Below are 47,850 nucleotides of genomic sequence, written 5' to 3'. Positions count from 1 at the left end.
CTGTGACTTCCAGCTACTGCTGAGAGCTGACCAACAATCCTCTACCCAAGAGCGTTCCTTCTTTATTTTGTAATGCGGTGTTATGCCATTTGATGGTGATTTGCTCGCCGGTTTTTGTTTCGATGGCATTCACATTTGTTTGGATTGAGTCCGCGTCCTCCTCGAAGAAAGAGGAGACTATGTCTGTAACCTCCTCCTCAGCCGTTCGTGGAATAAGATCGAACCAGTCCGAACCGATGAGTTCTGAGCACTCATAGCCAAGGAGATCACACCCGCGTTCGTTGATGCGAGCAACGGTTCCATCAGTATTTAATACAACCATAATATTTCCCGCCGCTTCGAAGTACTGCTCGGCTCGTTGTTGGATCCTCTTTGAGTTGCTTTGTTCGACGGCGTTCTGAATCCGGTTCGCTAGAAGTTCGTACTGTTCGGTTCCTGCCTTCTTTTGTATATAATCAGTTGCACCAGCAGCTATCGCATCACTTGCTACCTCTTCACTGCCCTTACCGGTGTACAAGATGAACGGGAGATCTGGATGTTTCTGCCGGACAGTTTTGAGAAACTCAATGCCATTCTGGCCGGGCAGATCGTAGTCGGAAACGATACAATCGAATCGGGTTTCGGTTACTCGCTGTAGTCCTTCACTAGCACTCGTTGCAGTGTCGGTGCTGATTCGATCGTCTTTCCGTCGCAAAAACTCGGCCGTTAGCTCGGCCAACTCTGGCTCATCGTCAACATGAAGTATATGAATAATGTCCTGTTTAGCGGCCATGTGATTTACTTTATTAAGATAGATATGCACATTATTGTAAAAGTGTTTTTGTCTTCGTATGCACGCTGGGCATTTCGCATTACGCCTCTAACACTTACTCGATATATACACCTGAGTAACATCTAAGAAACTTCTAGTGCGGGCTACTTTGGTAGCGACCCGTAGCTCTTTGCGAGACGAGTGGTAGCCACTGATATGGGCTTCACCGCGAGTTGGCACACGCTCATCACCGAATTAGAGGAGCTACCTGAGGAAGCAACTCTCGTTACGCCGCTCTCCCACGATCAGTTCACGATCAGCGATGTACAGGATCAGCGGGTAGTTATTCAGTTCCAGGATCGAGATATTGATCCGACTCAGCCGTTACAGCGTGAGCAATTCGAAACGCTTTACGAGCGGATTACCGACGCTCACGGTGGGTTTGAACTTGATCGACTGCCCCCGGACGCTGATGCGTATCCGGCTGTCTGGAGTTTGCATCCCCGGTTCGAGATCGACGAAGAGCAGGGTGTGATTGTCGAACGAGACGGCCCCACCTCTTCACAGGTTATCGAGACCACCTCTGGTTCTCACGAAGCCCTCTCAGAAGCCGAACGGACAGAACCTGACTTGGCGGTGTATGCGGATGCGCTCTTGTTGATTGATGCGCTGGAACGGCATGAGGTGGAGTATCTGGAGGGCTTGGAGACTGAGGGGCTGGTCAATCTCTACACGTTGTTGTCTGATGTCCAACGAAACGCCAACGAACTCCGCCAAGAGGTACGGAGCGTCTTGCTCAACCGTCTCCATCACGACCAACCAGTGGCAGGCCAGTACGGTTCGGTGCAGCGAACGAGCAGGCGAAACCGGACGCTCAAAGACGAGGAGCAAGTCTTGGAGGTGCTCGAAGACGCCGGGATCGACCGCGAGCGTGTCACCAGCGTTGATAGTAGCAAGGTCGATGAAGCACTGGAGGTAATCGAAGTCTCTGAGTCAGAGGTCTATGACATCGAGCAGAGTGAGTACGTTCGGAAGGCGGAGGTACACGATGAGCAGAAGAAGACCCGACTACAAGGACTCAAAGATCAGTTGGCCGCTGCGGAAGGTGAGGAAGCAGATGAACTCCGAGAGGAGGTTAAGCAACTTGAAGCCCGGATCGAGGAACTCACGGAGTTCAAATCAGGCACTGCCTTTCAGACCCAGTCGGGAGCTGATCCCTGATTCGGGTGCTTGCTTGCGATTTTAACGGTCACCAACTATTATACTCGTCTCCAGTGTGGGAGTATCCATGAGTGTCGTGGGGGAGATGTTAGCAGTGCTTTCCAGACACGATGATCAGGGGACTCAATATGAGTGCCAGCACTGTGGAAGCCAGTTTCCTGTTCATCATCACTCCTGCCCAGAGTGCGGTGGGTACTCGATTGATCGGGCTGAGTGGTCAACAGAACCTGACTGATAGGCGGGCAATTATTCTGCTTGGCAGATGCCGAAGCGACTACTCATTGTCACCTTCAGCGAGTTGTTTCGCTTCCCACTCGCGGCGGTCGGCAAGCAATGCTCGCCCTTCAGCAGTCAATTCGTAGCTGTTTGTTCGGTCATCAATACTCCCCTTTTCGACGTAGCCCTCCTCAACGAGCGTGTCGAGATTGGGATACAGCCGCCCATGATTGATTTCTGTGTCTCCGTAGTCTTCGAGCGCACGCTTGATTCCAAGGCCGTGTGAGCCATCTAACCCGGCGATACAATACAGTAAATCACGCTGGAAGCCACTGAATTCGAACATTACCCGTCGAACTATTGGAATACTGAGGTATATTTGTGCCGGACGTGTCAAGGTTATTTTCTCAACGTACCAGTGTAGTCACTGGATTGGTGGCCGGATGGCATGGGCTGGGAGCTCAAGTTCTTCACCGTCTGACAGCCGTATCCGATAGCGTGGTTCCTCTATTTGCTCGCCGGTGATCGTCGTTATTTCGCCTTTGACGACATCAATAATGCGGCCGTGGCCGCCGTGATAGCTGTCGTGGTCGGGATCTGTCTCGTCAGGGATATCGATTCGAACCGTGTCTCCAGTGCTGAACTCGGCCATACTCGCAAGGATGGTAGTGTGTCTCTTAGTCGTGTTGTGGTCTGTGGCGTCGTTCAACGACCTCTGCAAAGGCGACATTCTGTTTTGCAGTCTCAATTCGAACGGTTGCTCGGTCACCGACTTCGGTGTCCGGAACGATGACAACGTAGCCTCGATCAATCCTGGCAATTCCGTCGCCTTGGTCGCCGATGCTGTCAATCTCAACGTCACGTGTCTCGCCGACATCGACAGGTGGCTGTTGCCCGTCTTCCTGTTCAGGTGCTGGTTCGGCTTGTTGATCAGTTGAGGAGTCAGATGTAGTGGCTGATTCTGCTGGCAGCATCGCTACGCGGTATGTTTCAGTCGTGTCTATCGTGCCGTTTTCTATTTCTCGGTCGGGAATCTCAATGTGATATGAATCGTCTTCAGTACCCACTTGGGCAGTGAAGAGGCAAAGCAAATCATCAGAAATCTCCATACTGTAAGCACGCTGTCGAGGTTGAAAAGTGGTTCAATTTGGTACTGTGAAGAGCAGCGATTTCGCCGATGTGAGTGTCTGAGGGTAGTAGTTGGTCACCGCTCAATCGCAACGATACTCATTCTCGGGATGTACCGGTGCTACAAACGAGTTCTACTCAACATGAGCGAGATTCGAGATATCGGCAACCGTATTTTGAGTGCTGAACTCACACCGGTGGGGACAGAACCCTTCGCGCGAAGCTAACCGCGAGTATTACGATCAGAATTCGAGTCCTGCGGCTTGCCGCAGGCGAGCAACAAGGAATGATCCCTCTTATCCGGCCTTTGGAAGTGAGTTACCGACCGCCCGGACGAATGTCCTGGCGGTCACGACTGGCTGTGAGCGAATCTCTCGATCCATGCCCACTTTCAGCAGGTAGTCAGTGAGCCGCCACAGATTGTACAACAGCGATGCGAACGTGAACGTGAACAACCGTATGCGGTAGTCCTTTGACGAGGTTTTCGGGAGAAACGATTTTACTGACTTGTACTGATTTTCGATATCCCAACGACGCCGGTGGCTGTTAGTGACATGAGTGATTTCTTCGGGAGCGACGTGGTCACGATTCGTTACGAATACTGCGTAGTCTCCAGTTGCTTCCTCGTTGGTTGCTGGAACGTAGAGGTACTCTGTGGTGTGATCGACGTTGCCGTCGATCCCGACGGGAACGTCGTGTTTGACAGCTGCGTCAACTCCTTCCTTGCTCTTGATTTCCCTGATCATCTCGTAGTCTGATTCGTACTTCGGTACCGGCATCGTGTACACCAAGCCACGACCGTTGATTTCTGCACGAACATGCCGTGCGTAGAACCCTCGGTCTAACAGCACTTCATCAAGATCAACGTACTGTTCGGCCCTCGAAAGCAGACGGGCACCACGTCTGCTTTCGAATCTGCTGGCGCATCTGCTGGCTCCCACTTCGAGTGTTCCTTCACCGGCTCAATGCCCAGCATTATCGGAGCATCGTTTCCGACGATTGTAATCGTCGCAAACATGTACCCGTGTTTCAACTCACCATCATCAATATAGCCACTGACCATCGGTGGATACGTCGCCTTCGGAATCTCGTTATCCTTGTCGATCCATGGCCAGACGTGGTAGGGAATGTGTGTGAAATCGACGGCCGCCACGGCGTGGCGGTCGTCGAATGGATCTTCGTGCCGGATTGTTTGAAGAACATTCTCGGTTACTGAATCGAAGCTGTCCATCAAATAATCCCGAAACATCGCTGTGAATGCGACAATATCCTCAATCTGCATTTCCTGAAGAGAGAACGGTACCTCTTGATCAGCTGGCGTTGCAAACTGCTTGATTACTCGGAGTAGCGTTGAGTCGTCGCAGGTGTCGTTATCTTCGAGAAACCAGCCAGCTTCGCCTTCTGAATGGGCACTCCCCTGTGTGAGACATGCCGAGGCGAACAGATCGAGAATCTGTTCATCCTCGTAGATTCTATTTTCAGCTCTATCAGAGTCAAACTCACCGAATCCGTGTTTTCGAGCCAATTCAACAACCTTGCCACCGTGCTCGCGCACATGTGCGCGAGACAGTGACTCCTCGTCTTCACAGCCATCGGTGTCGGCGGTCGTATCCTCTTCTAAATCGATTGGAACAAGCACATCAGAAATAATGTCGTGTTCACGTGCCTCTCGTGCAATACCCGTTGCTGCGGCTTCTAACGTTGCTTTTGTCTGATCGTTAAACTGTTTCAAAGCGTATGAGATGTCTTGTTGGCTCGGTGCTTCATCCAGTTCAAATCCTTTGAGCAATGCTGGCCTGTTCTGAAGTCGATCTGCGACCTCGCTTTGCGCGAGGTCGTAGATGGTCTGATAGATGTAGATTCGTGCTATCGACTCAGTATCGTACGTTACCTTGTGCTGCTGGCGGTTGTCAGTAAGCGGAGCAACGGGAATTGAGACTGTCGAAAGGACACGCCAGAGGTGGTCAGCAGTCTCACAGAGTTTGTGCGTGAATGACGATGGCCTCCGCCAAGGCGGGGCCATCGTCGGGAGTTCCGGGTACAGGTTCAGCATCCATCGTGTCATGAACTACTGAGAGTGAGCCCAATCAGTGCTGCATATTCGTCACAGATGCGACTATTTTAGAACCCAGTTTATGATGCCCATTCACGACGTCAGCGTCTCTCTGTTGGTCAATATATCAAATATTTGGTGGTTTGTAGGAATCAAGATGCCGAACCTGTGAACTCACCCTATGAGACCGTTTCTATGACACGCTCTCTAGAAGCTACGGTTCTTTTGGTTCTGTTTTCACAGGCAATTTTTCAAATCCTAAGTCAGAAGGTTTCGCTAAAGGAATATAGGAATCACGAACGGTTATGTCCTCGAAGTAATCAAACAAGGTCTTGAGGATAATTGATGCTTCCAACCGTGCCAATGGGGCACCGATACAAGTGTGTGACCCACTCCCAAAGGCAATATGGTCAGGGTTTCGTTCCGGAATAAATGTATCTGGATTCTCAAAGACGTCGGGATCTCTGTTCGCTGAGCCAATCCAAAGAATCACTGTTTCACATTGTGGGATGCTCATATCCCCAATCTGGGTTTGCCGGTCTGTTTTTCGGGCTCGTGCTTGTAGTGGTGATCGGTACCGAAGAATCTCCTCTAAAACAACATCAACTTGGGATTGATCTATACCCGAATAGTAATCGAATTTATCTAATATGTAAATGCTGTTTGCAAGTAATGACGTTAGGGTACCTTGTCCTGCTAAAATGAAATTGAACGCATTAGAGCCGATGGTGATATCATCTAACTCCTCATCTGCGATCAACTTGGATATCAAATCATCTTGTGGGTTTGCTCGCCGTGAATCGACGAGGTCACTAAAGTAATCAACGACGTTAGATAGCCGTTCTGGCTGTTGGCTATCAAAGTCACTGAATTCACTATATGTTACTTCTCTGAAAGTCAACAACCATTCTATCACTTTGTCTAAATCATCATCGGGGACTCCAACCATACGCATAATAACACGTAGTGGAAGGGGCTCAGCGATCTCACTGACAAAATCAAAGTCCGTCCCGTTCGCTACTGCTTGGTCAAGTTGATTTGTTGTGAGCTCTCTGATCGTATTTTCGAACTCGTTGATTTCGCCTGGACGAAAGTATTTGAAGAATTCACCTTTTGAACGGTTGTGTTGTGTGCCATCCATCCATACGATGGCATTGTCAATATACGAAAAGGAGGTTGTCCGATTTGAATCATCAGCCAAGCTCTTACGGGCGAGATAATCATTCTGCAGGCCATTTTTCACTTGTTGAAACCCAAATACATCATACACCTCCCGTTGGCTATCATAATGAACCGAAGATTGACTCCGCATTTTTTTGTACCAACCAAATGGGTCATGGAGGCCAGCCTTTGTTTTCAGTGGAGTTGGTGCAGATTCATACACTTCGAAATCGTCTCCCGCCGAAGCTTCTGACATGACTACCTAACTAAACCAAAAGTAAATATACTTGTTGTCGGTACTCTTTTATTTGTAAGTAATGGTTCTACCTATTGGTATTCCCTTATATTAGTCAGAAATCTGAGCGGGTGTTCTCAAATGGGGTTCGAATTTTCGTAAGCAGAAAACCTCCGTGAGTCTCCCTCAAGAGAAATCCAACAAAAATTGAGGGTACCTCTACACTGTATGTCGTTTATTGGAATTGGATTTAGAGATCGTCAATCGCATCAACAAGAATGTCCGTGCAGCGATTCCAATACTTGGGGGTATGGCCCGCATTGTGGGGTGTAATCAGACAGTTTTGTAGATCCCAAAGGGGGTGATCTCTAGGGAGTGGCTCAGGATCAGTGACATCAAGCGCTGCATTTTGGATATCATTCCCGCGGAGAGCCGATACCAACGCATCTGTATCGACAACTGGCCCTCGGGCGACATTGATAAGCATAGCATCAGTGGGAAGCCCATTGAACACTTGTTCATCAATGAGATGGTCCGTTGTTTCTGTTAGTGGACAGGCGAGTATGAGGTAGTCGCTCCGAGTAGCGGCATCCAGCGTTTGGTCATACCCGACGATTTCATCGGCATTACCCGGTTTATCAGGTGTATATCGGATGCCGATAGTGTTGACACCGAAATCATTGAGCCGAGCAATAATTTCCGTCCCAATCGGCCCCATGCCGACAACGGTTGCCGTTGCCCCTCGCAGTTCTCCCCCTTGGAAGTGGTTCCACTCTCCGCGTTCGTTTTGCTCCCACGCTTGCCGAAGATTTCTGACATCAGAGAGAATGTATCCAAGCACTTGCTCAGCGATATTCGGGCCGTGAACACCTGATGCATTTGTCACGGTGACATTCGCATCGTTGAGCACATTTAGTGGCAGGTGGTCAGTGCCAGCAAAAGTACAGGCGAAGACCTCCAATGTATCAGACTTCTTGACGAGTTCTGGGTCGATTTGATACCCGGTGGCCACCGATGCGTCTGTCACATACCTCTCCCGTTGATCTGGGGTATAGGCTACCGCCACTTCTTGATCTGGACAGGCCTCACGAATCGTCTCAGCATAGTCCTCTGGATCAAGTCCGTGGATTTTGTCATGAAGCACAACGATATCAGTCATGCTTGCACCTCCTGGATCGTCACATCATACGCCCCATTTTGAAGAGTGGCTTCCTCAATCTGTTTGAGTTCTGAGGCGGTGGCATCAATTGTCGCGAAGTGATTGCCTGCAAGTTCCCCAGCTGGGCTTTTGAAACAGGTTGGCCCACACGGGACAAGAATTTCCTGTTCGTTCCGATATCCAGGGTACAACAAGAGCTCTCCACGTGAGGGATAGACTGTATGGTTTTCTCTAGGGATCTCGGGGAGATCAATCTCATCGATATTGATCCATGTCGCAATTCCACTCCATCGAACATGCATGAGTTCTGATTCTAATGGAAGGAACTCCTGAACCGCTTTGACTGATTCTGGAGCTTGGTTGTCGTGTAATTCTGCCTCGAATTCTGTGTCGTTAACTTCAATTTGTATCATTGTGATTGGATTTTTTGAGTTGGGTTATTTCGCAAGCTGTGCAATCGAGGCTGCAAGGATTTGTGTGGCTGCAGTGCAATCTTCCCACTCAGCCTTCTCTTTCGGTGAATGGGAGTATCCGTTTTCAGAGGCCACAAACAGCAGTGCCGCGTCAGTTACGTCAGCGATCTGCATCGTATCGTGACCTGCACCGGAGTGGACATCAATTGTGTTCACCTGGTGATCCTCACTGGCCTGCTTGACAGTGGCTCTGCAGCGGTCGGACAGTGGCGTTGGTGGGATATCGTAATCACATGTGAACGTCGTCGAGATCGGTCGGTTGGCCTCGATCTCGGTGAGTTTGGCTTGAACGTGCTCAAGTTGTGATGTTATCTCAGACTGCTTGGTTGATCGGAGATCGATCCGAAGAGACACCTCACCAGGGACAACATTCACCGTATTTGGTTCCGGCGTGAGATGACCGACTGTACCGACAGCAGTCTCACTCCCACTTGACGCAATGTCACCAGCGTGGCTTTCTACGGCGAGGACAAGCTCACTCGCTGCAGTGAGTGCATCCTGCCGTTCATCCATCGCTGTGGTGCCTGCATGGTCTGGGTGTCCTGTGAGCGTCACGTGACACCGTGCAGTGCCGGTTATATCCGTAACAACTCCCAGTGGAACACCTGCGTCTTCAAGACGCGTTGTTTGCTCAATATGCAGTTCAAGCCAGCTATCCCATCTGTTGGCATTGATTCGATCGGAGCCGTAATATCCGATATTTTTCAGGGCAGCTTCCAACGTTATTTCGCCATCGGTCTGCGACAACATCTCATCAACACTGGCCTTTCCAGCGGCGACGGTCGAACCGAGAACGCCTTCTGCAAATCGGGTTCCTTCTTCTCCGGTGAATGAGACAACTTCGATTGGCCGCTGTGGCGATATCTTGCTTCGCTGGATCGCACGCACACTTTCCAACGCCGCAAAAACTCCAAGTGGGCCATCGAAGATCCCTCCGCGAGGAACTGAATCTAAGTGGCTTCCTGCGGCCACAGCTGCGCTTTCGGGATCAGCACTTGCGGGAGTCCACCGGCCGACGATATTCCCGACCGGGTCGATGGTGATATCGAGCCCAGCGGCTTTACACCGATCGACGAAATAATCCCGAGCCTTCTGATTTGCTTCGTCGGCTGGGAGGGCCGTCCGACCACGGCCCTCTGGTGCCTTTATACCCCCGAATTCGGCCGTTTGTTCGATATCCTCTCGAAGCGCATCACCATCGATGATGAGATCGCCGGTCATCGATGGGTCTCCTGTGGCCCCCAGTTTGGAACCGGACGTTCACGGAACTCACCATAGCCTGGATCGGCCACAATGCCTGTCTCATCAACAATGCAGTTCCCTCGGAGATACGTTTGTTTTACTCGGCCTGTTACCTCTCGGCCTTCATACACTGAGTAATCGGCCTGAGATTCGTTCTCGCCGGCTGAAATCGTATACGTTTCATTAGGATCGAATACAACGAAGTCTGCGTCTGCGCCGACGGTCAGTCGGCCTTTATTTGGAAGCCCGAAGGTGTTTGCTGGGGTTCGGGCCATGGCATCGACGAGGAATTTGTAACTGTGTCCTCGTCGATTGATGACCTCATCATGAAACACTGGAAGACTTGTTTGCAGACTGTTGACGCCAAACGAGCAGTCCCACCAGTTATCAACTGTTTTGTCAGCACGCGTTGAAGCGACATGATCAGTTGAGACGACGCTGAGTGGGCCTTCTCGCAGATGTTTGAACATCGCATCCACATCTTCCTGTGTTCGTAACGGTGGTGATTGGAGTGCGAGTGTTCCCTGCTCACCGTAGGCTTCCTCAGTCAATGTCGTATAGTGGGTACATGTTTCACCCCGGAATTGACTGCCGTCTTCGCGGACTGCTGCCAGTGCAGTGGCAGCTGCATCAGAAGAGGTGTGGATCCCGTAATACTGACATCCAGTTGCCTCAGCTACTGCAGCGGCATCTGAAAGGGCCATCGCCTCCGTGTAATCTGGCCGTGCTTCTGGATAATCCGTAGCTGAACCTCGGCCTTCTTCTTGTTGTTTTTCAGTCAGTGCCTGACAGACCGAGGTATCTTCTGTGTGTAAGACAGCCACAGCATCAAGCTCGGCGAGTCGGTCAAATGCGACTTGTAAGAACCCGTTAGAGACAGCAATATCGTAGGCGGTGAAGAATTTGAACGTCGGGATTCCACCTTCGACAACCGATTCAAATTCATCCACTACTGACGGGTCTTCTGCTGTGACCGTCGCATGGAGTCCATAATCGACATACGACTCGGTAGCCTTCTGTTTTTGCCGTTCGATCGCCGTATGTAATGATCCCTCGTCCATCCACACAGCGTCATCGGAATCATCACTGCGTTCTCCGTTCCATGTCTGCCATGCGAAATTGATAACCGTCGTAATTCCGCCTTTTGCTGCTGCGGCAGTTCCAGTTTTGTAGGTGTCGATTGAATTGAAGCCGTCAATATGTACGTGCGGATCAACTATCCCAGGAAGGACAAGTTGTCCGTCTACATCGAGGGTTTGATCTGCGGTCGGCAACTTTTTTTGCTTACCGACGGCAACAATTGTTTCGTCCTCAACCGCAAATCCGGCATCGAGTTTCCCGTTGGTCGTTGCTAATGTCCCACCGACTACGTTCAGATCAACGCTCATTGGCTCTCCGTTGAGGTGTCATTGGTTGCTGTGAGCAATGATTCGAAACCCTCAGATTCCTCTTTGTAGGCAATACACTGTACTTCTACGTCGTCTACCTGCTGTGTGTCTGGGTGTTGCATAGAACATTCCTCTGTGGCGTGTGGGCAACGTGGATGTAACCGGCAGCCAGATGGAGCTTCTCGAGGACTGGGAACTTCTCCACGGAGCGGTTCACTGTCCGGTCTGTATTCTTCATCACTGTCCGACGTAACGGGGATTGAGGAGAGTAAGGCTCGCGTGTAGGGGTGTTTTGGTGATTGGAATATCTCCTCAGTTGGCCCTTTTTCTTGGATTTCTCCAAGGTACATCACCGCTGTTTCATCAGCAAAATTTCTGACAACTGAGAGATCATGCGTGATGAATAGGTACGTCAGATCAAGTTCTTCTTGTAGATCCCTGAGTAGATCGATGATCTTCGCTTGCACCGATACATCGAGTGCACTCGTAGGCTCATCAAGGAGTAAGAGCCGTGGTTCAACTGCGAGAGCGCGGGCGATATTGACCCGTTGTTTTTGTCCACCACTCAGCTCATGTGGATATTTGTATAGATACTCATCAGTGAGACCAACCCGCTCGAGCATTTCCTGTACGCGTTGATTCCGCTTGTCTTTGGCAACACCGGTTGCTTTGAGTGGAACACGAAGTGATTTTTCGATCGTCCGTCGTGGATTGAGGCACGATGTTGGATCTTGGAATACAAGTTGGATATCACTCCGAATCGTTTCCAATTGCTCTTTGAGCGGATTGGTAATGTCTTCACCTTGGTACCGAATGAGCCCACCTGTGGCTTCGTGAATATTAATGATCGTCTCAGCGACAGTTGATTTGCCACTCCCAGATTCTCCGATCAGGGCAAGTGTTTCTCCCTCATCTACTGTGAGTGAGATCCCATCAACCGCCTTTACTGGTGGTTTATTTTCAAACCAGCCTGTATTGGTGTCAAAGTATTTCTCGAGATTCTTGACTTCCAATACTGGAGCCGTCATCGTTCACCACCGGTTTGAACACTACCGTTTTTCATCAACCGACGTTTGGTCTTCTCGTTTGTGGGAGTCGTACCATCGTCTGTGTGTCGGACACAGACCGCATGAGAGTCTTCTCCGAATGAAACCTCCGGCGGTGGTGACTGTCGACATTGTTCGTCAGCGTACGGGCAACGTGGATGGAATCGGCACCCTGAGGGTGGATCAGTATATTTTGGGACAGAGCCGTCTATGCCGCCTGCCATCTCTTCTCCAGACAGCTGTGGGATAGACGCGATCAGTCCCTGGGTGTAGGGGTGGTGAGCCTCCTCGAAGATCTCCTCGGTGGGTGCAGTTTCGACAATACGACCACCATACATGATATAGATCCGATCGCTGACCTGCCGGGCGACCCCCAGATTGTGAGTAATCATGAGGATGCTCATATCGCGATCTTCAATGATATCAGTGAGCAAGGAGAGAATTCGATCATGCACAGTCACATCAAGCGCAGAGCCCGGTTCATCGGCGATCAATAGATCAGGCTCGTTGAGAAGAGCCTGGGCAATGAGGGCACGTTGTCGCATGCCGCCCGAAAGTTCCGATGGGTAACTGTCTAAGACAGCCTCGGGATCCGGCATTTGAACCTCTCTGAGCATTTTCACAACACGGTCGCGTGCGTTCTCCCGGTCAGCTGTTGAACGACGGCGTCGGAAATAAGAGAGAATTCCGTCGTCGTTTTTGCCACCGAACATGGCGGTATCGATGAGCTGTTCGCCGATGGTGAAGACCGGATTAAGACCTGAAAGTGGATTTTGGAAGATCATTCCAAGTCGATCACCATTGAGGCTCTCTCGCTGGTCTTCCGAGAGCTCCCGAAGATCCATCCCATCAAACTCAACAGACCCATCTACATGCGCAGGTGGTTCCTCTAGAAGTCCAGTGATCGCTTTTGTGGTAACTGATTTACCACAGCCTGTCTCTCCGACAATCGTGACGATTTCTCCTCGTTCGACTCGAAGATCGACATCACCAACGACATCGGCATAGCCATCGAAGCCATCGAAGCCAACTGAGAGATCAGCGACTTCAAGCAACGGATCAGAACTCATTGTTCTACCTCCACATCAAAGAGATCACGCAGCCCGTCACCGAGCATATTGAATCCCATAACCAGAATGAAGATCGCGATTCCCGGCATTATCGCGATCCACCAGTCTGTCGGGAGGAAATTGGTTCCATTGGCGACCATTGTTCCCAATCCTGGCTTCGGCGGCTGAACACCCAAGCCAATGAAGGATAATGATGCGCCAGTGAGGACGACGATGCCCGCATCCAACGTCGCTTTTACCAACAGCGGTGAGAGACAGTTCGGGAGCAGTTCACGGAAGAGGATGTGTGAAGTACTTGCCCCTGAGATTTTCGCCGCTTGGATGTATTCTTCATCTGATTGACTGGCAGCCAGTCCACGAGCCAATCGCGCATACCATGTCCACCACAACGATGCGATAGCGAACATGGCGACTTCGAGCGTTGGTTCGAATGCAGACGCGATTGCGAGTGCCAACACCAGTGGGGGCAATGCGAGAAATGTGTCCGTTACTCGCATGATAATTGTATCAATCCATCCACCGGCGTAGCCAGCTGTGAGGCCCAATGTGACCCCAACTGGGACACCAAGACCTAATACGACCGCAACTAAAGTTAGTGCAATCCGATATCCGAAGAGCACTCGAGTAAGGATATCACGCCCAACATCATCTGTACCCAGGGGATGTTCTAAACTCGGCTGTTGAAACGCGTTAGCGAAATCAGTGAAAGTTCCTGCGTGTTCGGGGTACGGCGCAATATACGGTGCGAACACTGCAGCGATCGTGATGGTTACCACGATAATCAGGCCGATGACACTCATCGGCTGATTCGTAAATCGCTGGTAGGATCGATACCACAGCTCTCGACGAGCTGGTGAGACGAATTGGTCCAGTCGAGACGTTTCAGTGCTCATGTGCTATCACCTGCAAAGCTGACCCGTGGATCAAGCATGCTTGTTAGTATGTCGACAATGAGGTTCGCTGTGACAAACGCCAACCCAATCACCATTGTGACACCGACGATGGCGTTAATATCCGATGACAGCACGGACTGAACGCCATACTTGGCAACTCCGGGCCATGAGTATACGATCTCAATTACGAAGGCCCCGCTGAGCAACCAAGCGTATTGCAACCCGAGGATTGTCAGCGTCGGGATAAACGCATTCTTTAGTGAATATTTGTTGACAATCAGCCACGACGGAAGCCCATAAGCTCGTGTGGCCTCAATGTAATCTTTGCCCTCAACATCGATCATACTAGATCTGGTAATCCGGATCACTTGTCCTAGGCCTCCAAACGAAAGCGCAAGTGCTGGAAGCACAAGGTGCATCCATGCATCGATATGTGCTGCAAGTGATCCAGAAAGGATCGTATCGACAAGCATGAATCCAGTTGTACTGATCACTTCATTACCGTATGCTGAGGAGAGCCGACCTGTGATCGGGAACCAATTTAGGTAATATCCAAACAATAGCTGGAACAGGATCCCAATAAAGAAGCTCGGGACACTCACCGCTGCAAATGCGAAGAAGCGGGTCGTGTTATCGACAACGCCGCCTTGATGCCGCGCAGCGAGTATCCCAAGCGGGATGCCGAGGATAGCCATAAAGACAAATGCGAGTGTGATTAGCTCGAAAGTCGCAGGCAGCTTTGTGACAAGATCCTGAACGACGGAGTTTCTCGTCTGTAAACTCTGTCCTAGATCACCAACGAGCAACCGGCGCATGTACTCAATGTACTGTACTGAGAGTGGGTCATTAAGCCCAAGTTCTGCAGCGAGCTGATCAACTTGCTCTTCGCTGGCGAACGCACCCAATGCTAACCGTGCCGGGTTCCCCGGAAGCACCCTGGAAATAACGAAGATGAGGATAGACAGTCCCAACAGACTGGTAATCATCCCCGAAATGCGGCGGAGCAGTGACCTTACTCCAGACATTAGACTTGATGAAGGTCACGGAATGTGTACTCAAACCCTTGTGCCGGTCGGAGTGTCAGCCCTTCAACATCGTTTTGGAACCCAATCGTCTTGACCGTGTGATAGAGGTGCATATCACAGTAGAGATCACCAAGAGTATTCTGTAACTCAGTGTAGATCTCACTTCGTGCGTCTGGATCTGCAGTCTGGCGTGCTTCATCGATGAGAGAATCAACATCGTCGTTTTCGAGATGTTCCATACTCATCCACGTGCTGGCGGCTTCAGAGTGGAACTGGTTGTAGAACATCGAATCCGGAGAGGGATAGGTGGGGACGTAAAACACTTGACTCGTGTGTGGAGTATCCTCTGGAGAGGCAGCTAACTCCGTGATTGTCCCCCATGTCTGTGGGTTCAATTCGACATTGATCCCAATGTCTTCCATATTGGCTTGGAAAAGCAGTGCAATCTGCTCTTGGAAGGCATACGATTCTGTGAACGTATTCGAGATCGTCAGTTCGCCTTCTGAGTAGCCGGCTTCTTCAAGTAGCTGCCGTGATCGCTCCGGATCGTACGAGGGCTGAACGACATCATCATTATGTTCAGCCCATGTCGGTGGGAGAGGCCCATGGGCTCGATTCATATCAGGCCGGATCTCGTTGACAACCTGCTCGTAGTCAAAGCCCCACGCGATCGCTTCGCGCACTGCTGGATCATCAGTCGGGGGCTTTTGTGTGTTGATTTTGTTGTATAGGAGCCCGAACGTTGGCATTTTCTCAACGCGAGCATTATCCATTCCATCGATCGCCTCATACGTCTGGGTATCTTGATATTGACCGGTCATATCAAGCTCCCCGTTCTGCATTAGAGTTCGGACAGTCGAATTCTCGGTGATAATCCGAACTTCAACGGTATCAAACGATCCCTCAGGGAACCCTTTGAAGTAGTCATCAAATGCAGCGAAGGTGATCGAATTCCCACGGGAGAAACTATCCAGCTGGTAGGCACCCGATCCAGCGTCGTTGTTGTTGATGAATTCCTGTCCGTAATCCCCACGCTCTCCAAACTCCCCTTCGCTCAGATTATTCATGATGAGCGTTTTATCGACAATAAACAGTAGCACCATAATAGGGAGGAATGGTGTGTATGATCGATTCAGTTCAAACGTGACTGTCTGTTCGTCTTCGACGGTAATGTTTTGATTCTCGAGGATACCACTCAACAGTGATGCATATCCCTGATCGATATCCATGAACCGTTCAACGCTGAACTGGACATCCTCTGCAGTTACAGAATTACCACTATGGAATGTAATCCCCTCTTCAATTGTAAAGGTGTACGTTGTCCCGTCTTCTGAAACACTCCAATCAGAGGCCAAATTGGGCTGTAGTGTTCCTTCGCTGTCTGGGAACACCAAGGGATCATATAAATTCACCAATGCCATCGCCTGCACGTAGTCAGTCCCTTTGGCGGGATCGATGGTGCCCATGCGCTGTCCGATATTGGCCACCAGTCGGGAGTCCGAACTTCCACTACTAGAGGACTGACCACCGGCTGAACTGGTATTTTCACCGCCTGTACAACCTGCAAGACCTGCTGTACCAACAGCACCAAGCCCTGAGAGGAATCGGCGACGCGATTTGTCAGTAAGAAGATCAGTGACTGAAATCTCACCTGACTTTTCATCATTTGAGGTGTGGGTTTCGTTCATTCTTCGTCCTCCATTACTCTGAAGTTGGTTTCAGCTTTGTTCCGTTTCTCGGTCAGAATATGAGATATCATATTCATTGTCGAACCGGATTAGACGATTAGCTGTTATTAGATAAAGATTTCGCCACATACGTCATATTCGATGAAATTTGTTGTTCGTAATAGACGAACCAAACTATGTGATGGGTACTAGCTCTCACTCAGTATGATTAAAAATTTCAAATTTCGCTGTATTTAACAGAGATTCTAAAGTATATAATCAGTATCATAGAGTAAGTGTTTGTGTTATACGAACAGTTTAGTGGACAAAAAAACAAACCCGAATATGGTTGATACAGACAATAAAACACGGACTCTACAGACGGTTTCTACTTCTCTTGAAGTCTTAAGTGAACTCAAAGAGAATGATACTCTTGGAGTGACGGAACTCGCTACACGTCTCGATATCTCAAAAAGCAGTGCACACGCCCATTTAGCCACTCTTGAAGACAAAGAGTTGGTTATCAATCGAAACGGAACGTATGAGCTTGCTGTCAACTTATTCACTTTTGGTCAGTACGTTCGTGAGCAAAATCTGTTGTATCAACACGGGAAATCGCAAGTCGATAAATTGGCTGACGAAACAAGTCAATATGTCCATATTGTCACTGAAGAAAATGGGTGGGGAATCAATCTCTATCAGATAAAAGGCGAAACCCGTGTGGGAGGAGACTACCAGCAGAATAAACCGCAACGGAGAGATCATCTTCATTATACCGCCTCTGGGAAGGCAATTCTCGCTGCCTTCCCCGCTGATCGGGTTCGAGAGATCATTGAGAGCAATGGACTCCCTAAACGAACGTCAAATACCATCACGAGCGAACGTGAACTATTCGAAGAGTTAGAGTCGATTCGTGAACGCGGCTATAGCTACAATGATGAAGAAGAGATCGAGGGATTTCGTGCCGTTGGGACAGCTGTAAGAGGCCCTGGTGGTGAGGTTCTTGGTTCATTAAGCATTTCAGGCCCGACGAGTTTCATGCAGGGTGACCGATATAAAGAAACTATTCCCGAACGTCTAATTAACGCAGCCAATGTTATTGAGGTCAATCTAAATATGAACAAGTCCGATAGGTAGTATCGATTTTGCAGACCGCTCAACAGTACTCACCGTTTGGTATAACCGAACACGACCGATATATAAATTTCACACTATATAGCGATGTACATATATAATTGAGAGCGTATTCATTGGTTGATTACTGGATTATTATCTCGCCCGCGGAATACAACAGACCGGATTCTCATGATCGGTTTGTCAGGTCGACGGAATCTCTCTAATAGTCATTATTTTAATATTTGTACGAATATCTTGGTGATAGAATAGTATGAGTGCTATCAAATGAAAAAATAACCACTGTTACCAAGTTTATGTGTGCTATTATCCAGTCTGAAACCAATGATTTAATTTCTGCTGCTATCGACCACATGGAAACTGAGCACTCCCGACTGGCTGCTGAACAAACAGCGTTCGATCGGTTTGGCACTCGGATCGAACGTCCGTCCCCCCAATAAAAGGCCGTCTCAGGATCAGAGGGTTGGATACGAACAACAGGTTGTGCCACAGACACTGTTGGTGGTTCGTGAGGCCTACAGTGAGACGGTAATGGATCTATCCCATTATGAGGACGACTATGATGATACCTATGAAGAAAGTATTACCGAAGAATTTGGCCCTGAGCTAGCGGTGTTGCTCATCAAATCTGATCACTTGTTACCTGCTACGAAAGCTACTCTTATCGCCAAGATTGATACCGCAATCCAGCAGCGGGAAGCATTACAGAGAGTCGTTGATCGTGAGCTGCAGTCGCTTCGATCGGCGGCTACGGACATACGATCTGTCACTGACACGCTTGCAGAGGTTTCAGACACTCTGTTTGAATCTTCCTCATACTTACGGACATAGATACGTAACCCATATTCCGCACCCTAAACGAGCTGGTGAGGAATTTTAGAAAATCACACCAGATTTTACACTCTCTTGTCGGTTGATCTGAATAAAACGGCTGGATTCACCTACCGCATCACCGATTGTGTCAAATTTGAGTGATAAAAAACGTGCTTCTCGGGGCAAATGACAGAGTCTCTCCTCTGTGTCAATCTTACACATCTTCAACACCGTACACTTCCACACTCAGGTCAAGCAGTTCAAGCACCCGTTCAGGGACATCAACATTAGCCGGGATTTCTCTATTCCCATCCTCGTCAACGAGAATCAGCATATTCTCAAATCGTTCGAGGACACGCCTGCCGGTGGGCCGAAAGCTTGTCGGCCCACCGGCCAACTCCATCGGCTTCTCAGCCGTGGCTAACGCTTGCCGTGCTCGCTGTTCGATGAGCGAGTACACCAATAATGCCAGAATCAGCACGTACCCGAACGCTTCCACGCGGTCGGGCCGGTTCAGAAACACCGGCCCGACCCGCTTGGGATCTTTCAGAACCGGAAACCGCCGTTCAACCGTCTGTTGATCTTTATACAGCTCCAGAATGTCTTCACCACTCCACTCGTCGGTGTCTGTCAGTGTTGTGATTAGCACAAAGCAGCTTTTACGCTGCTTCCGTGTCTCGATTGCTTCTTCATCTCGCTGTACTGTGACAGTGATTTTATACACTGTTTTGTATGGCTCCCAGTCCTTCGGTGGGCGGCCAGGGCTGTCACGTGATTTCTTTTCCTCGGTTTCGACAACGTCTGTGTCAATCTCAAAACAGCGTTCGTCATGATCAGCGAGCCACTCTGCGGCGGCTTCTGTTGCGTCTTCTTCACATGCAAACGAGCGGTCGCCCAGTTGGTCGACCGCGTCCATGAGGCCTTCCTCGGTGGTATCGAGATCCCGTGCGATCCGCTTTTCTGCTTGCTCTTTTAGCGACGATGACCGCACAACAATGCACTGGACATCTTGCTCGTAGAGTGTACCCGGGAAGCTCTGAAGTTGGTAGACTGCAGCGTCATCGTCCTCAGAGAACGCGCCCAGATCTATCCAGTTGTTTTCGTCGAGAGCTGTGTCGATCATTTCATCAGTGAGATTGTAAGTGCGCGCGAGTCGGCTGATGAGTTCGATATCGAACTCATCAGCCGCATCGAAGGTTTCCTTTGAGACCACTTTGCAGTCGGCGACATAGGCAGCAAGTTCGTCGGTATCAACCCAGCGGGAGAGATCTTCGATTACATCGACGTTCCAGGTTTTGTCAGAGGCGTTCCCGTCGAGGATGTCACCGACGACGGGAACGCCGTGTTGGTCGACACCGAGTCCAACGGTGTACTGCTTGAGATCGGGACGATTGTCTTTGCTGTGTCCATAGGTAATGTTTACTTCCTGATCAGACTCATCAGAGTCATTTTCGTAGGCTCCCTGAACGGAGACAGTCGTCGTATCGGAATGGACGACGGTGGGAGACTGTGTTTCGCGGTTGGCAGCTTCCCACAGCACGATCCCGAGGACCGTGCGGAGTCCTGTCTCAGCAAGTTGATCCAGGCCACGGCCAAGTGCATCATCGTTGAGATTGTCTGGTTCGATCCCATCGTGAAAGAGGTTCTCAGTGTCTGTACCTTCGAAGAATCCGGGGAGCTGATACAACGGCCTCCCTTCAGTCAAGACGTTCATGACCAGTGCCATGACTCTCTCACCAGGTGAGAGAGTACACTGCTGTTCGTCCCAGTCAACCAAATCATCGATTGTCTCAACAAGACCCGATTCACGGCAGACTGCTGCGATAATTGGCAGAGGTCCCGGAGTGAATGCTTCAGTCACTACCTGCTGCTCTACAAGTATACTGTGAAGAAATGATCGGAATCCAAATTCCACTGACTGAATCTCTGGCTAATCGCCAGAGGGAAATTGATACTCTCTTGCAGAGGGGTGCGGAATATGGGATACTTCACGTACCATCTCTTCAACTGGCTCGTTAGGGTGTCACACACTGCGGTCGCATTGTGACCGCGACCGTGGCACAGTCACTCATTTTGTATGCGGTGAAATCCTTACTGCTTTCTCACTGGCCTACATGGCTGTTCAGTAATGGGCGATTGTCGCTACTGCGGGCAAACTTTCCCAGAAGAGGGTACACTCCGCGAACATCTCTATGAGGCTCACGATATGGATGAGCTGAGTCGAATTGACCGGAAGCGTGTTGAGAAATACGTCGAGGAACACGGGTTGGATGAGAGCGATACGGACGCAAACACGGACGACAACCAGTCCAGCCAGCGTGAGCACCAAACAGTCGATACATCAAACGGTGGGGATCAAGCTGATCGCTGGGAACGCAGCGATATTGAAGCACTCTCGGCGGACGACATCGTGGACAAGCTCACAAACCACGGCATCGAAACAAATGAGACGGCGTTTCGGAACCGAGCAAAGAATCTCAATTCGGCGACGACACTCTCTGAGCAGTGGGAAGCCGACTATGAAGTTGCGGCCACGGGGTTCGATCAGGATTTCATTTGGATGGCAGCACAGGAACTCTGGGAGCGATGGGCTCCCGAGGTGCCGAATAAAGAACGGATCTATGACCTCGTCCAGGAGGGACGCGATCTCCGAGAGAACGGAGACCGTGCCACGGCCTGCGACCGGTGGCTAACTGCCTGGGAATACATTCTTGCTGTCATACCCGATGACAGTACAACTATCGAAGAAGCAGACCAAACAACACCGACATTTCTCTCACTTGAGGCGTTTATTCGATCGCTTGACAGTGATCTTGCAACCGTCGCTGAGGACGATCCCACCTATCACGAGCACCGACTCAACTTTTGTCGAGAAGTCTGTGAGACGTTTCCGGATGCAAACGACGAGTTGCTGCTTGATTTTCGCCACTTCATCGCCGATTCGCTCAACGAATTAAACAGAACCGCTGACAGCAGAACCGAGTTTGAGCTACTCATCGAGGAGTACCCAGAGGATCCATGGGCATACAAGAAACTCGCAGACAGCTACTGGCTTGAAGAGTCCGACGAGCTATCGGTCGAAACAGTAGAGCGAACTGCAGACCTCTACCGAACGGCATTGGGCATCGACAAACCCCTCGAAGAAGCCTCAATTGTAGCCGATCGTCTCGAAGAAGTAGAACGGAGACTAACCGACGCAAAGGGAGCCGACCACCACGGAGCTGAAAAGTCATGAAACTTCGATACTACGCTGACGCGTCAAATTATGACGATCACGAGCAAATCATCGACCTCCTATACACGATTTCCGGCAAATACGGGATCGCAGTCGAGATCGAGCGAGTGAACAATCGGTATGGTTCGATCCAAGTCTTCCCGGGCGATATACGTGAGAACTCACCGGAAGACGTGTATGATCGAGATTTTCACTACAACCGGACGCTCGGCTCGAATATCGATGACTCGCCGTCAGAGGCGTTCAAATCCGGTGGCCGACACGTCGACATCGATGGGTACGTCGGCATTATCGACGACGGGCTCGTCTGGGCGACAACCAATCGTAGTGATTCGATCGGCTACGGGCCGGATGTTGATGCGACGGATACCACACTCGGATTTCTCAATCAGGTCTCCAATCATGGGCTGGAAGCGATCGAGAGGAAGTACATGGACGAAGACGAACGGGAGCGAACCGTACTCAAGCAGTTCCTTGCAGCAGATGTAGTTGACGGCACTGTTCATCGAGATGTCGCCGTCGGAACCTCACAACTACCCGACTCGCCTGCGCACGGTCAGGACAGTTCGGTCGGCGGGATGATCACCCGGACAGCTGATGCCATCATCGAGACTGACGAGAGTGACTGGATCATTCAAACGGCGAAGACATTCGAGGCAGCAACGTTCGATACCGCTCTCGGTCAGGTTCTTGTCCGCGATCGGCTCTACCGTCTTGATACAGACGAGAATACAGCCACGACACCCGCAATTGTGTTCAATACGGTGCCCTGGGAGTTAGATATCGACGCTGTCCCGGCAACAGTAGATCAGTTGACCGCGATAGCAGAGGAAACAGATGTTCGTGTGTTTGTGGGTCGAGATATGGATTTCAGGGAGATTTCCCCGTGATTGAGAAGATTAAGCCATCGTGCTATGGTTATGGCCCACTTGATGGGATGCTCTGAAGAAATATCGACAGACAACTGTTGCAGCGACTGAAACACAGCACCTTGGAATATAACGGAGTGTGGTGAACCGTCAGGTACGATGCAAGCCACCATGGCCACGGATCGCTCGTCAGTGCTGGAATCGCTACGAACGGTGCTTGGGGCCCCACTCCGACGGCAGACGTACGGAAACATCGCCTATCTCGCTCTCGCGGCCATCCTCGGCCAGCTGTATTTCATCGGCTTCGTTATCGGGGCATCGCTCGGGATCGGGCTGCTGATTACCCTCCTCGGCCTGCCAATCCTTGTCGGGACGCTCGCCGCGACGACAGGAGTCGCTAGTCTTGAAGCCAGACTTGCCAGCTGTCTGGTCTGTATCGATATCTCAGAGCCGGAGTTCCTCTCGAAGACCTCAGTGCGAGATGGGCTTGTTTTGCCGGGCGGCGAGTTTCTCGATGCAGTCGTGTCGCTCGTCACGGCTCGCTCGACGTGGCTAAGTGTCGGCCTCATTGCGGTAAAATTCGTGTTTAGTATTATTTCGCTCGTCGTGTTGCCAACACTACTGGCGATCAGTGCCGCGTTGCTGGCGACACCGTTCGTCTACGAGAGCCAGTTCGTCGGCTTCGATTCGGCAGTCACGGTCGGTGCGTACAGTGTCGACCAGTGGGTCGTCGAGACACTGCCGGAGGCACTCGCCGTCGCCGGTGGTGGCGTGATCTTTGTCATCGTCGCAATCAACCTGCTGAACGCTCTGGCCCGACTACAGGCACTCTCGATTGCAGTGCTGCTGAAAGGTGGTGCCAACTCCCAGTAATTGCTCATCAAAGTGGGCATACCATCGAATGACATCCTCCGCGCCGTGAACGGCGTAGCTCAAATTTTGAGAGTTCGTTGGGCTTGGCTCCGAGAACGATGATGATGGCAAGCGGTTTTGTTGCCTCTCGTGAAACATATCCCTCGAAAGCGAATCATAACTGGGGTGGATCTCCTTAATTTGGCTTCGAGTGCAGTGCCCATCGAACTGGTATGATACCCGAGGATTCTCTAGTTCAGACTTTTATATTCGTAGTTGGATATCACAACAACCGGAATGTCCCTGCTATTCGAGCACGCAATTGAGGAGTTCTCACTGTCATCGGCGACACTCGTTGACCCCCGGCCGGAACATCTAGAACCAACCGACCAATCAGTTCCAGTTCGACCGGTTGCGGAATTTGCAGGGCACCACGACTCACTCAGCCACCCAACAAACGAGTGGATCTGCATCCCACTGCATGGCACTGATAGCGCAGACCCAACCAACGAATACATCGGCTATCTCGACCACGACCTCCGTGGTGAACTGTTCTATATCAATCAGAACGGAAGCGAAGAGACAATCGCTGCTGACGAATTTGCACAGACCAAGTTAGCAAAGCGAATTCGATTCTGGCATTCTGATTACCTTCCTGAGACCTTCCCCCCGGGATACGACAGCCCGATTAACGACACAGAGCCGCCGCGCAACCCCGTTGAGTCGACGACGCTGCTCGATGGCTTTGAGGCCTATATCGAAGCCGAACGTACGGCGACCCAGCAAAGCAACCGTGAACACGCTGAAGCAGTGTCACCACGGTCACAGTGGGCTCAAAATGAAGCTGCCATCCCGGCACTCCATTGCGTCGGGGAAACGAATGGTGAATACGAGTTTCGCGTCGATCTACCTGATGAACTCGAAGATCGACGAGACCATGATTGGGCCTACATCGTCGAAAACGAATTTGATATCCACGAAGACAATGATGTGTTGCTCCACGCCAACTGGACAGACCCACCAGACAGCTTTCCGATCATCGGGACAGTCCAGCGAATCCGTGGTCGATCACTTTGGCTATCCTTTGATTGGGCCGATATCGATCGACCGGCCTCAATTCGATCGGCTCTCACGCAAGGTCGAGAGTGTGGATTATCGGGACTACTCAACCCTGTCCCCTTCGACCGAGAACAGGAGGCTGTCGAAGAGCTCGGAGACACACCGACCGAAGCGATTCTCACTGGCAACACAGAACTCACGTTCGCAAATAGCGCAGCTGCCCAGAGTACGCCATTCGATACCGAGTTGAATCAGGAACAACAGGCAGCCGTCAAATACGCGCTGTTGGCCGATAATCTGTTTTGCATTCATGGCCCACCTGGGACAGGAAAGACACGCACGCTCATCGAGATCATCCGCCGTGCAGTCAAGGCCGGCGATGACGTGTTGGTTTGTGCAGACTCGAATCAGGCCGTCGATAACCTCGTTGCGGGCGGCTCAACAGACGACGATGTTGACCAGACATCCCTGCACGCCCACGGTCAGCATGGTGAAGCAGAGTTCATGCTGGATCGTATCAACGCTGATCGGTCAGCACGACCGCTCATTAGAGAGAACTACACCGATGTCGAGGCCACTCCGCAGATCGTCGCAGCGACAAACAGCAGTGCCGCACGCCTACACCGATCATTTGACCTCGTGGTGATTGATGAGGCGACCCAGGCCACCTGTACGGCCTCGTGTATTCCCCTCTCAAAGGCTGACCGAGTCGTATTGGCAGGTGACCACAAGCAGTTGCCACCATTCAGTTCGACTGAGGAGCCGCCTGACTCCAGTTACGGCCTCTCGTTGTTCGAACATCTGTACGCCAGCGGTGGCGTCTACGAAGGCGTCGGTGTCCAACTCAAAACCCAGTACCGCATGCATCGGGATATCGCCTATTTCCCCAACCGAGAGTTCTACGACCGGAGCCTTCGGAATGGCCGTCGGGTTGAACCGCTTGCCGATCGCACACCAATTGAGGCGTATAATGTCGGCGGCTCAGTCGATGTCGTTGATCATTCCCGGGCGAATCCAACTGAGGCGAAGGTGGTCGTTCATCTCGTCACACAACTGCTGGCTGAGACAACTATCAAACCAGCCGATATCGGGGTGATAACACCATATGTGGCACAGGTTCGGACGATCAGACAGTCTTTAGCGAATGCGGTTTCTGATGCCACAGCAATCTCCGTCGATACGATTGATGCCTATCAGGGCAGTGAGAAACCAATCATCATCCTCTCACTGGTCAGGAGTAACGCCAGCGGTGAGATCGGATTCCTTGGTCGAACACCTGATGGCCCCCGTCGATTGAATGTCGCGCTGACCCGTGGACAGCGGTACACAGCTGTTGTTGGCGACTTCCATACACTTGCCTACGATCATGAGAGCACTCAGACCGAAATCTATCAAGAACTTCGGCAGCAGTTCGAAGCACGTGGGCTGATGAACAATGTTGATCCAGAGTTGCTTCCAAGCTAAGAATACAGCCGGCTTGTGCGTCAAATCGCTAACGCAAACAAACCCAAACCGCTGAAACCGTCAAATTTGGGCGTTCCACAGCAGTTAAACGGGACTCCTTTGATCTTAATTACTGGTTTGTTATGAAAAGTCGTTATGAACCTAACGTCTCAAACCTAAATGAACATACAAATTATAAATTTGTGTGGCAAATGATTTTTATTCACGTTCAGATATTCCAACACATGGCGATAGACAGAACATCACAGTCCCCAGATTATAAGCGCTACTTTCTGATTGTCGTCACAGCGATTGTGGTCTTAGCAGGGGTAATCTGGGCCCTTGGGGCGTTTGTCGGGATTGGCCCGTTGGCTACAGATCAAGTCATCAGTGGACAGGCACTCGACAAGAATGGGGAGCCAATCGCTAATGCAGTAATTGTCGTAGAGAATCAATCAGGCGAAGTCAATCTAAAAAATGCTGTTTCAACGTCTACGCTGACGACGACCACAAATAATGACGGCGAGTTTACCACTCCACAGATAGCAACTGGAAATTACACGGTCTATCCCCGTGGTGCAGGAAGTTCATACCAATATACGGGTATCTCTCCACCAAGAACGAATCTTGTCTTTGCCCCCGTCGCAAATGGATCCGTTGAGAAAGGGAGTGCAAGTGGCTAAACAAGGGCGAACTCCTCTCTCTATCTGATAATACGGAACCAGGAGTCTCAGTCTCCGAAACACGGGTTGTGGTTATTAGACGGAGCAACTCCTAGAAGAAATAGAGCCAGTATCAGCCCCACACTCCATCCATCACGTACCATCCCTCACGCTGGCTCGTTAGGGTGTCACACGCTTCGGTCACATTGTGACCACAAGTGTGGTACGTTCACTATTCGGCTCTACTTGGTAACGAACACTAACTGTGTATCGAGTGATTTTAGACATCCTAATCATAATAAACACTAAATTATATCTTCCAAAACAGACATATAGCTTAATAACTAAATTATTTGTTTAAGTCTTTACAAGAATTATATGCCGCTGGCCATACGGTATTGATGTGTCCACAACGTCGCTTGCCCTTTCACACGAACTCATACCGGTGTCCTGTTTAGCATTGGCTCTTCTAACAGCCCTCTTTGCTGACCGACGGTACCTCAATATCTCTGTGTTCCGATTGCCAGTGAGGTTGAGCAGCCAGCTCATCAGTGATCTCAAAACACGTAACTCGTGGTCGATCTATTGGGTCATGTTGTTCTTATGGGGGAGCTTCGTGACTTTCCTCCATTTCGGTGGGTATGAATTCCAGTGGTACGCTCAATTTGGCTGGTGGGATCTGATGACTCACTTCGTCAGTGGAATCGGTATTGCAGGGATTCTTCTCGTCGGACTCAGAGACGTTGTTTCAGCACAAGTGTCTCTCTCATGGATGTTTGTTGCGTTATTGAGTATTGGAGCTGGGTTTGAGATCTATGAGTATTTCTTTCGAGCTTTCTGGCACTCCTGGACACCTGCCTATTACGCCCGAGATACAGCAGAAGATCTCTTGATGGCCTGCAGTGGTGCTGTGTTGATACAGTATTGGTATCAGACAGCCAGCATGAGCTATTCAGAAAGTGCTGTTGCAGTCAACGGTCAGTCCGCTGAGTAGCTCAACAACTCAAGAGTCATACTACCCGATCAGGGTTCGATTCAACCAGCAACTGGGCCACATCTGTTCCAGGGCGTAGATATTGTAAGTGTCTCCTTGAGGGATTGTGCTGGAAAGTGGAGAGGGAAAGCCCCTAGCGTAACACACTGAGTCGGCGAGGATGGGATGTTCAATGGAGGGCGTGGATTATGGAATCCGGAAGCGGGGAATGGCTGTGTCAGAGCACACCCGCCGACTCTACCAGTTGAACGATTCGGAGAGGGTATAATAGGGGGGTGCGAGTTTCTCGTCTTGAAACACGCACCGGTACTCGGGAAGCTTCTCTTCTCGTGAACTTTGGATTCTCTGTGTACTCTCCAAAGTTGAGTGGCCACAACCTATCGAGTATTTATAAACAAACGATCCAACAAGGCCGAAAAATCTAGATTCCAAAGTTCATGCGAAAGGGTGGTTGAAACCAGAACAGATCGAATCACGCCCGGCAGCGTGTTACTCGGTTGGAGCTGACTACCTCCAACAGCGCAACGAAGGCACATCGCGTTGTTGGCCGACGCTGGACTGCGAGTAAGCGAGCTTATTGATATGGACGTAGCGATACTACCCGACGACCACGGCGACGGACAAGGAGAATCTAAGTAGCGGGTGGAGCTACAGATTCGCATGTCGATTCCTTCGCTCCCGGCCGGATATGACGTAACCAAACGAGTCGGGAGTGGTCGGTCTGATTGTCACATTACGGTCGGATTCGACCGAGAAGGTACTCACATACCACGATTCCTTGTCCTCCTGCACTACTAAGTGAGTGCTGACCCGCTCCAGTGGGATGCAATAGCCCGCATGGATCACAACGAGACAGCAGCACTCGGTCACGACATTTATCAAGAAGGGTTGCATGTCGATATCGCTCGCCGAAACGAGAGTGCTGTCCACGTTGAGATCTCTGACAACGCGCTGCCGTCAATTAGAGGCATCGTGATCCGAGGGTGTACTGACTATCTCGAAGAGAATACGCAGTACTTCATCGATGTATTCGAGGGAGATCAATCAGCAGCGAACCCGCCGAAATGGCCTGATGGAGGAAAGTCACCACACACGCTTATCAGTACGAAACACATCAATGCAGGTATGAGCAAGGAACAGTCCCACGAAGATCCCTCGGAGGAGGTTATCAGCATAGACGAGTTGACCGAGATTCTCGCCGAAGCAGAAGGGGTAACTCCCGAAAAGATCGAGCAGGGTGCCGAGGAACTCGATCTGGCACCACCCCAAGAGGCGACTGTTCTCAACGAGTAATGGCATTCCGCAGTTCTATTCTATCGTCGACAGCGAGCAGTGACCGCTGATCAACGCGTCGGCTCAGTGACAAACCTCCTGACTATTGACTTCGGCGAATTATCACAGTAACACCGACACGGCGAAAGAAATGTTCCCCACCCGTAGCCTGTCATCGAATCATTCACGACGTGCCGATAGCTCAGTAATTGGGTCAACCCAGCTGTTTTGTAGGGTTTTGGACTGACTGATCGAGATACTACCAGATAAGAATGGTATTTGCTCTGAGATGCAAGATGGAAAGCGCATATCTCGCAGGCAAACGACTGATACAATCTGCTTTCCAAGAGCAACCAAACGTACCCGAGGCGACAACCTCACCATGACAGAATACTGAAGCCGCAGCGGCTCAGTAGCTTGCTCTTCAGTCGTCCTCAGTGATGATATCCGCCGAGAGGCCTTGGGCCATCTTGATCTCTTTGGAGTTGTTTAACGTCCACGCCGTGCGGTCGGTGACGGCCTCAATGATTTCGCGGGCCGAGGGGTAGCCGTTGCCGGACTTCTTCACGCCTCCGAAAGGGAGTTGCACCTCCGCGCCGATGCAGGGAAGATTCCCGTAGGCCAAGCCCAGTTCGGCGTGATCCCGGTAGTAGTTGATCTGGCGGTAGTCCTCGGAGACGATGGCCCCCGCGAGGCCGTAGGGCGTGTCGTTTTGGATCGCGACGGCGCGTTCGATATCGCCGTCGTACTCCAGCAGGGCGACGTGGGGTCCGAAGACCTCCTCGCGGATACAGCGCAGGTCGGCGTCGGGGTCGGCCTCGTAGACGAACGGCCCGACCCAGTTGCCGTCCTCGTGACCGTCGGGAATTTCGTCGGCGTCGAGTTCCGTCCGATCCACGAGCACGTTCACGCCCTCCTCGCGGGCGAGATCGCGGTACTCGGTTACTTTCTCTTTGTGTTCGGACTCGATGAGCGGACCCATGAACGTATTTTCATCAAGCGGATCACCGACCGCCACATTGCTCGCAATCTCGACAAAGCGGTCTTTGAACTCGTTGTAAATATCGGTGTGGACGATAAGTCGCTCGGAGGAGACACAGCGTTGGCCGGTCGTCTTGAACGAGGACATCACGGCGGAGTGGACCGCAATGTCCAGATCGGCCTCCTCCGTGATGACAACAGCATTTTTTCCGCCCATCTCGCAGGCAGCGCGGCGACCGGACACATCACCGATTTTTCCGGCGATTTTGTGGCCGACCTCGGCAGAGCCCGTGAATAGTACCGTAGGCACGCGGTCATCCTCAACGATGGCGTTGCCGGCATCACCAAATCCCTGAACCAAATTGAACACCCCAGAGGGAATTCCGGCGTCGTCGAACACCTCGGCGATGATCTGGGCACACCACGGCGTCTGCTCGGCAGGTTTGAAGACGACGGTGTTGCCCTCAACCAGCGCCACGGCCATATGCCAGTATGGAATGGCGATGGGGAAGTTCCACGGCGTGATACAACCCGTAACGCCGCGAGGTTTGCGTCGCATCGAGGCGTCCTTCTCAGCAATCTCTGAGGGGATGATCTCACCGCTGGGATGGCGAGCGTCGCCAGCGGCCCATTCGACCATGTGGGCGGCCTCGACGACATCAGCTCGCCCTTCGCTGATCTCCTTGCCACATTCCTTAGTGACGATCTCGCCGAGCTCGTCGGTTCGGTCGCGCAGCTCGTGATAAACGTCCCAGAGATACTCAGCGCGGTCGATGCGGGAGAGTCCACGCCACTCCTCGTAGGCCTCTTCGGCAACCGTGATCGCCCGGTCGATGTCACCCGGCGTTCCGCGCTGGAACGTCCCAAGCGTGTCGCCCGTGGCGGGGTTCTCGCTCTCAAAGGTCTCACTGCTGTCGCCGGAGACCCATTCGCCGTTGATGTAGTGTTGATATGTGTCTGTCATTAGTGGTAAATGTTCCCACAGAGGTGAAAGCACCCGTCCGACCATGGACGGCCAGACAGCGACCAACCGTCACGCTCAGAGGAAACCCAAGAATGGAAACGTACCCTCCCATGGTCGCCAAGGTCTTTGTGAAACCAACACATGAATACTACTGTAGACCTGTGTTAGAACAATGGCTATCGCCGACCAAACAACCACGACGCGACTCACGCTCGACCTCTGGCATCCCAACTGTTGGGCGATCGAGGCGACTGACCAGACGGATGGTGGTGTCTTAGCCCACGCCATCTACACGTCGCCGACAGCGGAGGGTGAGTCCCACCAGAAGGTTCAAGGATTGTTCACGGCGTTTGGCGATGACGAAGCCGAAGTCGACCAGTTGCTTGCGGCGATTCAGGAGTCAGAACACTCGGGAGACCTCTCGGAGCTTCAAGAGCGGTTCGGTCGTGAACGCAACGCGCCGGGAAACGTCGTCCGGGAGTTCTTTGTTGAGTACGATCCCAGCGACATGGTCTGTCCGACACTCCTCAAACACGGATTCGTCCACAGCGCGCCCGTACGTATTGAGGACGGCCGCGAGGAATGGCAGGTATGTTTCGTCAACGACCGCACAGAGGTACAGGACGCACTCGAGAGCGTTCGCAAGGAGGCCGGCGCGGAGGTCGCGATCAACTCGATCACGACGGCAGAGAACGGTGGCGGCACCGAACGCGACCAGCGACTCGACACACTCACCACCCAGCAGCGACGCGTATTCGAGCACGCACGTGAGGCTGGCTACTACGAGTGGCCTCGCGAGACTACGACGCGTGAGCTCGCCAGCGATCTCGATGTCTCGAAGACAACCATGCTGGAACACCTCCGGAAAGCCGAGGCGAAGCTTCTCGATCCCTGACCCCAGTCGGGTGAGATGACCACCAGTCGCCGACGAACTTAGCGGCCGATGACGGCACGGAGCGCAAAGAGCGCGTTTTCCTTTCGCTCGCGGATGCGACGGTAGAAGTAGGAGAACCATTTGGTGCCATAAGGAATGTACTGGTAAACATCGTAGCCCTGTTTGGCGAGTTCGAACTGCGCGCTCTCACGCACACCCGTGAGCATCTGTATCTCGAACGGCGTACCATGCTCTCGATGAAGCTCTTTTGCGAGGTCGATTAGTTCGGGATCATGGCTCCCGACGGCAATGCCGTCGTCGAACGATTCGAACATATAACTCAGGTATTCTCTGTAACTCTCGTCGACTTTAGCCTTCTTTTTGTAGGCGATCTCTTTCGGCTCGTCGTAGGCTCCCTTGACGAGTCGAACCTTTCCGGGGAGGTCAGCAAGCCGTTCGAGATCCTCACGCGTACGCTGAAGATTTGCTTGGACGCAGACACCGGTGTTGCCATCGGTTTCAAGAGCGTGTCGCTCGTAGGCGTCTAGCGTTACGTCGGTCGTCGAATGGTCTTCCATATCGATCCAGACGAAACAGTCGGCGGCGTCGACGATACGGGCGAGGTTCTTCTCGAAGACATCGTCGCTTATCTCTAGGCCGATCTGGCTCGGCTTGACGGAGAGACAGGCGTCAATATCACGCTCGGCGATATCGTTGGCGAGATCAACGTACGCATCGGCGTCCGCAGCTGCTTTTTCACGTTTTTCGTAGTGTTCGCCAAGAAGATTCAGGATACCGCCGACGCCGCGGTCGTTCAGTGCATTGACGTGATCCATCGCCTCCCCAGCTGTCTCACCCGCTACGAAATTGCTGGCGATAGGAGGTATCATAGATGAACATAAGATATAGTCCAACCTATATCGGAACCCGACCAAATATTTCTTATATTTTAGCTGCGAAATAATCTAGCGGATGAGAAGCACGAGGCGGAATCATTGTTGTCCCGACCATGATAGGGGCAGTCTTAAGTAGTATCTCTCTCAGTCATATATCTATGTCACAGAATACCACAGTAATCGATAGACGAACTCTGATGAAACTGACAGGTGGCGTGGGTGCTGCGGGACTGACCGGCCTCGCTGGCTGCTCGGCGACCAACGACAGCGGCTCAGATGGTAGTAGCAGTAGTGGCCCTTATGAGATTGGGATGGTCGATGCGGTGACAGGCTCACTGTCTGCATTCGGGCAGCGCAACCAACGGGGGAAAGACCTCGCACTGGCAGCCGTCAACGAGGTCGGGGTCAACGGACAAGATTTGAACATCATCGTCGAGGACTCTGGGAGTGAGAGTTCCGGCGGTGTCTCGGCGGCGCAAAAACTTGTCAATCAGGACGGGGTTCCGTTCATGATTGGCACTGTCGGTTCCGGTGTATCGTTGTCGATCTACGAGAGCGTCGTCCAGGGCACAGATGTCGTCCAGCTGAGTCAGAACTCCACAGGGCTCGGCCTGACGGACTTCCCGGGGCTGCTCCGGATGTCGCCGACCGGTCGCACCCAATCGACCGCGCTGGCGAACATCATCGCCGATGACGGCTACGACACCGTTGCGCTCACCTATGTTAACAATAACTACGGATCGAGTCTTGCCGACGCCTTCGTCAACGCCTGGGACGGTGACATCGCCTACAACAACCCCCACGATCAAGATCAGTCGTCGTACTCGGGTGTAATCAGCGAGATGAACAGCTCCGAAGCAGATGCATGGCTGTTCATCACCTATCAGGCCGAGTTCGCCACAATGGTCAACGAGATCTTCTCCAGTGGCTATGAGCCACAGTTGTACGGAGCCGACTCGGTCTCCGGCGACAATGTCATCGAAAACACGCCAGATGGTAGTATGGAGGGCATGAAGATTGCCGTCCCTTCGGCACCAGTTGAGCAGGAGAATTACCAGAACTTTGTTTCAACGTTCGAAAGCGAGTATGACGAGTCGCCGACCGTGTGGTCGGCCTACGCCTACGACTGTGTCATCACGGCAGCACTCTCCATTCAGGCCGCCGAGGAGTTCTCCGGCGCGGCACTGGGCGAGGTGGTTCGTGATGTAACCCGGCCAGAGGGCGAGGAGGTTACCTCGTACCAGGCAGCACACGATATTCTCGCCGATGGCGGCGGCCCAAACGAAGTCAACTACCAGGGCGTCAGTGGGCCGATCGATCTTGATGAGAACGGTGACCCGGTTGGCTTCCTCCAAATTCAGGAAGTTCAGAACCACAGCTACGAGCAGATCGGCTTCATCGAGTCCTAACCCGACAGATGGTGCTCGACCTCCTCGCCAGTGGGCTGATATATAGCAGTATCATCGTGCTGGGGAGCATCGGGCTCTCGCTGGTTTACAGCATCGCCAACTTCGCAAACTTCGCCCACGGCGATACGATGACCGTCGGTGCCTACGCGGCACTGGTCACCTTCGGTGCCGTCGGCGGCCTCGGCGGAACCGTACTCGGGTTACCTTACGGCTTTTTTGTCGCCCTCGGTGTCGGCATTGGGATGGCCGCGCTCGTCGCCGTCGTCACCGAAAAATTCATTTACGAGGGGATGGATGTCGGCTCGATCGGCCTGCTCATCACCTCGATTGGGATCGCGTTCATCTATCGGGCGATCATCCAGATGGGGTTCGGGGCCGACTTCACCCGCTACGACATCCCGGCGATGCGGCCCATCGACGCGCTTGTCACCTACGGAATCCGCGTCACGCTGCAGGACGTGGCTATCGTCGCGTCGGCGACCGTTCTCGTCGTCGGCCTGCACCTCCTGCTGCAGTACACGGATCTCGGGCGGAAGATGCGCGCGATGGCCGACAACCCCGACCTCGCTCGCGTTAGCGGCATCCGAACCGATCGGGTCAAACTGTGGACGTGGATCATCGGGGCCGGCCTCGCCGGCGCGGGCGGTGTCTTTCTCGGCTTGTTCAGCCGTCTCACGCCGCGGATGGGGTTCGATCTGTTGCTTATCATCTTCGCCGCGGTCATCCTCGGCGGCATCGGCTCGGTTTATGGGGCAATGCTCGGCGGCGTCCTCATCGGGATGACAACCCAGCTGACGCCGATCCTTTCGGAGTTGGGCGCAGTGCTCCCGCTCGTCCCCGACACGTGGGGAATCCCAATCGGGATCGAATACGCCAACGCCATCGCGTTCGTTATCATGGTCGCCGTCCTGCTAGTTCGACCGAGCGGTATCGCCGGGGAGGTGGTCTGAGATGTCCCTGCGCGCCATCGTCGATGACCCGAACGCCTACTGGAGCGGGCTCACCCGCGCCGAACAGGGTGTCAGCGGCTTCATCGCTGGCTTCGTCGTGCTGCTGCTCGGCGGACTGTTCACCGGAATCCTCGCACCGACCTACTTCTTGTTTCTCGTCGGGATCGCGGGCATGTACTCGTTGCTGTCGCTCGGGCTCAACGTGCAGTGGGGCTACACCGGCCTGATCAACTTTAGCGTCGCTGCCTTCTTCGGTATCGGTGCTTACGGGACAGCACTCGCCTCGGCGAGTTCCTCGCCGGTCGCCGGAAACCTCGCGCCCGCCGTCGGGTTGTTTGTCGCGCTTGTGCTTGCAGCGATCCTTGCACTCCTCATTGGGATCCCGACGCTCAGGCTCCGGGCGGACTACCTCGCAATCGCCTCCATCGGGCTGGCGGAAGTGGTTCGCATTGTCATCCTCAACGAGGATCAGCTGACAAACGGGAGTGCCGGCGTCCGTGGCATCCCGACGTTCTTCGACGGCTGGCCCCTCCTCGATACGTTCCCACAGACGATGCCGTCGGTCGCCGTCTCGTGGCTCCCGAGCGGAACCGTCGTCCTCGGCCAGTCGTTCTGGAGCGCGCTGTTGAACGTCGTCGTCGTCGTGTCGTTTATTGCCGTCAGCTACTTTGTGCTGAAGCGGGCTCACCGCTCGCCGTGGGGTCGCGTGTTGCGAACGATCCGCTCCGACGAGGATCTCGCGCGGGCACTCGGCAAGAACACCTACCGATACAAGATGCAGGCATTCGTCCTCGGCAGTCTCATCATGGCACTGGCAGGCGTGTTTTACGCCCACCTGAACCTGTTCGTCTCCCCCGGCGACCTCAGCCCGATCACGACGTTCTACGTCTGGGTTGCGGTCATGCTTGGGGGCAGCGGCTCGAACCGCGGCGCGCTGTTCGGCGGGTTCGTCATCGTCGCTATCCGCGAGGGGACGCGGTTCCTCAACGCCTTCGAGTTCATCCCCTTCGATGTCGCGCCGCTGCGGCTCCTGTTGATCGGCGTCATCATCGTCCTGTTGATGCGGTTCCGGCCGGAGGGCGTGTTGCCGCCACAGCGGGAACTCATCTGGCCCAGCGTCGTCGACGACGCGCCCGAACAGCCGGATAGCGGCGTTCGCGACTCCAAGGCAGGTGAGAGTAATGACTGACAGTCAAGCCTCACAGGTAGCCAACAACGACTCCTCAAGCGAGGAGCAGGCCGCAAACGACGAACGGGCCGCGAACATGGACAAGGAGAACGTCGTCCTCCGCGTCGAAGATCTCGTCAAATCGTTCGGCGCTCTGGTCGCAACCGACCACGCCAGCTTCGAGGTCGAACGCGGCACGATCATGGGCCTCATCGGCCCGAACGGCGCGGGGAAGTCGACACTGTTCAACCTCATCTCGGGGTTCTACGAGAGCGACGCGGGCCGCGTCACGGTCAACGGCACCGACGTAACCGACATGGAGCCCTACGAGATCGCCGATCACGGCCTCATCCGAACGTTCCAGACCCCCCGGAAACTGGAGGGGATGACCGTCCGCGAGGCGATGCTCGTCGGCCCACGCGAACAACCCGGCGAGTCATTCATCAAACTGTTCACTGACCCAGAGTCGGTTCGCGAGCGGGAACAGCGAAACCTCAAAGACGCCCAGGAGATCCTCGAAGACTTCGAGATCGACCATCTAGCCACCCAGCCGGCGACAAAGATTTCGGGCGGTCAGCTGAAGCTCGTAGAACTCGCACGGGCGATGCTGGCCGAGCCGGAGATCCTGTTGCTCGACGAGCCGGCGGCGGGAGTCAACCCGACGCTGCGGAAGAAACTGGCCGAACAGATACGGCGACTCAACGAGCAGGGAACGACGTTTCTGCTCATCGAACACGACATGGAGTTCGTGATGAGTCTCGCCGACCCAGTTATCGTCCTCGACCGTGGGCACGTCCTCATGGAAGGCACTCCCGACGAGGTTCAAAACGACGAGGGCGTTATCGATGCGTATCTCGGGGGCTAACCTATGAGCGCAAACCACACCAGAGACGAGGTAGGCGGAACCGCGACCAGCACCGAGCCGACGGGCGACCACGTTATCGAACTCGACAACGTCGACAGCGGCTACGGCGACGTGCAAGTCCTTGAAGATTGCTCGCTGCACCTCAATGCTGGCGAGATCGTCTGTCTCATCGGTCCGAACGGGGCCGGGAAATCCACGGTGCTGAAGACGATCTTCGGCATGCTGACGCCGTGGGAAGGGACGGTGCACTACCACGGCGACGATATCGGCGGGATGGCACCCGAAGACATCGTCCGCGAGGGGATCGGCTACGTCCCACAGACCGACAACGTGTTCGGCTCGCTGTCCATCGAAGAGAACCTCCGGATGGGCGGCGTCGCCCGCGAGGACGGACTCGACGCCGTCATCGACACGCTCTACGAGCGGTTCCCGCTGCTCGACGAGAAGCGTAGCGCGAAGGCACGCACGCTTTCCGGCGGCCAACGACAGGTGCTAGCGTTCGCTCGCGCGCTCGTGATGGAGCCCGACGTGTTGCTGATCGACGAGCCGTCGGCGGGGTTGGCACCGAACACGGCAGCAGAAGTGTTCGGCCACGTCGAGGCCGTCAATGACATGCATACGGCCGTGTTGATGGTCGAACAGAACGCCAAGAAAGGGCTCGGGATCTCCGACCGCGGCTACGTCCTCGACCAGGGGAACGTCCGGTTCGACGGCGCGGCCGACTCGCTGCTCGACAGCGACGAGGTCTCGAAGCTCTACCTCGGCGGCTGAGCGCACATCAAACCGGCACACCTGCAGTCCCAGTGATACCCATGGTACCGATTCGAAACACCCAATTCCGTCAACGCAGCATGCGACCCGTGAGGGGCACTCCATGAGCGGATTCCGTCGGTACGCTTTCGCGTTCGGGCCGCTCGCCGCCGCGGCCTTGTGGGGTGGGATGTACGTCGTCAGCAAGTGGAGTTTCACGTTCGTCCCGCCGGCCACGATGGGATTTCTCCGGGTCGCCCTCGGCGGGCTCGCACTCTGGCTGGGCGTTCGTCTCACGGGGAGACGGACGGGCATCGACCGGGCGGACTGGCCGGCGTTCGTCGGCCTCGGCGGCTGGGTGGCTCTCACAATCGCCACCCAGTTCCTCGGAACGGAACTCACGAACGCCAGTCAAGGCTCATTACTGACGGTGCTGACGCCGGTCTTCGCGGTCGCCCTCGGCGCAAGCGTGCTCGGCGAGCGCGTCACACGGCCGAAAGCCGGTGGGATCGTGATTGCCGCCGTGGGAACCGTTATCATCATTGCGGGCCAGTACGACCTGACGACCATCGCCGCCGGCAACGCCGCCGGCGTCGGCTTGCTCGTCGTGGCGAGTTTCGCTTGGGCCGGCTACACCGTCTGGGGCGTCTCGGTCGTCCGGAAGTACTCGGCACTCACTGCTGCCACCTACTCGACAATCGCGGCCACGCCCATGCTCGCCGTGCTGGCCGCCGTCGAACTCGCTGTCCTCGGTCGCGGCATCGCCTCGATCCCGGTGACCGCCGAGTCAATCTTCGCAACCGCTTACCTCGGGTTGGCCGCGACTGCGGCCGCGTGGTATCTCTGGTACAAGGGACTGGAGTTCGTCTCGGCGGGGACTGTCGCCGTGTTCTTTTTCCTGCAGCCGGTCGTCGGCATCTCGCTGGGCGCGCTCCTGTTGGGCGAGCGGATCGATCCCGGATTCGTCGTCGGCAGTCTCGTCGTCGTCGGTGGCGTCTGGCTCGTCAGCCGGGAACGCGCGGACGACACAGATCACCAGCAGCATGGCAACGATCACCAGAAACGGAACGATACCAACCAATGAGCGGCAACGGACGGGTGGCGTGATGGCGGTCGATCTGCTGCAGACGCTCGAAAACGAAGTATCCCCAGCAGCCGGCCTCGCGGTCGCTATCGTGGCGATCAGCACCGCCGCGATCCTCGTTCGGTTGACGACCGCGCCGTCGTCGGTCGCTGCCCTCTATCGCGTCCTGTTCACCACGCTCGCGCTCCTGCCGCTCGCGGGCTGGAAGTACCGCACCGAGTTCGCTCGGATCGGTCGCCGGGATCTCGCGTTTGCGACGTTGTCGGGAATCGCCCTCGCGGTGCATTTCGTCGCGTGGTTCGAGAGCCTCGCGTGGACGAGCGTCGCCGCGAGCGTCACGCTGGTGCAGGCCCAGCCGCTCTTCGTCGCCCTCGGCGCGTGGCTCCTGCTTTCGGAGCGGCTCTCGACGCGCATCGTCGCCGGCATCCTCGTCGCTATCGCGGGGATGGTGACGATGTCTGTCGGCGATCTGCTCGGTGGCGTCCTCGTCGGCCCCGACCCGATGTTGGGGAACGCTCTCGCGCTGCTGGGGGCCGTGATGGCGGCCGGCTACGTCCTCGCGGGCCGCTCGCTGCGCCAGCGCGTCTCGCTGATCCCCTACGTCGTGGTCGTTTACGGCGTCTGTTCGGCCGTCCTGCTCGTGATCGTCCTCGCACAGGGCGCGCCACTGACGGGGTACGCGCCACGCGAGTGGCTCATCTTTGCCGGCCTCGCCCTTGGGCCGGGGCTGTTCGGGCATACGGTCATCAACTGGGTGCTCGCTCACGTCGAGTCGAGCACCGTCTCGGTCTCCCTGCTCGCCGAACCGGTCGGATCGACCGTTCTTGCCCTCGTCTTCCTCGGGGAGTCACCGACGCTGTTTACGATGCTCGGCGGCGCGGTCGTGCTGTTCGGTATCGGCCTGACGGCCTCGGATCGGTGAGTATCCAGTCAGGTGACCGCCAACGGTGCTGAGGGGGGACTGGTAGCTTGATCAAGGAGTGTCAGAGAGGGATTTGCACATCCCACCAATCTCGGATTACCAACACTCGTGTGAGAGATGGAAGCTGTGCATCTTGCACTGCCCATCTTCATAGAATCGTGATAAGTCTGTTTCGCCATCTTCGAAAAAAGCGTTACTAATTCAGAGAACCGTAGCGGCTGCTCATCTCAGTCTCGCCCATCTGCAGGTTTGTCCCAATTTGTCGGTTGCGAGGATTCCACAACGGTCGAAACGACACACCCCGTTATCGATATGTAACCGACCACCGATATTAGCAAGTGTCCGTCGTACTAATATATCGAAAGAGGCAGAACGGAAGTGAGCAGGGGCCACCGCCTGCCTCACAAAGCTGGCAAAGTGAGTATACGGTGTGGTTGTACATCGCTGCCAGCCAGCTGAGATTTTCGAAGGTAGTGATATAGGTCTTGCTATAAAAATTAGATTTTTAATACAAAAGCGATTAATTATTATTTACTAGAATATATGAAGCCCTTATCGTCGTATTTGTGTCAGATCCCACGATGCTGTTGATCGAACATCTGGTTCCTCGTCGTCAATGGCACACTCCTCAAGACGAGCAGTCGCATCTTCAGCACTGAGGTATCCAAGTCTCCAACAAGCATTCTCCCGGACAATTTGATCATCATTATTCAGCAACTCGATTAGCGCAGGTGCGAGTGGCTCAACAGCAGCCGAAAAATCCTCAGCGACACGACTTAGCGCACCTGAGGCGTTGATTCGGGTGTAGGCGTCATCCGTCTCAAGCAACGGGGCAATGTCATCAACGTATGGCTCAACAACATTCGTATGTACCGCCGCAACATCAGCGATCAACCCAATTGCGTTGTTCCGAAGTTTTGTGTGCTCAGCTTCGAACAACGTAACCAACTCATCGATCATATCAACCCCGACGCTTGGATCTTCGCTGACAGTGCGGCCCAATGCGGCCGTGGCATTCAACCGAACTTCATCAACCACATTATCGTCCAACACGACAATTCTCAGTATGTCTGCGGCGGTCTCTCAAGAATATCGAAGATTTCCTTGGCCCGGTGTTCCTTGTTGCGCTGTTTGCCTGTGACCTCCTCTAAGACACCGTCCGCTTCGAGATCGGCGATTGCACGATAGGCGGTTGACCGCTCAATATCGAGCATTGTCGCAACGGTCTTTGTGGTCACGTATGGTTGCTCAAAGAGGCTGCACGCTAAGCGGTTTTTTGCGTACTGGACGCCACCATATTCCTCCTCATAGCGACGACGTAACGTGTCTAATGCCACGGTACGGTCAACAGACTCCTCGGCTTGTTGAGCCACCCCTTTGATGAAAAACGATACCCAGTCCTCCCAGTTGCCGTGGGCTCTTACCCCGTCCATTCGGTCAACATACGTGGCTTTGTTCCGGTTGAAATACTCGCTGAGGTAGAGATTCGGCCGCGCGAGCAGTTCGGTATCGTATAATTAAACGGTGATGAGAAGGCGACCGAGCCGCCCGTTCCCGTCACCATACGGGTGAATCGTTTCAAATTGGTAGTGAAAGAGCGCGATATCCACAAGCGGATGATAGTTGCCTCCAGTTCGGTAATACGTGATGAGTGCATCCATCAACCCCTCAACTTCGCCCGGGACTGGGGGCAGGAAGTCGCCAAGATAGTTTGTCACGGTCTTATATCCACCAATCGTGTCAGTCTCGATCCGATCTGCTGGAACATCTGTGAGAAGCGTCTCGTGTAGATCATGCAGGAGGGCAACAGAAATCTCACCGCCGTCCTCAAGCGTTTCAATGCCCTCCTTGATAGCCTGCTCGTAATTAAGAACCTCTTGGGTATCTTTTGTCTCCGCTTGGCTGGTCGTTGGGTCTAGCTCCGAATCGAGACGATGAGTTTCGAGGCTGTAGAGGGCGTTGTAGTCGATATCAACCCCTTCAATTTCGGCTGATTCCATCGCTTCTTTCCGGAGCAGAGATGTATACAGGATTGGCGGAAAATCGATTTCGAGGCTGATGCCGCTGAGTTTGCCGAGCCAAAAGGTTGCTTGGGCAAGCAGGTCATAAAACTCGGCATTTAGTGCAAGCTCTCTTGCGGGTGGGAGCGGTTCCGGCCGATAATATGACTCTCTCCCATAGGAGATGAGTTTCCCGGGCGCAGCGTCTTCAATTTCTAAGTCTCTCATGCACGTACCTACTTCATGTGCCAGAAATAAATGAATTTAATCACTCTGAATGCAAAGGGAGAATCAATAGAACCCCCATATTGGATTTCAAGAGATCATACGCAAATAACGCGCGAAATTATCTTGCCTTTTTTCACATTGTTAGCGCAATTCAACGTTGATCCAGCTACAGAGGTGCCGCTCGGAAGTGTTTTCTAATTCACTTGCTTGGCTATTCACATGTCTCCCTCCGTTGTTGCTGACCTCCATTCACATACGACAGCTTCTGATGGCACCCTAACCATTGAGGAAATCCCTACGGCCACGAAAGAGGCGGGCTTGACCTCCTCGTCCGCGTGAACGCGGAAGAATCCCACCACGGGATTTCAGGCCGAGTGTAGCGGCCTGTTGGTTTCAAGACGCATTCATTCCACACGTCGCCGAGTGGGTTTCACCCTCGGTGTGGTTGTCTTGTGGCCCAGTCAAAGAGGCCCCATCCGTAGCCGAGTCATCGGCACCGACCTTCTGACCGGAACTCCGGTCACTTCGGCGGTGACTCTCTCCACTACGGTAGCGGTCTGCAATGTTTATCGCCCCGTTCACGTCGGCTTGATACTCACCGAGCCAGCAGTCGTCGTTCGAGCATCTGAACGTCGCCTGTCGTGGCCGGGAGCCTACTTCACCGCAGGCATGGCACGCCTTCGACGTGTTCCGGGGATTTACCGTCTCGACGGGAATCCCCTGCTCGGCGGCTTTGTAGCGAATCTGGGCGCGGAGCTTCGCAAAGCCCCAGCCGTGCAACCGTCGATTCATGTACTCGCCGTAGTCCATGTTCTCGCGGATGTCCGTCAGGTCTTCCAGCACCAGCACTGGGTTCTCGACAGACTCGGCATACTCCACGACATCGCGGGTCACACGGTGGAAGACATCGTCAATCTGGCCCCACAGCGAGTCGCCGTAGGACTCTGTGATTCGCTCACTGCCGCGCTGCTGAAGCCGTCGCTTGGCGGTAAAGTAGGTTTTGCGGAGCCGACGAACGGCCTTGCCGTCATCGGCCCACAGCTCGGGGCGAACAGGAGAACCGCTCTCATCGCGGTGACACACCGTGACGAGACTCGCTTCTCCAATGTCCACGCCGATGGGCGTCCGCTCGTCGGCGGACGCGTCAGATTCGTCCTCCACGTCGCGGGTCGCGGTGACGTGGAGATACCACGTTCCGTCCCGCTCAAACAGCCGACTTTCACCCATCTCGGCGTCGTCTGCGTGCAACGCTTCGAGCTACTCCCGCTGGTCGGGATTGGCGCGTGCCGGCATCCAGAGGTGGTAATCCTCGTGGTGCGGGACTTTGACGTACCACTCGATAGCGTTCTGTGGCTGGTGGTCGAGTTGCAGGCCCTCGTTAGTGAACCGTACCGGGTGATCGTCGTGCAGCTCGTCGGCATCGTAGCTGTTTCCACAGAGTTGTGGGACGTACTTTTTGAGGGCGTTTTTTGCGTAGCCGCTCAGGTCGTACTCGACAACCACGTCGTTGGCCGCTGCCTGCGTGTCACAGCCAGCGGCGAAGGCGGCTTGTAGTGCCTGTTGGTATGCATCCCGCGTCTCACGAAGCTTCTGTCGCTTGTGGGCATTCGGGTCCACAAGCTTCAGTTCGAGCGTTTTCGTGAGTTCAGCCATCGGTGGCGTACTACATTGTATGACTATGTTGGGTAAATATCTCAGCCATCCAAAGTGAAAGTGGAACGGTGGGGAATCCAGCAGTGCAATAGAACGGTGGCCTGTTACACGCTGCTGTCCGCTCAACCCCCGCCTGTTCGCTCCTCGGTTCCGACTGCGGTCAGAACGCTCGTCACTCACGGGAAGACGGGGATATGCGCTCGTATCTCTATCATGATCGTATCCACTCCGGACTAGACGACCCAATTACGACGATTGATGGAATCAATATCATCCGAGGAATCGAACTTCGTGTCCAGACAGACACGCAGCGAATCGATCTCTTAGGGTACCATGTCGAACCCACAGAAGAACTCACAAGCGAGATTGCGCGACTCCAAGAAAACCGCATCAACCGTGCTCAAAAAATAATTGCCTGTGTCGAAGCAGAGTTCGGAGTGTCGCTGGATATCGACCCAAGCTCTGGGATTGGACGACCGCACATTGCAACTGCTATCGATGAAAGCCATGCGCCGTATGACTACAAGGAAGCGTTTGAGGAGCTCATTGGAAACGATTGTGACTGCTATTTTGCCAGAGAGATCACTGATGTTGATGAGGGCATTAGACTCCTCAAAGATGCTTGTTTTGTCGTTGGATTGGCGCATCCGTTGCGATACGATGATCCTGAAGCCGCACTTCAGGTTACAGATAAACTCGATGCCGTCGAACGATATTACCCATACGGAACAGAGATCAATACGAGCATCGTAGATCGTGCTATCGAACGCAACGATTTGCTCGTGACCGGAGGGAGTGACGCACATAACAAACGCTTCGGACAAGCTGGGTTATCCAAATCACAGTTTGAGGAATTCAGCACAATGCTTCATCCATAATCTATGAACGATACCATAGATTCAGTCACCGAGTTCAACGGCCGTCCCCCAATCATCGAGATCAGCGATATCCACGGCTATCTCGACGACGCCCGGAGTGCACTCCTGACTATCGGCGATACCGACGGACATGAACCCATCATCACTGTCGATGATAGCAACACGATCCACTGGGCAGACAACGATTACGTGCTCGTGATCAATGGTAATGTCATCGACAGAGGCCCCGATAATAAAACGGCCTTGGAGATGGTCTTGCGGCTTATCTCAGAGCTCCCGACGGTCGTGTTCAGTATCACATTGGCAACCACGAGATGCCGATCTTGGTACCCGCAGTACTCAGTTGGCGTGATACATACTCACATGCGATGGCTCAATCCAACCGTGAATCGTTCCTCAATCGTGTTATTGAGGGAGGGATAACAGCAGCATTCGAGGGCCATTCGTATGTCTACAGCCACGCTGGAAGCAACGAAATCTTTGACCCAGAGGAGATCAACGAACGGCTTCGTACGGCAGCTAAGGAACTTCTTGATGCCATCGGCGAACCTAACGAACCAGCAATCCAAGAGGAGGTCGTCGAGCAGTATAATCGGATCTTTGAGTTAGGCGAAGGCGGTGGGAGAGGGCCGTCTGCTGGACTCTGCTGGCTTGACTTCAGGCATATCGAGGAATCAGCACCACCACAAATTGTGGGCCACTCGATGCACGCTAGCGCAACCAGAAAGGGCGATGTGATCTGTGGGAATGTGATTCGACAAAATCAGCGTTCTCAGGGTGGCGAAGGGGTATTGATGGAAACGTCTAGTGAGGTCAAGTTCTTCCATCGAAACCCCGATGGATCGGTCGGCGTAGAGGTGATTTAATTCACAGTGATCGGCGGGTGACTACAGTATTCACATTTGAATCCCCATCGCCTCTATCTGCTCTTGATACCGGTTTCTGATCGTCACTTCGGTGACGTTGGCAGCATCTGCTGCCGTACGTTGGGTAACCTTCTCATCACAGAGCAGTGAAGCCGCATAGATTGCGGCCGCCGCAAAGCCAGTCGGCGATTTCCCTGACAACAATCCCGCTTCTGTACTTACGTCGATGACTTCTTTCGCCTTTTGTTGAACCTCCGGGCTCACATCTAATTTCGAGGCAAACCGTGGAACGTACTGTTTGGGATCGGCCGGTTCGATCTTCAAGCCCAACTCTTTCGAAATATATCGATAGGTGCGGGCGACCTCCTTCCGATCAACCCTCGATACAGGAGCGAGTTCGCTCAAACTCCGTGGGATATTCTCTTGGCGGCAGGCCGCATACAGTGCTGCCGTCGCAACGGACTCGATAGAACGCCCACGTAACAGATCTTCGCTGAGTGCGCGGCGGTAGATCACTGACGCCATCTCCCGGGTTGCATCCGGAACGCCTAAGCCAGAAGCCATCCGATCTATCTCACCGAGAGCATGTTGGAGGTTGCGCTCTTTGGCGTCTTGAGTGCGAATTCGATTCTGCCACTTCCGTAGACGATGCATCTGACTCCGCTTCTCCGAGGAGATCGACCGTCCGTGGGCGTCCTCGTTCTGCCAGCCGATAGTCGTTGTCAGCCCCCAGTCATGCATCATTTCAGTCATCGGTGCCCCAACGCGCGACTTCTCATCGCGCTCAGTCTGAGTGAACGACCGCCACTCTGGGCCGTGATCGATTTGTTCGTCTTAAAGAATCAGCCCGGTCGGTTCATGCATCAACTCGCCGTCGTCGGTTTTGATGATCTCATCTGGATCGACCGATGATGGGTCAATCGCTTCAGCATCTCGTTCGGAAGTTGACTGCTCAGGTTGTGTTTCAGTTGTAGATGCAGCCTGTCGCTGACGGGTGGGGCCTGCCATTGAATATTATTGAATGATTGATCGATATAAATCCGTAGGAGAAGTATTACTCAACTTAGTCTATCGCAGTTCTGCGTTGCCAGAGATATACCCCACCGACGATGAGTGACACGAACCAGATCGCAGAGCCAATTACGTACGCCCACGTGTACTGGGGCCACTCAGTATCTTCACTGAGCGAGCGAGCATCCTGAAAAATCGAGATCGGGAGCACAAGCCACGAACCGAAGAACAGCACTCCCCAGACCGCATCAGAGAGCGCAGATACGCCGAGGATGACAACTACCCAACCGAGCAAACACGCCCAAGTTCCTTTCACCCACAACGTCGATCTGGAGGCATTTGTACTCAATGTGGCTGTCGAAGACGGTGAGGAAGAGGTAGCGGTAGAGGTCGCAGAGCCCTTCGATGGCTGTTCATCTGACGTGGGATCTCCACTCGCCTCGGTGTGTGGCTGCTCGGTGTCTGGATCTTCGACCGGTTCGATGAAATCAAGATATTCAGCGACGAGATCTAACGCCTCATGCTGCTCAATCAAGTGAACCAACCGTTCACCATCGATCAGTTTGACGTTGAGTTGATCAGCGGTTTCCCGCGCCTGTTGAGTGAATTCGTTTGTAGTGACGATCAGCACCTTATCCACGTCTTCGAACTGCTGTCGTAGACTGGCATACTGCTGGACATCTGGCGATCCAACCGTCGTGTTCGGGCCGTATCGCTTGGCTTGGATCAACAACAATTAGTCGTAGGGCATCGATTGCCGGGCGATCACATCAACGCCCTTGTCACCCGCGGCCGAGGACACCTCCGTCTCCCAACCCATCCGTGTCCAGAGGTCGGCCACGAAGTACTCAAACTCATAGGCATCCATCTGCTGGAGGACAGCCTGGAGTTGAGCAGGCGAATCAACAGTCTCGCCGTTGGCTGGCATATTTGGGTGGTTGAGAAGCTCTTGGACGGAGGACGACCCTGACGAAGTCTGTGAAGAGGGGGAAGACTGTGACTGGGAGTTGCCAGAACTCTCCAGTAGTTTTCGGAAGCTCCGATAGAGTTCCCGGTAGGCGATATATCGGAGGAAACGCTTCATACTTCGACATGGTGTTCCTCGCTTGTTACTTTGTCGAGGGTTGCGGATGGCAATTGTCTCGTTAGCTACAATAGTATCGAAGCTATCTACCCCGACGAATTTTGGAAAACAGTTGGCTCTTGCCTGATCTGGTAAAAATGTCTGAATTTTTATATTAGAATATTTGGAGTGACCGATGCAGAGGTTGAGAGGTTGTAATCAGCGAG

At 53.4% G+C, this 47,850-nt stretch carries 42 protein-coding genes and 4 pseudogenes; 21 read left to right on the top strand and 25 right to left on the bottom strand.

Annotated features, from left to right (window positions below):
* Positions 1–13: 13 nt before the first annotated feature.
* A complete protein-coding gene (locus tag DP106_RS11325; protein WP_120085382.1) occupies positions 14–772 on the bottom strand; it encodes a response regulator in 759 nt (252 codons plus the stop codon).
* Between the two features lie 195 nt (positions 773–967).
* Between DP106_RS11325 and DP106_RS11320 the strand changes: the two genes are divergently transcribed.
* On the top strand, positions 968–1,972 hold the full coding sequence (locus tag DP106_RS11320; RefSeq protein ID WP_120085380.1) for a PD-(D/E)XK nuclease family protein: 1,005 nt from the start codon (positions 968–970) through the stop codon (positions 1,970–1,972).
* 274 nt (positions 1,973–2,246) lie between these two features.
* Here DP106_RS11320 and DP106_RS11315 read toward each other — a convergent pair whose 3' ends face one another.
* The 14 genes and pseudogenes from DP106_RS11315 to DP106_RS11250 form a co-directional block, all read right to left on the bottom strand.
* Complete coding sequence (locus DP106_RS11315) at positions 2,247–2,534, bottom strand: PadR family transcriptional regulator (RefSeq protein WP_120085379.1); 288 nt, start codon at positions 2,532–2,534, stop codon at positions 2,247–2,249.
* Between the two features lie 78 nt (positions 2,535–2,612).
* Complete coding sequence (locus tag DP106_RS11310; RefSeq protein ID WP_120085377.1) at positions 2,613–2,840, bottom strand: hypothetical protein; 228 nt, start codon at positions 2,838–2,840, stop codon at positions 2,613–2,615.
* 25 nt (positions 2,841–2,865) lie between these two features.
* Positions 2,866–3,297 carry a TRAM domain-containing protein gene (locus tag DP106_RS11305; protein WP_120085375.1) on the bottom strand — a complete coding sequence of 144 codons (432 nt, stop codon included), beginning with the start codon at positions 3,295–3,297 and terminating at the stop codon, positions 2,866–2,868.
* A gap of 315 nt (positions 3,298–3,612) precedes the next feature.
* Positions 3,613–5,373 (bottom strand): annotated as a pseudogene (locus tag DP106_RS11300) (ISNCY family transposase).
* Positions 5,374–5,583: 210 nt separating this feature from the next.
* Positions 5,584–6,786 (bottom strand): cytochrome P450, encoded by a 1,203-nt coding sequence (locus tag DP106_RS11295; protein WP_120085374.1) that lies wholly within the window; start codon positions 6,784–6,786, stop codon positions 5,584–5,586.
* A gap of 229 nt (positions 6,787–7,015) precedes the next feature.
* Entirely contained in the window at positions 7,016–7,924 is a 909-nt protein-coding gene (locus DP106_RS11290) for a D-2-hydroxyacid dehydrogenase (RefSeq protein ID WP_120085372.1), read from the bottom strand.
* Positions 7,921–8,337: a DUF3830 family protein gene (locus DP106_RS11285; RefSeq protein WP_120085371.1), complete on the bottom strand. Its 417-nt coding sequence runs from the start codon at positions 8,335–8,337 to the stop codon at positions 7,921–7,923. Before DP106_RS11285 ends, DP106_RS11290 begins: the two co-directional genes overlap by 4 nt.
* A 24-nt stretch (positions 8,338–8,361) precedes the next feature.
* Entirely contained in the window at positions 8,362–9,618 is a 1,257-nt protein-coding gene (locus DP106_RS11280) for a M20 family metallo-hydrolase (protein WP_120085369.1), read from the bottom strand.
* Positions 9,615–11,027 carry a dihydroorotase gene (locus DP106_RS11275; RefSeq protein ID WP_120085368.1) on the bottom strand — a complete coding sequence of 471 codons (1,413 nt, stop codon included), beginning with the start codon at positions 11,025–11,027 and terminating at the stop codon, positions 9,615–9,617. Before DP106_RS11275 ends, DP106_RS11280 begins: the two co-directional genes overlap by 4 nt.
* Complete coding sequence (locus DP106_RS11270) at positions 11,024–12,055, bottom strand: ABC transporter ATP-binding protein (protein ID WP_120085367.1); 1,032 nt, start codon at positions 12,053–12,055, stop codon at positions 11,024–11,026. Before DP106_RS11270 ends, DP106_RS11275 begins: the two co-directional genes overlap by 4 nt.
* Positions 12,052–13,143, bottom strand: coding sequence for an ABC transporter ATP-binding protein (locus DP106_RS11265; RefSeq protein WP_120085366.1), 1,092 nt, complete (start codon positions 13,141–13,143; stop codon positions 12,052–12,054). Before DP106_RS11265 ends, DP106_RS11270 begins: the two co-directional genes overlap by 4 nt.
* Positions 13,140–14,036, bottom strand: coding sequence for an ABC transporter permease (locus DP106_RS11260; protein WP_120085364.1), 897 nt, complete (start codon positions 14,034–14,036; stop codon positions 13,140–13,142). The genes DP106_RS11265 and DP106_RS11260 overlap by 4 nt, the downstream gene beginning before the upstream one ends.
* Positions 14,033–15,061, bottom strand: a complete 1,029-nt coding sequence (locus DP106_RS11255; protein ID WP_120085363.1) for an ABC transporter permease — start codon at positions 15,059–15,061, stop codon at positions 14,033–14,035. Before DP106_RS11255 ends, DP106_RS11260 begins: the two co-directional genes overlap by 4 nt.
* Complete coding sequence (locus tag DP106_RS11250) at positions 15,061–16,749, bottom strand: ABC transporter substrate-binding protein (RefSeq protein WP_120085362.1); 1,689 nt, start codon at positions 16,747–16,749, stop codon at positions 15,061–15,063. The genes DP106_RS11255 and DP106_RS11250 overlap by 1 nt, the downstream gene beginning before the upstream one ends.
* A gap of 324 nt (positions 16,750–17,073) precedes the next feature.
* Here DP106_RS11250 and DP106_RS11245 point away from each other — a divergent pair, with 324 nt between their 5' ends.
* Together DP106_RS11245 and DP106_RS11240 are read left to right on the top strand one after the other, a co-directional pair.
* Positions 17,074–17,865: an IclR family transcriptional regulator gene (locus DP106_RS11245; RefSeq protein WP_120085361.1), complete on the top strand. Its 792-nt coding sequence runs from the start codon at positions 17,074–17,076 to the stop codon at positions 17,863–17,865.
* A gap of 402 nt (positions 17,866–18,267) precedes the next feature.
* Positions 18,268–18,693 carry a DUF7260 family protein gene (locus DP106_RS11240; protein ID WP_449405084.1) on the top strand — a complete coding sequence of 142 codons (426 nt, stop codon included), beginning with the start codon at positions 18,268–18,270 and terminating at the stop codon, positions 18,691–18,693.
* 196 nt (positions 18,694–18,889) lie between these two features.
* On the opposite strand, the gene DP106_RS11235 is transcribed toward DP106_RS11240, so the two are convergent.
* Positions 18,890–20,536: an IS1634 family transposase gene (locus DP106_RS11235; protein WP_120085357.1), complete on the bottom strand. Its 1,647-nt coding sequence runs from the start codon at positions 20,534–20,536 to the stop codon at positions 18,890–18,892.
* A gap of 267 nt (positions 20,537–20,803) precedes the next feature.
* Here DP106_RS11235 and DP106_RS11230 point away from each other — a divergent pair, with 267 nt between their 5' ends.
* The 7 genes from DP106_RS11230 to DP106_RS11200 all read left to right on the top strand — a co-directional run bounded on the left by DP106_RS11230 (position 20,804) and on the right by DP106_RS11200 (position 29,082).
* Positions 20,804–21,910 (top strand): tetratricopeptide repeat protein, encoded by a 1,107-nt coding sequence (locus DP106_RS11230; protein ID WP_120085356.1) that lies wholly within the window; start codon positions 20,804–20,806, stop codon positions 21,908–21,910.
* On the top strand, positions 21,907–22,800 hold the full coding sequence (locus tag DP106_RS11225) for a hypothetical protein (RefSeq protein WP_120085355.1): 894 nt from the start codon (positions 21,907–21,909) through the stop codon (positions 22,798–22,800). The genes DP106_RS11230 and DP106_RS11225 overlap by 4 nt, the downstream gene beginning before the upstream one ends.
* Positions 22,801–22,938: 138 nt before the next feature.
* On the top strand, positions 22,939–23,652 hold the full coding sequence (locus DP106_RS11220) for a sensor domain-containing protein (protein WP_120085353.1): 714 nt from the start codon (positions 22,939–22,941) through the stop codon (positions 23,650–23,652).
* 276 nt (positions 23,653–23,928) lie between these two features.
* Entirely contained in the window at positions 23,929–26,154 is a 2,226-nt protein-coding gene (locus DP106_RS11215) for an AAA domain-containing protein (RefSeq protein WP_120085352.1), read from the top strand.
* 224 nt (positions 26,155–26,378) lie between these two features.
* Positions 26,379–26,816, top strand: coding sequence for a carboxypeptidase-like regulatory domain-containing protein (locus DP106_RS11210; RefSeq protein ID WP_165857876.1), 438 nt, complete (start codon positions 26,379–26,381; stop codon positions 26,814–26,816).
* A gap of 382 nt (positions 26,817–27,198) precedes the next feature.
* On the top strand, positions 27,199–27,789 hold the full coding sequence (locus tag DP106_RS11205) for a hypothetical protein (protein ID WP_133305135.1): 591 nt from the start codon (positions 27,199–27,201) through the stop codon (positions 27,787–27,789).
* 837 nt (positions 27,790–28,626) lie between these two features.
* Positions 28,627–29,082 carry a hypothetical protein gene (locus tag DP106_RS11200; protein WP_240625406.1) on the top strand — a complete coding sequence of 152 codons (456 nt, stop codon included), beginning with the start codon at positions 28,627–28,629 and terminating at the stop codon, positions 29,080–29,082.
* A gap of 403 nt (positions 29,083–29,485) precedes the next feature.
* On the opposite strand, the gene DP106_RS11195 is transcribed toward DP106_RS11200, so the two are convergent.
* Positions 29,486–31,006: an aldehyde dehydrogenase family protein gene (locus tag DP106_RS11195; RefSeq protein ID WP_120085348.1), complete on the bottom strand. Its 1,521-nt coding sequence runs from the start codon at positions 31,004–31,006 to the stop codon at positions 29,486–29,488.
* Positions 31,007–31,178: 172 nt separating this feature from the next.
* Between DP106_RS11195 and DP106_RS11190 the strand changes: the two genes are divergently transcribed.
* A complete protein-coding gene (locus tag DP106_RS11190) occupies positions 31,179–31,901 on the top strand; it encodes a helix-turn-helix domain-containing protein (protein ID WP_120085347.1) in 723 nt (240 codons plus the stop codon).
* Between the two features lie 38 nt (positions 31,902–31,939).
* Here DP106_RS11190 and DP106_RS11185 read toward each other — a convergent pair whose 3' ends face one another.
* On the bottom strand, positions 31,940–32,770 hold the full coding sequence (locus DP106_RS11185; RefSeq protein ID WP_120085346.1) for a proline dehydrogenase family protein: 831 nt from the start codon (positions 32,768–32,770) through the stop codon (positions 31,940–31,942).
* Between the two features lie 164 nt (positions 32,771–32,934).
* Between DP106_RS11185 and DP106_RS11180 the strand changes: the two genes are divergently transcribed.
* The 7 genes from DP106_RS11180 to DP106_RS11150 all read left to right on the top strand — a co-directional run bounded on the left by DP106_RS11180 (position 32,935) and on the right by DP106_RS11150 (position 39,924).
* On the top strand, positions 32,935–34,185 hold the full coding sequence (locus tag DP106_RS11180) for an ABC transporter substrate-binding protein (protein ID WP_120085345.1): 1,251 nt from the start codon (positions 32,935–32,937) through the stop codon (positions 34,183–34,185).
* 8 nt (positions 34,186–34,193) lie between these two features.
* Positions 34,194–35,135, top strand: a complete 942-nt coding sequence (locus DP106_RS11175; protein WP_120085343.1) for a branched-chain amino acid ABC transporter permease — start codon at positions 34,194–34,196, stop codon at positions 35,133–35,135.
* A 1-nt stretch (position 35,136) separates the two neighbouring features.
* A complete protein-coding gene (locus DP106_RS11170) occupies positions 35,137–36,324 on the top strand; it encodes a branched-chain amino acid ABC transporter permease (RefSeq protein WP_120085342.1) in 1,188 nt (395 codons plus the stop codon).
* Positions 36,325–36,400: 76 nt separating this feature from the next.
* Positions 36,401–37,168, top strand: coding sequence for an ABC transporter ATP-binding protein (locus tag DP106_RS11165; protein WP_240625408.1), 768 nt, complete (start codon positions 36,401–36,403; stop codon positions 37,166–37,168).
* 3 nt (positions 37,169–37,171) lie between these two features.
* Positions 37,172–37,939, top strand: a complete 768-nt coding sequence (locus DP106_RS11160) for an ABC transporter ATP-binding protein (RefSeq protein ID WP_120085339.1) — start codon at positions 37,172–37,174, stop codon at positions 37,937–37,939.
* Between the two features lie 103 nt (positions 37,940–38,042).
* Positions 38,043–39,002 (top strand): DMT family transporter, encoded by a 960-nt coding sequence (locus DP106_RS11155; RefSeq protein ID WP_120085338.1) that lies wholly within the window; start codon positions 38,043–38,045, stop codon positions 39,000–39,002.
* Positions 39,003–39,024: 22 nt separating this feature from the next.
* Entirely contained in the window at positions 39,025–39,924 is a 900-nt protein-coding gene (locus DP106_RS11150) for a DMT family transporter (protein WP_120085337.1), read from the top strand.
* 552 nt (positions 39,925–40,476) lie between these two features.
* Here the strand turns inward: DP106_RS11150 and DP106_RS11145 are convergent.
* The 4 genes and pseudogenes from DP106_RS11145 to DP106_RS11135 form a co-directional block, all read right to left on the bottom strand.
* Complete coding sequence (locus DP106_RS11145) at positions 40,477–40,962, bottom strand: HEAT repeat domain-containing protein (protein ID WP_133305134.1); 486 nt, start codon at positions 40,960–40,962, stop codon at positions 40,477–40,479.
* A gap of 23 nt (positions 40,963–40,985) precedes the next feature.
* Positions 40,986–41,357, bottom strand: coding sequence for a Fic family protein (locus DP106_RS16650; RefSeq protein ID WP_205738931.1), 372 nt, complete (start codon positions 41,355–41,357; stop codon positions 40,986–40,988).
* A gap of 84 nt (positions 41,358–41,441) precedes the next feature.
* Positions 41,442–42,152 carry a Fic family protein gene (locus tag DP106_RS16645; RefSeq protein ID WP_205738930.1) on the bottom strand — a complete coding sequence of 237 codons (711 nt, stop codon included), beginning with the start codon at positions 42,150–42,152 and terminating at the stop codon, positions 41,442–41,444.
* A gap of 393 nt (positions 42,153–42,545) precedes the next feature.
* Positions 42,546–43,805 (bottom strand): annotated as a pseudogene (locus DP106_RS11135) (RNA-guided endonuclease InsQ/TnpB family protein).
* A gap of 194 nt (positions 43,806–43,999) precedes the next feature.
* On the opposite strand from DP106_RS11135, the gene DP106_RS11130 reads away from it, so the two are divergent.
* Positions 44,000–44,683, top strand: coding sequence for a PHP domain-containing protein (locus DP106_RS11130; protein WP_120085334.1), 684 nt, complete (start codon positions 44,000–44,002; stop codon positions 44,681–44,683).
* A 21-nt stretch (positions 44,684–44,704) separates the two neighbouring features.
* Here DP106_RS11130 and DP106_RS15880 read toward each other — a convergent pair whose 3' ends face one another.
* Positions 44,705–44,854: a hypothetical protein gene (locus DP106_RS15880; protein WP_165857875.1), complete on the bottom strand. Its 150-nt coding sequence runs from the start codon at positions 44,852–44,854 to the stop codon at positions 44,705–44,707.
* Here DP106_RS15880 and DP106_RS16555 point away from each other — a divergent pair.
* Together DP106_RS16555 and DP106_RS11125 are read left to right on the top strand one after the other, a co-directional pair.
* A complete protein-coding gene (locus DP106_RS16555; RefSeq protein WP_394343458.1) occupies positions 44,789–45,106 on the top strand; it encodes a hypothetical protein in 318 nt (105 codons plus the stop codon). The two genes, DP106_RS15880 and DP106_RS16555, sit on opposite strands and share 66 nt — an antisense overlap.
* Positions 45,052–45,549 (top strand): hypothetical protein, encoded by a 498-nt coding sequence (locus DP106_RS11125; RefSeq protein WP_120085333.1) that lies wholly within the window; start codon positions 45,052–45,054, stop codon positions 45,547–45,549. The genes DP106_RS16555 and DP106_RS11125 overlap by 55 nt, the downstream gene beginning before the upstream one ends.
* A gap of 30 nt (positions 45,550–45,579) precedes the next feature.
* Here DP106_RS11125 and DP106_RS11120 read toward each other — a convergent pair.
* Both DP106_RS11120 and DP106_RS11115 read right to left on the bottom strand, forming a co-directional pair.
* Positions 45,580–46,557 (bottom strand): annotated as a pseudogene (locus tag DP106_RS11120) (transcription initiation factor IIB).
* A 55-nt stretch (positions 46,558–46,612) separates the two neighbouring features.
* A pseudogene (locus DP106_RS11115) lies at positions 46,613–47,488 on the bottom strand (restriction endonuclease).
* Between the last annotated feature and the right edge of the window lie 362 nt (positions 47,489–47,850).

This window comes from Halonotius pteroides, from assembly GCF_003605635.1.
In the GTDB taxonomy this organism is placed as follows: domain Archaea; phylum Halobacteriota; class Halobacteria; order Halobacteriales; family Haloferacaceae; genus Halonotius; species Halonotius pteroides.
Note: the sequence above shows the minus strand (reverse complement) of the source record. Positions and strands in the feature narration are given on the sequence as shown.

What these genes read in the sequence shown, in the direction of transcription:
- DP106_RS11325 (WP_120085382.1), bottom strand. Translation starts at nt 772, where the DNA reads ATGGCCGCTAAACAGGACATTATTCATATACTTCATGTTGACGATGAG.
- DP106_RS11320 (WP_120085380.1), top strand. Translation starts at nt 968, where the DNA reads ATGGGCTTCACCGCGAGTTGGCACACGCTCATCACCGAATTAGAGGAG.
- DP106_RS11315 (WP_120085379.1), bottom strand. Translation starts at nt 2,534, where the DNA reads ATGTTCGAATTCAGTGGCTTCCAGCGTGATTTACTGTATTGTATCGCC.
- DP106_RS11310 (WP_120085377.1), bottom strand. Translation starts at nt 2,840, where the DNA reads ATGGCCGAGTTCAGCACTGGAGACACGGTTCGAATCGATATCCCTGAC.
- DP106_RS11305 (WP_120085375.1), bottom strand. Translation starts at nt 3,297, where the DNA reads ATGGAGATTTCTGATGATTTGCTTTGCCTCTTCACTGCCCAAGTGGGT.
- DP106_RS11295 (WP_120085374.1), bottom strand. Translation starts at nt 6,786, where the DNA reads ATGTCAGAAGCTTCGGCGGGAGACGATTTCGAAGTGTATGAATCTGCA.
- DP106_RS11290 (WP_120085372.1), bottom strand. Translation starts at nt 7,924, where the DNA reads ATGACTGATATCGTTGTGCTTCATGACAAAATCCACGGACTTGATCCA.
- DP106_RS11285 (WP_120085371.1), bottom strand. Translation starts at nt 8,337, where the DNA reads ATGATACAAATTGAAGTTAACGACACAGAATTCGAGGCAGAATTACAC.
- DP106_RS11280 (WP_120085369.1), bottom strand. Translation starts at nt 9,618, where the DNA reads ATGACCGGCGATCTCATCATCGATGGTGATGCGCTTCGAGAGGATATC.
- DP106_RS11275 (WP_120085368.1), bottom strand. Translation starts at nt 11,027, where the DNA reads ATGAGCGTTGATCTGAACGTAGTCGGTGGGACATTAGCAACGACCAAC.
- DP106_RS11270 (WP_120085367.1), bottom strand. Translation starts at nt 12,055, where the DNA reads ATGACGGCTCCAGTATTGGAAGTCAAGAATCTCGAGAAATACTTTGAC.
- DP106_RS11265 (WP_120085366.1), bottom strand. Translation starts at nt 13,143, where the DNA reads ATGAGTTCTGATCCGTTGCTTGAAGTCGCTGATCTCTCAGTTGGCTTC.
- DP106_RS11260 (WP_120085364.1), bottom strand. Translation starts at nt 14,036, where the DNA reads ATGAGCACTGAAACGTCTCGACTGGACCAATTCGTCTCACCAGCTCGT.
- DP106_RS11255 (WP_120085363.1), bottom strand. Translation starts at nt 15,061, where the DNA reads ATGTCTGGAGTAAGGTCACTGCTCCGCCGCATTTCGGGGATGATTACC.
- DP106_RS11250 (WP_120085362.1), bottom strand. Translation starts at nt 16,749, where the DNA reads ATGAACGAAACCCACACCTCAAATGATGAAAAGTCAGGTGAGATTTCA.
- DP106_RS11245 (WP_120085361.1), top strand. Translation starts at nt 17,074, where the DNA reads ATGGTTGATACAGACAATAAAACACGGACTCTACAGACGGTTTCTACT.
- DP106_RS11230 (WP_120085356.1), top strand. Translation starts at nt 20,804, where the DNA reads ATGGGCGATTGTCGCTACTGCGGGCAAACTTTCCCAGAAGAGGGTACA.
- DP106_RS11225 (WP_120085355.1), top strand. Translation starts at nt 21,907, where the DNA reads ATGAAACTTCGATACTACGCTGACGCGTCAAATTATGACGATCACGAG.
- DP106_RS11220 (WP_120085353.1), top strand. Translation starts at nt 22,939, where the DNA reads ATGCAAGCCACCATGGCCACGGATCGCTCGTCAGTGCTGGAATCGCTA.
- DP106_RS11215 (WP_120085352.1), top strand. Translation starts at nt 23,929, where the DNA reads ATGTCCCTGCTATTCGAGCACGCAATTGAGGAGTTCTCACTGTCATCG.
- DP106_RS11210 (WP_165857876.1), top strand. Translation starts at nt 26,379, where the DNA reads ATGGCGATAGACAGAACATCACAGTCCCCAGATTATAAGCGCTACTTT.
- DP106_RS11200 (WP_240625406.1), top strand. Translation starts at nt 28,627, where the DNA reads ATGGATCACAACGAGACAGCAGCACTCGGTCACGACATTTATCAAGAA.
- DP106_RS11195 (WP_120085348.1), bottom strand. Translation starts at nt 31,006, where the DNA reads ATGACAGACACATATCAACACTACATCAACGGCGAATGGGTCTCCGGC.
- DP106_RS11190 (WP_120085347.1), top strand. Translation starts at nt 31,179, where the DNA reads ATGGCTATCGCCGACCAAACAACCACGACGCGACTCACGCTCGACCTC.
- DP106_RS11185 (WP_120085346.1), bottom strand. Translation starts at nt 32,770, where the DNA reads ATGATACCTCCTATCGCCAGCAATTTCGTAGCGGGTGAGACAGCTGGG.
- DP106_RS11180 (WP_120085345.1), top strand. Translation starts at nt 32,935, where the DNA reads ATGTCACAGAATACCACAGTAATCGATAGACGAACTCTGATGAAACTG.
- DP106_RS11175 (WP_120085343.1), top strand. Translation starts at nt 34,194, where the DNA reads ATGGTGCTCGACCTCCTCGCCAGTGGGCTGATATATAGCAGTATCATC.
- DP106_RS11170 (WP_120085342.1), top strand. Translation starts at nt 35,137, where the DNA reads ATGTCCCTGCGCGCCATCGTCGATGACCCGAACGCCTACTGGAGCGGG.
- DP106_RS11165 (WP_240625408.1), top strand. Translation starts at nt 36,401, where the DNA reads ATGGACAAGGAGAACGTCGTCCTCCGCGTCGAAGATCTCGTCAAATCG.
- DP106_RS11160 (WP_120085339.1), top strand. Translation starts at nt 37,172, where the DNA reads ATGAGCGCAAACCACACCAGAGACGAGGTAGGCGGAACCGCGACCAGC.
- DP106_RS11155 (WP_120085338.1), top strand. Translation starts at nt 38,043, where the DNA reads ATGAGCGGATTCCGTCGGTACGCTTTCGCGTTCGGGCCGCTCGCCGCC.
- DP106_RS11150 (WP_120085337.1), top strand. Translation starts at nt 39,025, where the DNA reads ATGGCGGTCGATCTGCTGCAGACGCTCGAAAACGAAGTATCCCCAGCA.
- DP106_RS16650 (WP_205738931.1), bottom strand. Translation starts at nt 41,357, where the DNA reads ATGGACGGGGTAAGAGCCCACGGCAACTGGGAGGACTGGGTATCGTTT.
- DP106_RS16645 (WP_205738930.1), bottom strand. Translation starts at nt 42,152, where the DNA reads ATGAGAGACTTAGAAATTGAAGACGCTGCGCCCGGGAAACTCATCTCC.
- DP106_RS11130 (WP_120085334.1), top strand. Translation starts at nt 44,000, where the DNA reads ATGCGCTCGTATCTCTATCATGATCGTATCCACTCCGGACTAGACGAC.
- DP106_RS11125 (WP_120085333.1), top strand. Translation starts at nt 45,052, where the DNA reads ATGGCTCAATCCAACCGTGAATCGTTCCTCAATCGTGTTATTGAGGGA.